Genomic DNA, 54,631 nt, shown 5'->3' with positions numbered 1-54,631 from the left:
CAGGTGCGGCGGGAGCGCCAGGCCCTAGAGGAGAAGGAAGCCCGGGCCCTCACCCAGGCCAACGCCCTCCTGGCGGAGCGGGAGCACCTCCGCCTCCTCATGGCCCGGCGGGAAGCCACCTTGGAGGAGCTTGCCCGGGAGCTTAGCGCCCTGCCCGAGGCCGAGAGGATACCGGGCACCCCCAAAGCCCTTCAGGCCCGGTTGGCCCAGGTGGAAAGGGAGCGGGAGCGCTTGGGCCCGGTGAACGCCTTGGCGGAGCGGGAGCTTTTCGCCCTCAAAGAACGCCTCGCCCGCCAGGAAAGCGAGGTAGCGGAAGCCATGGAGGCCCTCCTCCGCCTGGAAAAGGAGGCTAAAGCGGTGGAGGCCGCCTACGCCGAGCGCCTGAAGGAGAGCTTTCACCGCTTCCAGGAGGCCTTCCGCCAACAGGCCCAGGCCCTTTTGGGGGCGCGGGCCGAGGTGCGGCGGGAAGGGCGGGGGCTTAGGCTGGTGGTGGTGCCCCCGGGCAAGCGCACCCAGGACCTCCGGCTCCTTTCCCTCGGGGAGAAGACCCTGGGCGCCTTGGCCTTCCTCTTCGCCCTGGGGGAGCTCCAAGGGGGGCTACCCTTGGCGGTCTTGGACGAGGTGGACGCCGCCTTGGACGAGGCCAACCTCCTCCGCTTCACCCGCTTTTTGGCCTCGGGGCGGCAGTTCATCCTGGTGACCCACCAAAAGCGCACCATGGAGGCCTGCCAAGCCCTCTACGGCGTCACGGCGGAGGGGGGCATAAGCCGCGTCTACGCCATCCGGAAGGAGGTAACTCATGACCTTTAACACCTACCAGGAAGAGGCCAAGAAGACCGCCCTCTACCCCGAGGCCTACCGCCTCCTCTACCCCACCCTGGGCCTGGTGGGGGAGGCGGGGGAACTGGCCAACAAGGTGAAGAAGGTCCTGCGCGACCAGGGGGGGACCCTGACCCCAGAGGCGCGGGAGGCCATTTTGCAGGAGCTTGGGGACGTGCTTTGGTACGTGGCCCAAGTGGCCACGGACCTGGGGGAAAGCCTCGATGCCGTGGCCCAGGCCAACCTGGCCAAGCTCCGCTCCCGCCAGGCACGGGGTACCTTAGGGGGCTCCGGGGACCACCGATAAAGCGAAACGCCCCTGGGAGAACCCCCAGGAGCGCTCCCACCCCCCTTTAGTCAAAGAGGTCAAACAGCTCTAGAAAGCCCTTCCTTTTCTTGTAGGGCTTGCCTTCCTGGCGGTGATAGGCCTCCCGCTCCGCCTCGTACTCCCGCTCCACCTGCCGGACCTCGGCCAGGAGCTTTTCCAGCTCCCCCCGGTCCAGCCACACCCCCCCGCACTGGGGGCAGACGTCTATGAGCACCCCCCGCCGCTCCACCTCCTTCATGCCCACACCGCACTGGGGGCAAAGGAGAAGGGGCATCTACTCCTCCCTCCGGCCCATGAGGAAGCTAGCGTAGTAGAGGATGGTGGCCAAGGAGCTGGCCAAGGCCGCCACGTAGGTCAGCGCCGCCCAGGTGAGCACCTGCCGGGCCGGGCCCATCTCCCGGGCGTCCAGGAAGCCCATGCGCTTCAGGAAGTCCAAGGCCCGCCTCGAGGCGTCAAACTCCACGGGCAGGGTGATGAGCTGGAAGAGGGCCACGGCCAGGTAAAGGTAAAGGCCGAGCTTGGCCAGGCCCAAGGCCCCCACCATGAGCCCCAGGACCACCAGGATGGGGCCCAGGTTGCTCCCCAGGCTCGCTGCGGGCCAGAGGCTCGCCCGCACCCTTAACCAAGCGTAGCCCTGGGCATCCTGCACCGCATGCCCCACCTCGTGGGCCGCCACCGCCAAGGCGGCGAGGCTCGGCGAGGCGTAGTTGGGCTCGGAAAGCCGCACCACCTTGGCGTGGGGGTCGTAGTGGTCGGTGAGGGCCCCCGGCACCGGCTCCACCCGCACGTGGGTGAGCCCGTGGGCGTCCAGGATGGCCCGGGCCACCTGGGCCCCGGTAAGCCCTCGGGCGTTGGCCACCCGGCTAAAGCGGGCAAAAGTGGCCTGCAACCCTCCTTGGATGGCTAGGCTGGCCACGAAGACCAGCCCCATGAGCACAATGGCTAGCACGTCCATGTTTCCCTCCCTGCGGGGTGTAGCAAAAAGCCGAGGCCACCTTTTAGGTGGTCTCGCCATGCGCCCAAAGCGCCCCAGCCGACCGGGGAAACCTCCCGTACTGACGACCGGCTGGCCCCCGTAGGGGCGGCTACTCCCCGCAGGCTCCTTTATACCAGAACCCGCCCTCCTTGGCAAGGCGCCCGCGTAGATTGTGGCCGCGGTTCCTTGCATGAACACGCTCAAGGGTATAGTGGGGCTGGGAGGTGAGCATGGGCTACGCACACCCTGAGGTTCTGGTGAGCACGGAATGGGTGCAAGCGCACCTGGACGACCCAAAGGTGCGGGTCCTCGAGGTGGACGAGGACATCCTCCTCTACGACACGGGCCACATCCCCGGGGCCCAAAAGATTGACTGGCAGAAGGACTTCTGGGACCCGGTGGTGCGGGACTTCATCAGCGAGGAGGGGTTCGCCCAACTCATGGAGCGCCTTGGCATCTCCAACGACACCACCGTGGTCCTCTACGGGGACAAGAACAACTGGTGGGCCGCCTACGCCTTCTGGTTCTTCAAGTACAACGGCCACAAGGACGTGCGCCTCATGAACGGCGGGCGGCAGAAGTGGGTGGAGGAGGGCCGGCCCCTCACCACCGAGGTCCCCAGCTACCCCCCGGGCCGCTACGAGGTCCCCTACCGGGACGAGTCCATCCGCGCCTACCGGGATGACGTGCTGGAGCACATCCTGAAGGTTAAGGAGGGCAAGGGGGCCCTGGTGGACGTGCGGAGCCCCGAGGAGTACCGGGGCGAGCTCACCCACATGCCCAACTACCCGCAAGAAGGGGCCCTGCGGGCCGGGCACATTCCCGGGGCCAAGAACATCCCCTGGGCCAAGGCGGTGAACCCCGACGGCACCTTCAAAAGCCCGGAAGAGCTCAAAGCCCTCTACGAACCCCTGGGCATCACCAAGGACAAGGACGTGGTGGTCTACTGCCGCATCGCCGAGCGCTCCAGCCACTCCTGGTTCGTCCTCAAGTACCTCCTGGGCTACCCCCACGTGAAGAACTACGACGGCTCCTGGACGGAGTGGGGCAACCTGGTGGGGGTGCCCATCGCCAAAGGGGAGGAGTAAGGAAGGCCCCGGGGCTTCCCGGGGCTCTTTCAGTCCACGCTGAAGTAGCGGGCCTCGGGGTGGTGGACCACCAGGGCGCTGGTGGCGTGCTCGGGCTCAAGCTGGAAGCTCTCCGTAAGCCGCACCCCGATACGGGCGAAGCCCATGAGGCGGTCCAGCTTGGCCTGGTCGGCCAGGTCAGGGCAGGCGGGGTAGCCGAAGGAGTAGCGGGCCCCCTGGTAGCCCTGCTGGAAGAGTTTGGGGATCTCCGTGGCGTCCTGGCCGGCGATGCCCCACATCTGCCGCATGCGCTTGTGCCAGTACTCCGCCAAGGCCTCGGTCATCTCCACGGCGAAGCCGTGGACGAAGAGGTAGTCCTGGTAGGCCCCCCCTTCAAAGAGGGCCCGGGCCTTCCTCGCAGGCTCCTCCCCCATGCTCACCAACTGCACCCCAAGCACGTCCCGGGCCCCTTGGGCGTAGGCGGGAAGCCAATCCGCCTCGCTCCCCAAGGGCTCGGCGTGGCGGGGGCGGAAGTAGTCCACGAGGCTCAAGCCCCCGCCCCGCTGCCGGGGAAAGCGGAAGCGCTCCAGCACCTCCCCGGTTTCCGGGGAGAAGACGAGGAGCTCCTCCCCTTCCCGGGCCACGGGGAAGAAGCCGTAAAGCACCTTGGGCCTGAGCCACCCCTCCTCCATGGCCTCCTTGAGGAGGCGGCGGAAAACGGGTTCCGCCTCCCGTTCCACCAGGGCCTGCCACGCCTCCCGGCTCATCCCCTTGCGGCTATACCCCCACTGGCCCCGGTAAAGGGCGAGCCTGTTCACGTAATGGGCGATGGTGGGAAGGTCCAGGTCCGCTTCCACCCGGACCCCGAAAAAGGGCGGCCTGGGGATGAAGGGAGCCTCCCCCACGGGCTTGGAACGCGCCTGCACCTTGGGCGCCTCCCGCTTGGGGCGGGGGGAAGCCCGTTGGGTGAGCTTGGGGGGAGCCTGGCCCGTGAGCTCTTCCATAAGCCGCAAACCCTCAAAGGCGTCCTCGGCGTAGTAGACGTTGGGGTAGATGGCGCGAAGGTCCTCCTCCACGAAGCTCCTTGTGAGGGCCGCCCCACCCAGGATCACGGGGAGGGTGTAGCCCCGATCCCGCATGTACTCCAGGTTTTCCTTCATCACCTGGGTGCTCTTCACCAAAAGGCCCGACATGCCCACGGCGTGGGGCTTGTGCGCCTCCACCGCCTGCAGGATCTCCTCAATGGGCACCTTGATGCCCAGGTTCACCACCTGGTAGCCGTTGTTGCTCAGGATGATGTCCACCAGGTTTTTGCCGATGTCGTGCACGTCCCCTTTCACCGTGGCCAGGACCATCTTGCCCTTACCCTCGCCCCGCTTTTCCATGTGGGGCTCCAGGTGGGCCACCGCCCTCTTCATCACCTCCGCCGCCTGGAGGACGAAGGGAAGCTGCATCTTCCCCGCCCCGAAAAGCTCCCCCACCTCCTTCATGCCGGCGAGAAGGGGGCCGTTGATGAGGTCCAGGGGCCTGTACCCCTGGCGCAGGGCCTCGTCCAGGTCGGCCTCGAGGCCCCCCTTCCTTCCCTCCACCACCCGCCGCTTGAGCCTTTCCAAAAGGGGCAGGGCCTGGAAGGCGTCCTCCTTGGCCGCGGGGTCTTCCGCGTGGGCCTCAAAGTAGGCCATGAAGGCGAGGAGGGGATCATACCCCTCCCGCCGGCGATCGTGGATGAGGTCCAGGGCCAAGGCGTAGGCCTCCTCGGGGATCTGGCTGATGGGAAGGATCTTGCCCGCGTCCACGATGGCGGCGGTGAGGCCCCTCTGCCTCGCCTCGTCCAGGAAGACGGAGTTCAGGACCCGCCGGGCCCGGGGCTTCAGGCCAAAGGAAACGTTGGAAACCCCCAGGATGAACCCCACCCCGGGAAGCCTTTCCCTAAGCTCCTCCAGGGCGAGCAGGGTCTCCTTGGCCAGGGGGCGGCTCTCCTCGTCCCCTTGGGTGATGGGGAAGGTGAGGAGGTCAAAGAGGAGGTCCTCGGGGCGGAAGCCGTGGTGTTCCGTGAGGCGCTCGTACATGCGGAGGGCCACCCGCACCTTCTCCTCCTTGGTCTTGGCCATCCCCTTCTCGTCTATGGCCAAGGCCACCAAGGCCGCCCCGTGGGCCTTGGCCAAGGAGGCCACCCGGTCAAACCGCTCCAGGCCATCCTCCAGGTTGGCGGAGTTCAGGAGGACCCGGCCCGGCAGGTACTTGAGGGCGAGCTCCATGGCCTCGGGGGAGGTGGAGTCCACCATCACGGGCACCGTGACGGCGGTGGCGAGGCTCGGGAGGAGCCACCTGAGGTCTTCCAACTCGTCCCGCCCCGTCCAGGCCACGGAAAGGTCCAGGGCGTGGGCCCCTTCCGCCACCTGCTCCCGCGCCAGGGTCAGGATGCCCTCGAGGTCCCGGGCGAAAAGCATCTCCCGGAAGCGCTTGCTTCCCGTGGCGTTGAGGCGCTCCCCCACCAAGAAGAGGCTCGCCTCCTGGCGGAGGGAGACCGCTTGGTACAAGGAGGCCACCTGGGGCGGGAAGGCCTCCGGCCTAGGCCGGGCGGGAAGCCCCTTCACCGCCTCCGCCACCTTGCGGATGTGCTCCGGCCCCGTGCCGCAACACCCCCCCACGGCGTTCACCCCGTACTCCAGGACGAACTTCCGGTGCCACTTGGCCAGCTCCTCCGGGGTGAGGTCGTAGACCACCCTGCCCCCCTCGTTCCGGGGCAGGCCGGCGTTGGGCAGGCAGGCCACGAAGCGGGTGCTGTGGGCCGCGAAGTGGCGCACCTTGCTGTCCATGAGGTCGGGCCCCGTGGCGCAGTTCATCCCCACCACGTCCACGGGGAGGCTCTCCAAGGCAGCCAGGGCCGCCTGTTCATCGGTTCCCACCAGCATGGTCCCCGTGGCCTCAAAGGTCACCTGGACCTGGAGGGGGACCTCCCGCCCCACCTCGGCCATGGCCTCGCGGGCGCCGAGGACGGCTGCGCGCACCTGGAGGATGTCCTGGGCCGTTTCCAAAAGGATGAGGTCCACCCCGCCCCTAAGAAGCCCCCGCGCCGCCTCCTTGTAGGCTTGGTAAAGCTCATCCCAAGAAATCTGCCCCAAGGAGATGAGCTTGGTTCCCGGCCCCAGGGCCCCCGCCACGAAGGCCCCGTAGGGCTCCGCCACCTCCTTGGCGAGCCTGGCCCCCAGGTAAGCGAGGGCCTCCGCCTCCTCCCCAAGCCCGTACTCGGCCAGGACGTGCCTTAGAGCGCCAAAGGTGTTGGTCTCTATCACCTCGGCCCCAGCCTCGAGGTAGGCCCGGTGGATTTCCTGCACCACTTGGGGCCGGGTGCGGTTTAGCACCTCGGGGCAGCCGAAGTAGGCCTCCCCCCCGTAGTCCTCGGGGGAAAGGTCCCGCTTTTGCAGCTCGGTACCCATGGCCCCGTCAAAGACCACGGGCCGCTCCAAAAGCGCCCTCAGGTAGGGGAACTTCCTGGCCCGGGCCTCCTTGTTGTAGCCCAGGCGCACCAACGGGGCATCCCCCCACCCCGCCCCCCCCAGGTGGTGGCGGCAACCGGGACTGCAGGTGTGGACCTCCACCATATCCCGCTAGTGTAGCCAAAAGCGGAGGGCTATGCTAGGCCCATGGACCCCTTCGGCATCCTCTACACCGACCTCTACCAGCTCACCATGGGCCAGGTTTACTTTCGCCTAGGGCTTCACGAGAGGGAAGCGCTCTTTGAAGCCTTTTACCGAAAAAACCCCGACTACGGAGCCCACCAGGCGGGCTACACCGTCTTCGCCGGGCTTGACCCCTTGCTCTCCTGGATGGAAAACGCCCGCTTCGGCGAGGCGGAGCTGGAAGCCCTCCGCGCCTTAAAAAGCCGCACCGGCAAACCCCTCTTCGCCGAGGACTACCTCCATTACCTGAAGGCCATGGGCGGGTTCTCCGGCCTCACGGTGAGGGCCCTCCCCGAGGGCCGGGTGGCCCACCCCCAGGTGCCCCTTCTCAGCGTGGAAGGCCCCCTCCTCCAGGCCCAGCTCCTGGAAACCGCCCTCTTAAACCGCATCAACTACGAAACCCTCATCGCCACCAAGGCGAGCCGGGTGCGGGAGGCGGCGGGGGAAGAGGCGGTGGTGTTGGAGTTCGGCCTGCGCCGCGCCCCCGGCAAAGGGGGGGAAAGCGCCACACGGGCGAGCCTCATCGGGGGGGCCAACCGGAGTAGCGCCGTGAGCCTCTCCCACCTCCTGGGCCTCCCCGCCTCCGGCACCCACGCCCACAGCCTGGTCCAGGCCTTCTTGGCCTTGGGCTACTCCGAGGAAGACGCCTTCCAGGCCTTCGCCGAGGTCTTCCCCGACGACACCATCCTCCTCCTGGACACCGTGGACACCCTCCACTCCGGCCTGCCCCACGCCATCAAGGTCTTTGAGAACCTGCGGAAGAAGGGACACCGCCCCGTGGGGGTGCGGATTGACTCCGGCGACCTAGCCCACCTGGCCATCCAGGCGGCCAAGGAGCTGGACAAGGCGGGCTTCCCCGACACCCTCATCGTCCTCTCGGGGGACCTGGACGAGCTGGTCATCTGGCAGATCAAAAGCCAGATCCTGGAGGAAGCCCCCCGCTACGGCGTGGACCCAGAGAAGCTCCTAAAGCGCCTGGTCTACGGGGTGGGGACCCGGATGGTGGTCTCCTGGGGCTACCCGGCCTTAGGGGGGGTGTACAAGCTGGTGGCCATCCGGGAAAACGGCACCTGGGCCCCGGCCATGAAGATCTCGGACTCCTTGGAAAAGATCTTGAACCCCGGGCACAAGAAGGTCTACCGGGTGTACGACGGGCGGGGCCTGGCCACGGCGGACCTCATGGCCACCTTTGAAGAGGAGGTGCGGGAGGACGCCCCCCTCTGCCTCCGCCATCCCACCGACCCCACCAAGCGCCGCACGCTGAACCCCGGGGAGTTCACCCTAGAACCCCTCCTGCAAGAAGCCTTCAGGGGCAAGCGCCTCTTCCCCCCCCTACCCCTCGAGGCCCTGCGGGAAAGGCGCCAAAAGGACGTGGCCCGGCTAGACCCAGGGGTGCGCCGCCTGGTGAACCCCCACATCTACCACGTTTCCCTCACCGAGCGCCTCTTCACCCTCAAAGAGGCCCTGGTGGCCCGGCTTTCCGGCTAGGCCTAAGGGCTTTCCGGCTAGGCCTAAGAAGCCTGCCTGAGCCGGGCCTCCTCCAGGGCCCTCAAGGGGTGGTCCAGGTGGGGTAGGTCCACCACGAGCTCCTTCACCCCGCTCCCCGGGGCCTCAAACATCAGGTCCACCATGGTCTTCTCCAGGATGGCCCTAAGGCCCCGGGCCCCCGTGCCCCGCTTGAGGGCGCGGCGGGCCACCTCCTTGAGGGCCGCCGGGGTAAAGCGGAGCTCAATCCCTTCCATGCGGAAAAGCTCCTGGTACTGCCGCACCAAGGCGTTCTTGGGCTCGGTGAGGATGCGCACCAGGTCGTCCTCCGTGAGGGGGTGGAGCTGGACGATGAGGGGGGCCCGGCCCACGAACTCGGGGATCATGCCAAACTTCACCAGGTCCTCGGGGATGACCTCCAGGGGCTCCTCCCCCTTCTCCTTACCCCCGGTGAAGCCGATGGCGGTGCGGCCCACCCGGGCCTTCACGATGTTCTCCAGGCCCTCAAAGGCCCCGCCCAGGATGAAGAGGATGTTTTTTGTGTTCACCGGGATGAACTCCTGATGGGGGTGCTTCCTTCCCCCTTGCGGAGGAACGTTGGCGATGGTGCCCTCAATGATCTTCAAAAGGGCCTGCTGCACCCCTTCCCCGGAAACGTCCCGGGTGAGGGAGGGGTTTTCCGACTTGCGGGCGATCTTGTCAATCTCGTCAATGTAAACGATGCCCATCTCAGCCCGCTCCACGTCAAAGTCGGCGTTTTGCAGGAGGCGGAGGATGACGTTCTCCACGTCCTCCCCCACGTACCCCGCCTCGGTCAAGGTGGTGGCGTCGGCGATGGCGAAGGGCACCTCCAGGAAGCGGGCCAGGGTTTCCGCAAGGAGGGTCTTCCCCGTGCCCGTGGGGCCGATGAGGAGGATGTTGGCCTTGCCGATCTCCGCCTCGGGGTGGAGGAGGCGCTTGTAGTGGTTGTAGACGGCCACGCTCAAGGCCCGCTTGGCCGCCTCCTGGCCCACCACGTACTGGTCCAGGTGGGCCTTGATCTCCTGGGGCTTGGGCAGGCGGCTCGGCCCCTTGGGCTTGGCGCTTTCCCCCCGAAGAATCTCCTGGGCCCGGGCCACGCAGTCTTCGCAGATGAAGACGTCCTCCAAGGGGCTTTCCAAAAGCCTTCCCGTGTCGGGCGGGCGCAGGCCGCAGAAGCTGCAGTGGGGCCTAGGCTTCCTCACGGGTCACCACCTGGTCAATGAGGCCGTATTCCAAGGCTTCTTGCGCCGAGAGGTAGTAGTCCCGGTCCGTGTCCTTTTCCACCTTTTCCAAGGGCTGGCCGGTGTGCTTGGCCAGGATCTCGTTCAGAAGCCTCTTAGCCTTGAGGATTTCCTGGGCTTGGATGGCGATGTCGCTGGCCGTGCCCCGGGCTCCGCCCCAGGGTTGGTGGATCATCACCTTGGAGTGGGGCAGGGCGTAGCGGCGCCCCTTCTCCCCAGCGGCCAGGATCACCGCGGCCATGCTGGCGGCAAGCCCGATGACGATGGTGGAAACCGGGGCCCGGACGAACTGCATGGTGTCGTAAATGGCAAGCCCGGCGTCCACCTCGCCCCCGGGGGAGTTGATGTAGAGCTTGATCTCCTGGTTGGGGTTTTGCGCGTCCAGGAAGAGGAGCTGGGCCACCACGGTGTTGGCCACCTGGGCGTCAATGGGGGTGCCCAGGAAGATGATGCGGTCCTTGAGGAGGCGGGAGTAAATGTCGTAGACCCGCTCGCCGCGGGCGGTCTGCTCTATGACGTAGGGTATGACCATACCGTTTTTCATTCTAAGGGGAAGCCCAGGGGGAAATCCCCCCCTGGGCCACCATGCCCCCTTAGGGGAGCTCCGCCAGGGCCTGGCGCACCGCCTTGTCCTGGAGGTGGGCCGCCCGCAACCGGGCAAGGCCCCGCTCCCCGAACTGCCGCCGGAGCTCTTGCAGGGAGAGGCCGTAGGAGCGGGCCACCGCCTGCAAGTAGGCCTGCCACTCCTCCTCGGATAGCTCGGGCTTTAGCTCCTCGGCCAGGCGCTCCTTGGCCAAGGAGCGGCGCACCCGTTTGAGGGCTTCCTGGCGCAACTCCTCCTTAAACTTCTCCAGCTCGCCCCGCTCCTCCAGGGCCTTGAGGTAGGCCTCGAGGCCAACCCCTTGCCGGTAGAGGTCCTCCGCCAGGTGCTCCAAAAGGTGGCGCTCCTCCGCCTCCAGCATGGAGGGGGGGATGTCCGCCTCCATCCCCTCGGCCAGCTTTTCCAAAAAGGCCCGCTCCCGGGCCTCCTGGTAGGCCGCCTCCGCCTGGCGCTTGAGGCTTTCCCGCACCTTGGCCTTGAGGTCTTCCAGGCTTTCCGCCTCGAGGGTCTTGGCAAACTCCTCGTCCAGCTCGGGAAGCTCCAGAGTCTTGACCTCCAAGACCTCGGTCTTCACCTCCCGCACCTTCTCGCCCCGCTCGTTCAGCACCGGCACCAGAACCACGTCCCCCGCCCGCTTGCCCAAAAGGGCCTCCCGCACGTGGGGCAGGGCCTTGGAAAGGTCAATGGGAAACTCCGCCCCCTCCTCCGTGCGCACGAAGACGTGGTCGCCTTCCTGGGCCTCCCGCTCCACGGGAACCAGCTCGGCGTAGCGCTGGCGGAGCTCCTCCAGGGCCCTTTCCACCATCTCCTCGGTCACCTCGGGAGAGGGCACCTCCAAGGTGAAGCTCCGCCAGTCGGGGAGCTTCACCTCTGGGTAGTTCTCCACCTCGGCCACGTAGCGGAAGCCCTCCCCCTCCTTGAGCTCCTCCTCCACCACCCGGGCAGCCACGGGGGTAAGGCCCAGCTCCCGCACCGCTTCGGGGTAGGTTTCCTCCACCAAGCGCTCCTTGAGGTCGGCCAGAAGCTCATCCCGCCCCAAGCGGGCCTCCACCACCTTCAAAGGGGCCTTTCCCGGGCGGAAGCCAGGGATCCGCACCCGCTTGGCCAGGTCCTTTAGGAGGGCCTGGTAGCTCTCCTCCACCCTCTTCGCCGGGACTTCCACCCGGACCTTCACCAGATAGCCGGAACGCTCCAGGATCTCCGCCACGCCACACCTCGCAGTTAGGGAAGGGGCCCCGCCCGGTTGGTGCGAGGAGCGGGACTTGAACCCGCACGGGTTGCCCCACCGGATCCTAAGTCCGGCGCGTCTACCGGTTCCGCCATCCTCGCATGGGGGCGAGGCCCCCCTTCAAAATACCACCCCTTGCGGGGTGGTGGTTTTGGGGTGAGCGATGGGACTTGAACCCACGACCCCCGGATCCACAGTCCGGTGCTCTAACCAGCTGAGCTACGCTCACCACGCTCAGCATCCGCCATTCTAAGGAGCTATCTCGCCTCCGTCAAGGCCTGAAGCCCGCCCTCCAGGCTCATGGCCTCGTAGCCTTCCGCCTCCAGGTAAAGGGCCGCCACCTGGCTCAAAAGCCCCTTCTCGCACACCAAGAGGAGGGGAACCTTAGGCAGGCCGTGCTCGCCCTTTTGAATCTTTTCCAAAGGGACCCACTCCGCCGGGAAGGGCAAGGGGGTGTTCCTCCGGTCGGCGGGGCGGACGTCCACCACCTTCACCCCTTGGGCCAAGAGGGCGGGAAGCTCCTCGGGGCGCACCTTGCGCATGGCCTGAGTATAGCCGGGGCCGGGGCCCGGGGCCCATGGCAACTCTATGCATATATACCCGGCTTTACCGCATAATCTTCGCAGATGGCCCTTGGATGTGCCCCGGGTATGTGGTAAGCTCTTTCACCGGGTACGCGATGCCGCCGAGAAGAGACCTTAAGAAGATCCTCATCATCGGTTCGGGACCCATCACCATCGGACAGGCCGCCGAGTTTGATTACTCCGGCACCCAAGCGGTGAAGGCGCTAAGGGGAGCGGGGTACGAGGCCATCTTGGTGAACTCCAACCCCGCCACCATCATGACCGACCCCGAGCTGGCCGAGCACACCTACGTGGAACCTCTAACCCTGGAGTCCTTGGAAAGGATCCTGGCCAGGGAGCGCCCCGACGCCCTCCTCCCCACCCTGGGGGGCCAGACCGCCCTCAACCTCTCTATGGCCCTTTACGAGGAAGGAATCCTGGAGCGCTACGGGGTGGAGCTCATCGGGGCCAAGGCGGAGGCCATCAAGAAGGGGGAGGACCGGGAAGAGTTCCAAAAGGCCATGCGGAGGATCGGCCTCGAGGTGCCCCGTGGCCTCATGGTGGGAAGCGTGGAGGAAGGGCTCCACTTCGCCCGGGAGGTTGGCTACCCCGTGGTGGTCCGCCCCTCCTTCACCCTGGGGGGCACAGGGGGCGGCATCGCCCGAAGCGAACAAGAGCTCGTGGAGGTCCTGGGACGGGGCCTCGCCCTCTCCCCGGTACACACCGCCTTGGTGGAGGAATCGGTCCTGGGATGGAAGGAGTTTGAGCTAGAGGTGATGCGGGACCACGCCGATACCGTGGTCATCATCACCAGCATTGAAAACGTGGACCCCATGGGGGTTCACACCGGGGACTCCATCACCGTGGCCCCGGCCCAGACCCTCTCCGACGCCGAGTACCAAAGGATGCGGGACGCCGCCAAGGCGGTGATCCGGGAAATCGGGGTGGACACGGGGGGGTCCAACATCCAGTTCGCCGTGGACCCCAAGACGGGCCGCCAGGTGGTGATTGAGATGAACCCCCGGGTCTCCCGCTCCAGCGCCCTCGCTTCCAAGGCCACGGGCTTCCCCATTGCCAAAATCGCCGCCCTTTTGGCGGTGGGCTACCGCCTGGACGAGCTTCCCAACGACATCACCCGCAAGACCCCCGCCTCCTTTGAGCCCACCATTGACTACGTGGTGGTGAAGATTCCCCGCTTCGCCTTTGAGAAGTTCAAGGACCTTCCCAACACCTTAGGGGAGCTCAAGGACGAGCTCACCACCCAGATGAAGTCCGTGGGCGAGGTGATGGCCATGGGCCGCACCTTCAAGGAGGCGCTTCTAAAGGCCCTCAGGGGGCTAGAGCGGGACGTGCGGGCCCTGGCTGGGGTGCGCACGGAGGACCTGGAGAAAAAGCTTTACCCCAACCCCGACCGCATCTACGCCGTGCTGGAGCTCCTCAGGCGGGGCATGCCCGTGGAGGAGCTTTACCAGGCCACCCGCATTGACCCTTGGTTCCTCCACCAGATGCGGGAGATCGCCGAGGCGGAGGCTTGGCTCAAGGACCACCCTCCCAAGGACCGGGAGGACTGGCGCTTTTACAAGGCCTTGGGCCTGCCTGACCGGCGCCTGGGCGAGCTTTTGGGCCGGGGGGAGAAGGAGGTGCGGGCCGAGCGCAAGGCCCTGGGGGTGGTCCCCGTCTACAAGACGGTGGACACCTGCGCCGCCGAGTTTGAGGCCTACACCCCCTACCACTACTCCACCTACGAGGAGGAGGACGAGGTCTGGCCCTCGGAGAAGCCCAAGGTGGTGATCCTGGGCTCGGGGCCCATCCGCATCGGGCAAGGGGTGGAGTTTGACTACGCCACGGTGCACGCCGTCTGGGCCTTGAAGGAGGCGGGGTACGAGACCATCATGGTTAACTCCAACCCCGAAACGGTCTCCACCGACTACGACACCGCCGACCGCCTCTACTTTGAGCCCCTGACCCTCGAGGACGTCCTCAACCTGGTGGAGCACGAAAAGCCCCTGGGGGTGATCGCCACCTTGGGGGGGCAGACGCCCCTGAAGTTGGCCAAGGGGCTAGAGGAGGCCGGGGTGAAGCTTCTTGGCACCCCCTACGCCGCCATCCACAAGGCGGAAGACCGCCAAGCCTTCCACGAACTCTGCCAGACCCTTGGCATCCCCCAGCCCGAAGGGAGGGTGGCGAAGGGCCCAGAGGAGGCCTTGCGGCTTGCCCGGGAGCTCGGCTTCCCCCTCCTCGCCCGGCCCAGCTACGTCCTGGGGGGGCGGGCCATGCGGGTCCTTCGGGACGAGGGGGAGCTTCTGCGCTATCTGGAAGAAGTCTACGCCCCCTTGGAGGAAAAGCCCTCCATCCTCCTGGACCGCTACCTGGATGGGGCCTTGGAGCTGGACGTGGACGCCCTTTCCGATGGGGAAGCGGTGATGATCGCCGGGGTGATGGAGCATGTGGAGCGGGCCGGGGTCCACTCCGGGGACTCCGCCACGGTCCTGCCCCCCGTGCACCTCTCCCCCACGGCCCTCGCCAAGGTGAAAGACTACACCCGCCGCCTGGCCCTGGCCCTGGGGGTGAAAGGGCTTTTGAACGTGCAGTACGCCGTGGTGGGGGAGGAGGTGTATATCCTCGAGGCCAACCCCCGGGCGAGCCGCACCGTGCCCTTTGTATCCAAGGCCATCGGCGTGCCCTTGGCCAAGCTCGCCGCCCTCATCGCCGTGGGGAAGACCCTGAAGGAGCTCGGGGTGAAGGACTTGGAGCCCGTGCCCCCCTACTACGCCGTGAAGGAGGTGGTGATCCCCTGGCTCAAGTTCCCCGGGGTTATCCCCGTCCTGGGCCCGGAGATGCGCTCCACGGGCGAAAGCATGGGGATAGACGAGGACCCCTACCTGGCCTACTACAAGGCGGAGCTCGGGGCTGGGCAAAAGCTTCCTTTGGAAGGCCGGGTGCGCTTCATCGGGGAAGGGCTTCGCCCCGAGGAGCGAGACCGCCTGGAGGCGCTCAAGCGGGCGTACCGGGAGGTGGGGTTTAGCGTGAGCGAGGAGGACTACCACCTCCTCATCAGCCCCGTGCCCCACCCCGAGCTCCGGCGGGCGGTGGAGAAGGGCCTCCCCTTCATCACCACCCTGGAAGGGGCTTGGTGGAGCCTGAAGGCCATCCTGAAGGCGCGGGAAAAGGAACTAGGGGTGAGGAGCCTCCAGGAGTGGCACGCCCGGCTCAAGGCGGGTGTACAATAGGCGCCAATGAAGCTCATCATCGCCATCGTGCAGGACACGGACGCCCCCGGCCTCACCAAGGCCCTCTTGGAGCGGGGCCTCCAGTCCACCAAGCTGGCCTCCACGGGAGGCTTCCTGCGGGAAGGGAACACCACGCTGCTCATCGGGGTGGAAGACGAGCGGGTGGCGGAGGTTCTTGACCTGGTGCGGGAGAAGTGCCGCACCCGCACCCGCCTGGTGACCCGGGGCCTTCCCCTCTCCGAGGCCCCTGACCCCTTCCTGGCCCAACCCGTGGAGGTGCAGGTGGGGGGCGCCGTGGTCTTCGTCCTGCCGGTGGAAGGTTTCTTCAAGGTATGAGGGGGCTCGTTTCCCTGGCCTTGGCCTTGGGCCTGGCCATGGCCCAGATCGCCCGGCCCGCGGAGGGCTTCTCCCAAACCTTAGGCGCCCCGCCCCCTGGGGGCAAGGTGGCGGTGGAGACGAAAAACGGCCGCCTCCTGGCCGCAAGCTACGAGGGCCCGGAGGACCCCGCCTTCGTGGGTCGGCTTCTGGAAAAGGCCACGGGCCTCCCCTTCTCCCTCCCCTTCCAGAACTGGTACCGGCAAAACGCCCCGCTCCTTAGGGGGCGCGCCCTCACCCTGACCCTGGAAGACGCCTTTTGGCTGGAGCTCTCCTTCGCCGAGCCCTTCCGCGCCCGGGTGGCCCCGAGGGCGGTGGAGGAGGCCGCCTTAGGCCCTGAACGCCATCTCCTGGGGACTGCCGGGCCCATCCTGCGGGTGTTCTCCGACTTTCAATGCCCCTTCTGCCAGCGCCTGGCCAGGGAAGTCCTTCCTGAGCTCAAGGCCCAGGCCCTAAGGGGCGCCCTGCGGGTGAGCTACCGCCACTTCCCCTTGAAGGAAATCCACCCCGAGGCCCTGCCCGCGGCCATCGCCAGCGAGTGCGCCGCAAAGCAAGGGGCCTTTTGGCCCTACCACGACCGCCTCATGACGGGGCGGCTTGGGAACTACCGGGCCCTGGCCCGGGAACTGGGCCTAAAGGAGGAAGCCTTCGCCCGGTGCCTGGAAGACCCGGCGGTGAAAGGGCTCGTGGAGGGGGAAAGAACCCTCGCCCTCCGCCTGGGCCTTCGGGGCACCCCCACCGCCTTCGCCGGCCCCTACTGGGTCCCCAACCCCTTTGACCTACCGCGGGTACTGGACTACCTGGAACTCGCCCGCTAAAGTGGGCGGGGTGGAAGGCGAGCTCTTTCTCCTCAAAGACAGCAAAGGCCGCGCCTTCCTGGTGCGCCTCAAGGCGGGCGGGGTCTTCCACCACCACAAAGGAAGCGTCCCCCACGAGGCCATCCTCCAGGCGGGCCCCGGAGGCACGGTGCGGACCCACCTGGGCGAGCCCCTTTCCGTCCACCGCCCCACCCTGGAGGAGTACGTCCTCCACATGAAGCGGAGCGCCACCCCCACCTACCCCAAGGACGCCAGCGCCATGGTAACCCTCCTGGACCTGGCCCCGGGGATGCGGGTCCTCGAGGCGGGCACGGGCTCGGGGGGGCTCACCCTCTTCCTGGCCCGGGCGGTGGGGAAGGAGGGCCTGGTGGAAAGCTACGAGAAGCGGCCCCACCACCTGAAGCAAGCGGAGGAGAACGTGAAGGCCTTCTGGCAGGTGGAAAACGTGCGCTTCCACGCCCAGGGCCTGGAGGAGGCGGAGCTTCCCCAGGGGGGCTTCCACGGCGTGGCGCTGGACCTCATGGAGCCCTGGAAGGTGCTGGGCAAGGCGGCGGAGGCCCTGATGCCGGACCGCTTCCTGGTGGCCTACCTCCCCAACATCACCCAGGTCCTGGAGACGGTGCGGGCGGCGGAGGGGCTACCCCTTCGGCTGGAGAGGGTCTTGGAGGTGGGCTGGCGGGAGTGGGAGGTGCGGCTTCCCGTGGCCCACCCCCGCTTCCAGCAGGTGGGGCACACGGCGTTTTTGGTGGTCTTTCGCAAATGGAAGGCCTCCTGATCCACGCCCTTTTGCGGGAGCTTCAGGGGGAGCTTCCCGCCCTCCACCTCGGCCTCGCCTTCCCCAACGAGGGCACCTTGGCCGTGCTCCTCAAGGGAAGGACGGGGCGGATCTTCAACCTGGTCCTCCACTACCGACCGCCCAACCCAAGCCTGGTCCTGGAGGAGGGGACCATCCTGGGGGAGCCCAAAACCCCTTTCCAGCGGCAACTCGCCGCCCGGGTCAAGGGGGCTTTAACGCGGGCGGAGCAGCTCAAACTGGACCGGGTGGTCTTCCTCCACTTCGCCGGGGAAAAGGGCTTCGTGGACACGCCCCCTTCCATCCTGGTCCTCGAGGCCACGGGGCGGAACGCCAACCTCCTTCTCCTGGACGAGGGGGGAACCATCCTAGGGGTGGACCGGGTCATCACCAAGGAGGTGAACCGCTACCGGGAGCTCCGCCCCGGCCTCCCGTACACCCCCCCGCCCCCCTACGCCAAGCTGGACCCGAGGACATTAACGGAGGAAGACCTAAGGGTGCTTTTGGGAAAGCCCCTCAAGGAGGTGGTGCGCCACGTGGACGGGGTGGGGCTGGAGCTCATGCGGGAGCTGGCCCGCCGGGCCGGGCTCACGCCGGAAAGCCCCTTGGGGGAGGAGGAGCTCAAGGCCCTGCACCGGGCCCTAAAGAGCCTGGCGGAAGACCCCACCTTGCGCACGGAGCTTTCCGAGGAGCTCCGCCTCAAGTGGCAGGAGGAGGAGAAGGAGGCCCTGAGGAAGCCCCTCCTCGAGGCCCTGGCGCGGGAGGCCAGGACGCTTCGGGCCCGGCTCGCCGACTACCACAAGGCCCTGGAGCGGCTGGAGGAGACAGAGGCCCTCAGGCAAAAGGCCGACCTCCTCCTGGCCCGGCTCAAGGAGGTGCCCAAGGGGGCAAGCGGGGTGATGCTGGAGGGCTTTGACGGCAAGCCCGTGGAGGTCCCCTTAGACCCCGCCCTTTCCCCTCAGGAAAACGCCAAGAGGCTGTACGAGCGGGCCAGACGGCTTGAGGAGCTGGCGGAGCGCGCCCTGAACCTCATCCCCAAGACGGAGGCCAAGCTAAAGACCCTCGAGGCGGAGATGGCCCGGGTGAAGGCGGCGGACCTCCAAACCCTCCTCGCCCTCTCCCAAAGGCCCAAGGAGGGCAAAGGGCCCCGGCTTGGCCTCCGCTACACCTCGCCGTCGGGCTTCCCCGTCCTGGTGGGGCGGAACGCCAAGGAAAACGATCTCCTCACCCGCCTCGCCCACTCGGAGGACCTCTGGTTCCACGCCCAGGGCGTGCCGGGAAGCCACGTGATCCTGAAGGCCGAGGGCAAAAACCCGCCCCTGGAAGACCTCCTCTTCGCCGCCCAGCTCGCCGCCTACCACTCCAAGGCCCGGGGGGAGCGGCAGGTGCCCGTGGATTACACCCGCAAGAAGCACGTGTGGCGGCCCAGGAAGGCGGCCCCCGGCCAAGTCCTCTACACCCAGGCCAAGACCCTCTTTGTGGAAGGTACGCTCCCGGCGGGCGCCCAAGGGGAGGAAGCGTAGGCACCCCATCCAGGCCCCACAAGCCCCCCTGCCCTATCCACCCCGGTGAGCGGAACGTGGATCAAAGCTCTGCTTCGGGACGCGTATGCCCTTTGCTTCCAGTTCTGTTAGCCATTTCCGACTCTGATAGTTACTTTCGCAGCTCGTCTAGATTTCGGTGCAAAGGCACGTTTGACACTTTCTCATAGTGAAGCGAGCTCCGCAAGGTTTTTCTGTCGCAAGTATATACTGAGTACATCGTTGCGCTCATCTGCTATAATGGCCTTGTCCGAGGGTCGGACAGGGGATCTTGAAAGCCAGTTTTGCCCTTGAGGAAGGCGAATATGCGCTTTCACCTTCTCATCGCCCCTTCCGCAAGTAAGTTTTCATCGGGCTAAACCCCCAAAAACGGCCTTTATACGGCTTATGCATATTCCAAACTTCATCTTTCTCACAAACCCCCCCTCTAAGAGCGATGTCCAGGACGGGATTATGAGAGGGGTACGGTTGCACGAGATGCTTCCCCGTAAGGGGATTGATAACTGGCCTCGTAGAGGCCATCAAGGTAGCCCAGGTCCTGGGGTTGCACGAGATGCTTCCCCGTAAGGGGATTGATAACAGCAAATCCCCAACCAAGCAAAGCCTCGGGTACATACTGTTGCACGAGATGCTTCCCCGTAAGGGGATTGATACTTCTGGGAAGGCTGAGGAAGGAAACGGTTGTCCACGAAGTTGCACGAGATGCTTCCCCGTAAGGGGATTGATACAGTCTTCCCCCCAAGCGGCGAGAGAAGGAAGGTGGCCCCTTGAGGCCTCCTCCGGGCATTGTCCGGCACCGGGTTCTCCCCTAAACTTAGACCCCGTGAAGAGGGTGATGTTCCACGCCAAGATCCACCGGGCCACCGTGACCCAAGCCGACCTTCACTACGTGGGCTCGGTGACCGTGGACCAAGACCTCCTGGACGCCGCCGGCATCCTGCCCTACGAGCAGGTGGACATTTACGACATCACCAACGGGGCCCGGCTCACCACCTACGCCCTTCCCGGCCCCCGGGGCTCGGGGGTGGTGCAGATTAATGGGGCGGCAGCCCACCTGATCAAGCCGGGGGATTTGGTGATTCTGGTGGCCTATGGCGTCTTTGACGAGGAGAAGGCCAAGGCGCTCAAGCCCACCGTGGTCCTGGTGGACGAGAAAAACCGCATCCTGGAGGTCCGCAAAGGGTGAGCCGCCTCAAGCTCTACCTGGAACTGGTGCGCTTTGAGCACACCCTTTTCGCCCTTCCCTTCGCCTACGCCGGGATGTTCCTGGCGGCGGGCGGCTGGCCCGGATGGGGCACTTTTTCCCTCGTCACCCTGGCCATGGTGGGCGCGAGGACCATGGCCATGGCCCTAAACCGGCTCATTGACTGGCGCATAGACGCCCTGAACCCCCGCACGCAAAACCGCCACCTGCCCAGGGGCCTGGTGAAGCCTTGGGAAACCCTCTTTTTGGCCCTTTTGGGCCTTTCGCTTCTGGTCCACGCCGGGCTTTCGCTAAACCCCCTCACCGCCAGGCTCCTCCCGGTGGCGGTCTTTTTCCTCACCTTTTATAGCTACACCAAGCGCTTCACCTGGCTCTGCCACTACGTTCTGGGCCTCACCATCGGGGCGGCCGCCGCCGGGGGGTGGATCGCCGTCACGGGAAGCTTCGCCCCCACCGCCTACTGGCTTTGGGCGGGGGTGGGGCTCTGGATCGCCGGCTTCGACATCCTCTACGCCACCCAGGACTACGCCTTTGACCGGGCCTTTGGCGTAAAGAGCATCCCGGCCCGCTTCGGCATCCCCAAGGCCCTCGCCATCGCCCGCCTTACCCACCTCCTGGCCTGGCTCGCCTTCTTCCTGGCCGGCCTGAGCTACGGGGCGGGGCCCCTTTACTTCCTTGGGCTTTTCCTCGTGGGCGGGCTTCTCCTTTGGGAACACCGCCTGGTTTCCCCGGAGGACCTCTCCAAGGTGGAGGTTGCCTTTTTCCAGGCCAACGTGGGGGTGAGCCTGGGAATGTTCCTCTTCATCCTCTTGGACCTGGCCTTCGTGAGATAGGCTTAGGGCATGGAGGGCCTAAAGCGGCAGGCGGAGGCCGCCATCCGGGAGTTCTTGGAGCTTTTCCCCATGCCCCGGGGAAGCCTCTTCGTCCTGGGGGGCTCCACCAGCGAGGTCCTGGGGGAAAAGGTGGGCACAAGGCCGAGCCTGGGCGTGGCCGAGGCCATCTTGGAGGGGCTTTTGCCCCCTCTCCTGGAGCGGGGGGTGCACGTGGCCGTCCAGGGGTGCGAGCACCTGAACCGGGCCCTGGTGGTGGAAAGGGAGACGGCCCGGGCGTATGGCCTCGAGGAGGTCACGGTCTTCCCCCACCCCAAGGCCGGGGGCGCCCTGGCCACGGTGGCCTTCCTCCGCTACCAGGACCCGGTGGTGGTGGAGTCCCTAAAGGCCCAAGCCCACGGGGGAATGGACATCGGCGGGGTCCTCATCGGCATGCACCTGAGGCCCGTGGCCGTGCCCCTGCGCCTTTCCGTGCGCAAGCTGGGGGAAGCGGTCCTCCTCGCCGCCAAAACCCGGCCCAAGCTCATCGGGGGGGCACGGGCGGTCTACACCCGGGAGGAGATGCTCAGGAAGCTGGAAGAATATCGTTAAGGGCCTCCCTGAACAAGGCCGCCACCCCCAGGGCCTCGTAGCGGTCGTAGGCGCCCATGAGGGAAAGGCGGAAGATCTTGCCCTTCAAGGGCCCCTGCCCCCCGGCGATCACCGCTCCCCGCTTGGCGAAGGCTTCCTTCACCGCCCCGTAGGGCACCCCCTCGGGCAGGTAGAAGGCGGCCACGGCGGGGCTTCGCACCTCGGGGACCGCCTCTAGCCCAAGCTCCTCCCCCACCCGGTAAAGGAGCTCGTTCTGCCAGGCTTTGAGGGCGAGGTGGGCCTCCAGGTTTGGCAAAGTGGCCTCCAACACCGCCCCCACCGCCCCCACCAGGTTGATGGCGGGGGTCCAGGCGCTCTCCCCTTCCCGTTGCGCCCTCAGTTCCCGCGCCAAGTCCAGATAGTAGCCCCGGGGCTTTAGGCGCTCCAAGGCCCTTGGGGAAAGGGCAACAAAACCGAGGCCCGGGGGGCACATGAGGCCCTTTTGGCTCCCCGAGGCGGCGGCGTCCACCCCGTGGGCCTCCAGGGCCACCTCCCGCACGAGGAGGCTCGTCACCATGTCCGCCCCCACCAGGCCCTCGGGGTTTTCCGCCTTGAAGGCCCGGGCCAGGGCGGGAAGGTCCACCAGGGCGCCGGTGGAGGTCTCCGAGTGGACCAAAAGGAGCCCCTCAAAGCCCCTCCGGGCCACGTCCTCAGGCCGGGGCACCCGCCCATAGGGAAGGTCCAGGCGCTCCGCCTGAAGCCCCGCCGCCTGGGCGATCTCGTAAAAGCGCTCGGAGAACTTGCCGTAGACGGGTACCAAAACCCGCTCCCCGGGGGCGAAGAGGTTTTGCACCAGGGCCTCCATGGCCAGGGTGCCGCTCCCCGTGAGGATGAGGACCTCCCCTGCCGTGCCGAAGGCATTTTGCAAAAGGGTGCGCGCCTTCAGAAAAAGGGCCCGGGCGGGCTCGGTGCGGTGGTGAAGCTGGGGCCGGGAAAGGGCCTCCAGGGCCTTGGGGTGAAGCCGTACAGGACCTGGGGTCAGGAGCCACTCCATGGGAAAAGTGTATCGTAGACCCGTGGACCTGGCCCTCCGCTTCCGCGCCCCCGCCTCGGGCGAATACCTGTTACCCCTACCCCAAGACCTGCCTGGGCAGGCGGTGGAAGACCTCTTCCTTTCCCGCAAACCCCAGGAGCTGTACGAAGCCCGGGGGAACCTCCTAGCCCGCTTCGCCCTCGAGGAAGGGGAAGCCCTCGAGGCCCGCTTCCGCCTAAAGGCCCACCCCTTACGGGAAAGCCCCCCGTGGGGCAAGGCCCTCCTCAAGGAACCCCCGGAGGCCTGGCCCGGAATTTTAGCCCACCGGGGGCACAAGGTGGAAAGGGCCTTGGGCTTTTTGCTTTCGGGAAAGCTCCACACCTGGTTTTTGGTGGACGGCCTTCCCCTAGACCCCCACCTCTTCCAAGCCCTCCAGGAAAACCCCGCCCACCTCCTGCCCCTGGGGGTGGCTCCCGACCCAAAGGCCTACCTGGGGGGGCACGAGGGGCGGCGCCTCCTTCTCCTCAAGGCCCCCTGGCCGGGGGAGGAGGAACCCTTATGGCAAGAACTGCGCGCTTTGCGGCCCGATCCGCTACCGCCCCTACGGGCCTTGGCCTTCGCCTCTTTGGGCCTCTCCGCCTTGGGCCTCGCCACGGGGCCTTGGCCCTACCTTCCCTATTTGGGGCTTCTCGCCCTCCGACAAGGCCCGGCCTTGAAAGCGGTCTTTCTAAGGAGCCCCCGCCACGCCCTAGAAAGCCTCCTCTTCCACGCCTTCGCCCTCTCGGTGACCCTAGCCCCGGCCCCCGGGCTTGGCCTGACCTACCTCGCCCTCTTCCTGTGGAACCGGCTTAAGCCTTCTTCCGCAACTCCTCCAGAATCTCCCGAAGGAGCCTGACCTCCTCCGGGGGCTCGGGCGGGGCCGCCGGCGCCTCTTCTTTCTTCATGCGCCTTTGCACCTCCTGCATAGGCACCACCACCAGGAAGTAAATGGCCGCCGCCACCACCACGAAGTTCAAGAGGGCGTTGATAAACTTGCCCAAGGCAACAGGTCCAAGCTTCACCGCCGAGAAGTCGGGCGCGCCCCCCAGGGCCCCAATCAAGGGGGTGAGGACGTCCGCCACCAGGGAGTTCACCACCTGGTTAAAGGCGCCGCCAACAACCACCGCCACCGCCAGATCCACCACGTTGCCCCGCATGAGAAAGTTCTTGAACCCCTGCAACATAATCCCCTCCTAAAAGACCAGGGGTTATTGCCTGGCCCCTTTATACTAACGCGAGCACCTGTGAAAATCCTGTTAAAATGGGCCCGACCCCCGATGGGCCCAAAGGTGGCTCAAAGCGCGGGGCCAAGGAGGTTTGCATGGCTAAGGTCAGGCTGGAGCACGTGTGGAAGCGCTTCGGCAAGGTGGTGGCCGTCAAGGACTTCAACCTGGAAACCGAGGACGGGGAGTTCGTGGTCTTCGTGGGGCCCTCGGGCTGCGGCAAGACCACCACGCTGCGCATGATTGCCGGCCTCGAGGAGGTCTCTGAGGGGAAGATCTTCATCGGGGACCGCCTGGTCAACGACGTCCCCCCCAAGGACCGGGACATCGCCATGGTCTTCCAGAACTACGCCCTTTACCCCCACATGAACGTCTACGAGAACATGGCCTTCGGGCTGCGCCTGCGCCGCTACCCCAAGGACGAGATTGACCGCAGGGTGAAGGAGGCGGCCCGCATCCTGAAGATTGAACACCTCCTCAACCGCAAACCCCGGGAGCTCTCCGGCGGGCAGCGCCAGCGGGTGGCCATGGGCAGGGCCATCGTGCGGGAGCCCAAGGTCTTCCTCATGGACGAGCCCCTTTCCAACCTGGACGCCAAGCTAAGGGTGGAGATGCGGGCCGAGATCGCCAAACTGCAAAGGCGGCTTGGGGTCACCACCATTTACGTGACCCACGACCAGGTGGAGGCCATGACCCTGGGCCACCGCATCGTGGTGATGAAGGACGGGGAGATCCAACAGGTGGATACCCCCCTTAACCTCTACGATTTCCCCGCCAACCGCTTCGTGGCCGGGTTCATCGGTAGTCCCTCCATGAACTTCATCCGCGCCCGGGTGGAGGCCCAGGGGGACAAGGTCTACCTCTTCGCCCCAGGCTTCCGCATCCGGGTGAACCCCGTCCTGGCCCAGGCCCTTCGCCCCTACACCGGGAAGGAGGTCTGGATGGGCATCCGCCCCGAACACCTGGGGCTTAAGGGCTACACGGTGATCCCGGAGGAGGAAAACGTCATCCGGGGCGAGGTGGAGGTGGCCGAGCCCTTGGGGGCGGAAACGGAAATCCACGTGAGCGTGGACGGCACCGTGCTGGTGGCCAAGGTGGACGGCCACGCCCCGGTGAAGCCCGGGGACAAGGTGGAGCTTCTGGCGGACACCTCCCGCCTCCACGCCTTTGACGTGGAAACCGACCAGACCATCGGCCACGCCCAGGAGAAGGCGGCGGTGACCCGCTAGGGGCAAGGTTTGGGGCGGGGAGGGATGCCTCCCCGCCTTTATGATGGAGGGGTGGTAGGTTCGCCCAAGCCCTTTGTTATAGGGATCGCCGGAGGCACCGCAAGCGGCAAGACCACCCTGGCCCGGGCCCTGGTGGAAGCGCTGGGTGAGCGGGTGGCCCTCTTACCCATGGACCACTACTACAAGGACCTCTCCCACTTCTCCTTCCCCGAGCGCCTGGCCGTCAACTACGACCACCCCGAGGCCTTTGACCTCCCCCTTTACCTGGCCCACGCCCAGGCCCTCCTGGCGGGAAGCGGGGTGGAGATGCCCACCTACGACTTCAAGGCCTACACTCGTGGGGCCAAGACGGAGTGGGTTTCCCCCGCCCCGGTGGTGATCTTGGAAGGCATTCTGGTCCTGCACTTTCCCGAGCTGCGGGCCCTCATGGACCTTAAGGTCTTCGTGGATGCCGACGCCGATGAGCGCTTCATCCGCCGCCTGGAGCGGGACGTGCGGGAAAGGGGGCGGAGCTTGGAAAGCGTGGTGGAGCAGTACCTGAGCAAGGTGAAGCCCATGCACCTAGCCTTCGTGGAGCCCAGCAAGCGCCATGCGGACGTGATCCTGACCGGGGGCGGCCAGAACCCGGTGGCCCTGGAGATGCTCAAGGCCAAGGCCCTTTCCCGCCTGGCGCAGATGGAGGCGGCGTGAGGGCCTTCCTCAACCTCGCCCTTCTCCTCGCCCTCGTCCCTTCCCTCCTCGCCCTCTCGCCTCGGCTTAAGGCGGAACGGCCGGGCCCCGTGGTCCTGGTGGTGGACGCCGAGTCGGTGCGGGAAGAAGCCCGGGTGCGGGGAAAAAGCCTTTTAGAAGTGCTCCAAGACTATCGGGCCCAAGGGGTCATGGGGGTAGCCTTTCCCGAGCACTTCCTCAAGGACTGGGTGGACCTAGGGGTTTTGCGCTACCGCCCGGGGAGCGAGCTCCGGGAAGCGGGGCTTCCCGCCCGAAAAGGCTGGTACTACGTGAAGGGGGAAGCCTGGCTCCTGGCCCTTTTGGAAAAGGCCTACGCGCTTCCCACCCACCGCCTGGGGGACTGGCTCGGCTTTCCCCTGGACGTGCAGGCCTTTCCCGCCTTCTACCCCCTGGAGGAGATGCAAGAGGCCAAGGAGGCGGGGTTTTACGTGGTGGCGCGGCCCATCAACCACCGCCTGCGCCGGCTTGACCCCGCCCTTCCCGTGGTGCCCAAAGAGGCGGACGCCGTGGTCTTTGCGGGCCTCGAGGCCCTCGGCCACCCCTACCGCCTGGAGGAGGCCAAGGCCTTGGTGCACGCCCCGGTGGCCCTCATTGAAGGCACGCCGCAGCCAGGCCTCCAGGCCTTCCGGGAAAAGGGGATCCTTAGGCTCTTTAGCCTCCGCTACGAGTGGCAGCTCACCTTAAGCCCCAAAGAGGCGGCGGACAAGTACGTCCTGGCCGCCCGGGAGCGGGGGCACCAGCTCCTTTACCTGAGGCCTTACCCCTACCCCGAGGACACCCAGGTCTTCTTGGGCCGCATCCAAGAGGGGCTCAAGGCAAGCGGCATCGCCTTGGGAACACCCCGCCCCCGGGACTTCGCCCTAAGCCCCTTGCGCCACGCCGCTTGGGTGGGGGTCTTGGCGGGGCTTGGGCTTTTGGCCTTGGGCCTGCCCGTGTACGGACCCCTGGTAGCCTTTGCCCTCCTCCTTTTGGCCTTGGGCTACGCCGGGAGCCAGGCCGGGGCCCTCCTGGCCGCCTTGGTCTTCCCGGTCCTGGGGTTTTTAGGCCCGAGGAACGGGCTTTGGATGTGGCTCCGCACCCTGGGCTACGCCCTGGCGGGAGCGGTCTTCCTCTCCGCCTTGGGCTCCACCCCGGCCACGGTGCTGGGCCTCACCCCCTTCAAGGGGGTTTCCCTCACCCTCCTGGTGCCCCCCCTCCTCGTGGCCTATAGCTTCCTAGAAAAAGACTTCAAGCAAGCCCTCACCCGGCTTTTCCAGCACCCCTTGCGCCTAGGGGAGGTAGCCCTAGCGGGGTTGGCCCTTCTCCTCCTCGCCCTCGCCCTCCTCCGCCGGGGGAACGATGCTCCTGTGGTCCCGGAGCTGGAGCTAAAACTCCGTAGCCTCCTTCAGGACATCATGGTCCGGCCCCGGTTCAAGGAGGTCTTCGGCCACGCCCTTTTCCCCTTGGCCCTCTTCCTCCCCTGGCCCCGCTGGGTGCAAAACGGCCTCCTCTTCCTGGCCGCCTTGGGCGTGGCCTCCATCCTCAACACCTTCAGCCATTTCCACACGCCCCTTCCCATCTCCTTCTTCCGGGTGGTGAACGGGGCCATCTTGGGCCTCTTTTTGGGGCTCCTTGGGGTTATCCTGGTAAGGAGGCTAAGGGCATGGTGGTTGGGGTAGCGGGCTACTATGGCTTTCGGAACACGGGGGACGAGGCCATCCTCGAGGCTACCATCCGGGAGCTCCGGGCGCGGGGGCACTCGGTGGTGGCCCTCTCCGGGGACCCGAGGCGCACCCGGGAGGAGCACGGCATCCGCGCCTACCACCGCCTAAACCCCCTGGCCCTCCTCCAGGCGGACCTTTGGCTTTTGGGGGGCGGGGGGCTCTTGCAGGACGCCACCAGCGCCCTCAGCCTCCTCTACTACCTCTCGGTGCTGCGCCTGGCCCGGGCGTTTCGCAAGAAGGTGGTGGTCTTCAACCAGTCCCTAGGGCCCCTTTCCCGTTGGGGGGAAGAACGGGTGCGCCTGGCCCTGAGGGGCGTCCCCCTCATCGTCCGCGACCAGGACTCCTACGCCTACGCCAAGGGGCTCGGCCTGGACCCTCTTCTCGGGGCCGACCCCGCCCTCCTCCTCACCCCACCCCCGGTGAAGCGGGAAGAGGATTTGGTCTTGGTTATCCCCCGCGCCGGGGTGGAGCCCGAGGCGCTAAAGAACCTCTACATCACCGCCAACAACCTGGTGCACGAGGGCAAGCAGGTGATCGTCCTCCTCCTCCAGCCCGGCTACGACGACGAGGTGGCGAACGTCTTCTACCTGCACCGGATTGAAAAGACCGCGGACCCCCGCCGCCTCCTTTACCTGGCGGCCCAGGCGGGGTACGTGATCTCCATGCGCCTGCACGGCCTCATCCTGGCGGCGGCGGCGGGAACCCCCTTCGCCGGGGTGGCCTACGACCCCAAGGTGGCCGCCTTCGCCAAGGAAACGGGGGCCTACTACCAAGACCTCCCCGGGGACCCCACCACGCTTTTCAAGGCGGCCCTCTACGGCCGCGGCCCGGACTGGGAAAAGGTGGCGGCCTTGAAGGAGCGGGCCAGGCAGAGCTTTGACCTGGCCCTAGGGGAAGCCGCCTTGGTCAAGCGCCCTCACGGACGCGGTTAAGCCTCCCCTTGAGCCCCTGGGCGAAGGCTTCTAGGTCGCTTAGGGCCTCCTCAACCTCCTGCCGCAGGAGGAACTCCCCTGGGGAAAGGCGCTTGAGCACCAGGAAGGGGGGTTGGGCCAGAAGCTCCACACCCTTGCGCACCACCTCGGGGATGAGCCCCTCCTCCAGGGCCTCGGCCTCCAACTCGGAAAGCAAAAACACCTCCCCCAAGGGCTTCTTGGCCAGGAGAAGGAGCAAGGCGGCAAAGGCCCCCCGCTCCGCCAGCTCCGCCACCAGTCGGTCCTCCAGGGCCTCCACCGCCTCGAGGTCCACCCGGCCCGCCTTCAAGAGATCCTCCAAATCCAAAGCGGAGAGGGGAAAACGTCCCTTCAAGCGCACCAAACGGCTCACCGCCTCCGGGGAAAGGTAGCCGAAGCCTGGGGGCACCGCCTCCCTTTGGGATTCCGGGGCCAGGTAAACGGCATAACTCCCCTCCTGGCGGTAGGGCTTAAGAAGACCGGGCTCCCCCTCCCCCAAGCGCAAAAGGGCAAGGACCACCTGCCTCCGGCCCAAGGGCGCCTTGTAGACCCAAGGAAGCCCCCCCTCCAGCACGAAGCCGAGGCGCCGCAGGTCCTCGGTGACGCCCGGGGCCTCCAGCGCCTTGGGCTCGTGGGGGAAAAGCACCTCCTTGGGGTAAGGGGTGACGCGCACCCGGCGCTTTTCCGGCTTGGCCTCCTCCTGGTTTTCCCGGCGCTCGGGGCGGGGTTCGGGGGGCCGCGCCTGCCCTCGAGGCGCCGCCTTGAGCTCCACCTCCTCCCCCCGGAAGTGGAGGAGGATGGCCTCGTTCACCGCCAGGCGCCTTTTGGCGTAATAGGGGCCAAGGCCCCTGACCACCCCCGACTTCCAGTCCACCTCCACCTCGTACACTTCCCCGTCCTCGTCCACAAAGCGCACCCGCTCCCGGCCCAGAAGCCGCTGGCGGAGGGAAACGGTGAGGGTCATGGTCCCGGTTTGAATACATGTGCTGGTGAGGACATACCGTGCGGTCATATCACCTCCCAAGGTCCACGAGCGGACGGGGGCTCCCTGAAGTGAGCATATAATACACCTCATGGACCACGGCAAGGGTGCGTTCCACGTCGGCCAAGGCCCGGTGCGCTTCCCGCCTGGGAAGCTCCAACACCTCCGAAAGGGCGTCTAGGCCGTAGCGCTTTAGACCCCGGAAGGCCCTTCGGGCCAGGCGCACGGAGTCCACCACGGGGTTTTCCAACCGGTAGCCCATGCCCTCCAGGGCCGGGCGCAGGAAGGAGAGGTCAAAAGGGGCGTTCTGAATGACCAAGGTGGCCCCGGAAAGAAGGGGATAGGCCCGTTCCAAGACCGCCTCCAGGGGAGGGGCGTCCTCCAGCATCTCCCCCCGGATGCCCGTGAGGCGCTCTATAAACGGGCTTGGCGGCCGGGTGGGCCGCACCAAGCTTTGGAAGGGGATGCGCTTTTCCCCTTCCAGGCGCACCAGGGCCACCTCAATGATCTCGTTCAAGCCGGGGGCCAGGCCCGTGGTTTCCAGGTCCAGGACCACCACCGCCTCCCCCGGGTGGGGAAAGGGGTAGTGCCACTCCCATAGGCCCACCTCCTCCCCCACCACGAAGCGCCCGTCCAAGAGGGGGCGCACCACCCGCTCCACCGGCCCCTTGAGGCCCAAGGCCTCCCCCAGGTGGGGTAAGGGCAGGGGCTCGCCCCAAGCCCGCAGGGTGCGGGCCAGGCGGGTGGCCAAGCGGTAGCGCAGGAAGGCTTCCTCCATGGGGCTAGAGGGCCTCCCCCATCGGGGTCTTCAGGAAAGCCCGGTCCGTGGCCTCCTCAAAGGCCAAGGCCGCCCGAAGGAGGCGCTCATCCTCCCCCCAAGGGGCAAGGAGCTGAAGCCCCACGGGAAGCCCCCCCTCAAACCCCGCGGGGAAGGAAAGGGCGGGCAGGCCCGCCAGGCTCGCCCCCACGGTGTAGAGGTCCTCCCGGTACATGGCCAAGGGGTCGGGCCGCCCCCCCAGGGGAAAGGCGGGATGGGGGGTGGTGGGGAGGAGGAGGAGGTCCACCTCCTGGAAAAGGTCCTTGGCCTCCGCCTTGAGCCGCTGGCGGAAAGCCTGGGCCCGGCCGTAGTAGGCCTCGTAGTAGCCGCTGGTGAGGACGAAGGTGCCCACCAGAACGCGGCGCTTGACCTCGAGGCCAAACCGGGCCCGGGTGGCCTCCACCACGGGCCAAAGCTCCTCCCCCTCCGCTCGGTAGCCATAGAGGGTCCCGTCGTAGCGGGCCAGGTTGGAGCTGGCCTCCGCCGGGGCCAGGATGTAGTAGGCGTTGAGGGCGAGGGGCAAGGAGGGCCAAGAAACCTCTTGGATGCGAAACCCCAGCTCCCGGAATACCCCTAGGGTCTCCGCCAAGGCCCACTCCACCCCCGGGCTGTTGCCGGCCATACCCTCCCGCACCACCCCCAGGCGCAAGGGGGGAAGGGCTTCCGCCAAGGCCGCCTGGAAGCGGGGGGGGAGGTCCAGGCTGGTGGCGTCCCGGGGATCGGGCCCCGCCATGGCGTCCATGAGGAGGGCCAGGTCCCGCACGGAGCGGGCCATGGGGCCGATCTGGTCCAGGCTGGAGGCGTAGGCGATGAGGCCGTAGCGGCTCACCCGGCCGTAGGTGGGCTTGAGGCCATAGACGCCGCAAAAGGCCGCGGGCTGGCGCACGCTTCCCCCCGTGTCCGAGCCCAGGGCCACGGGGGCCAGGTCCGCCGCCACCGCGGCGGCGCTTCCCCCGCTGGAGCCCCCAGGGACCCGGCCAGGGTCAAAGGGGTTTTTGCTGGGGAAAAAGGCGGAGTGCTCCGTGGAGGAGCCCATGCCGAACTCGTCCATGTTGGTCTTGCCCACCACCAAGGCCCCTAGCGCCTTAAGCCGGGCCACCGCCGTGGCGTCGTAGGGGGGGACGAAGTTCTCCAGAAGGCGGCTTCCCGCCGTGGTGCGCAGGCCCTGGGCGGCGATGTTGTCCTTCACCGCCACCAAGACCCCCGCCAAGGGAAGCTTGGGGTCTAGCCTTTCCGCCTCTTCCCGAAGCCCTTCGTTCAGGGTGAGGAAAGCGCCAAGCCCCGGGTCAAGTCGCTGGACCCGTTCCCAGTACGCCTGGACCACCTCTTTGGGGGCAAGCTCCCCTCGGGCCACCCGGGCGCGGATCTCGTGGGCCAACATGCCCCCACTATAGCCCGAAGTGGAGGCGAAGCCAGTCGCGAAAGCCGGGGTAAGCCTCCTCCCCGCCCCGGGGCAGGTAGGTAACGTCCCCCGGCTCGTGGCGGAACCAGGTGTACTGCCGCTTGGCGTAAGCCTTCACCGCCTGGATGTCCCGCATTAGCGCCTCCTCCAAGGTGTACTCCCCCTTCAGGTAGCCCACCACCTCCTTGTAGCCAATGGCCTGAAGGGCGGTGGGCATGGTGGGGTGGCGGGCGAGGAGGGACCGCACCTCCTCCACAAGCCCCCGGGCGAACTGGGAGCGGGCCCGCTCCTCCAGCCTCGGCCAAAGCCAGGCCCGCTCGGGCCAGAGCACGAGTTTCTTGTAGCGGAAGCGGGCCGGGCGTTTGGGGAAACGGACGGGGGGCGCGCCGGTGCGGCGCAGGACCTCGAGGGCCCGCACGAGCCGTCTGGGGTTTTTCCCCACCCGCAGGGCATCGGATGGGCTGGCCTGGGCAAGCTCCGCCGCCAGCGCCGCAAACCCCTTGGCCTCCAGCTCCTGCCAAAGCTGGGCCTGAAGCTCAGGGTCCGGCGGGGGGAGGTCGTAAAGACCCTCGGAAAGGGCCCGGATGTAATAGCCGGTCCCCCCCACCACCAGGGGCAGGCGGCCCCGGGCAAGAACGCCCCCTATGGCCTCCTCCGCCAACTCCAGGAAGCGGGCCACGCTCATGGCCTCGGAAGGCTCCAACACGTCCACCACGTGGTGGGGTACCCTTTGCCGCTCCCTTGGGCTCGGCTTGTCCGTGCCGATGTCCAAACCCCGGTAGACCATGGTGGCGTCGGCGGACACCACCTCCACCGGTAGCTCCTCCCCCAAACGCAGGACGAGGAGGGTCTTCCCGCTTCCCGTGGGACCCGCCAGCACCGGCACCGCTTCCACATCCCTTATGCTAAGGGCATGCTGGAGCGCCTGGACCGCCTGGAAACCCTGCGCAAGCTAAAGGAACTGCAGGAGCGCATCGCCGAGCTGGCCTACCAGCTCACAGGGGAGGAGCCCGCCGCCTGGGTCCCCCGGGTGGACCTCCTGGAGGATGAAGCGCACTACGTGCTCCTGGTGGACCTACCCGGGGTCCGCCCCGAGGACCTGGAACTTTTGGAGGAAGGAAGCCGCATCACCCTAGCCGGGGTGCGCCACCCCCTTCCCGGCACCTACCTCCTGGAGGAAAGGCCCATGGGCACCTTCCGCCGCACCCTAGACCTCCCCGGCCCCATTGAAGAGGGCACCGCCCAGGCGAGCCTCCGCCAAGGGGTGCTGGAGGTGCGCTTCCGGAAAAAGAAGGGCGCCCCCTTGCCCCTAGCTCAGTAGACCACCTGGTGGCAGGCGCGGCAACGGGGCTCGTAGCGCTCCATGGCCCCCACCAGGATCACGGGGTCCGTGTAGCGGGCGGGCTTCCCGTCCACCAGGCGCTGGGTCCTGGTGGCGGGAGCCCCGCAGCGGGGGCAGATGGCGGTGAGCTTCTCCACGAACTCCGCCCGGGCCAAGAGCTCGGGCATGATGCCAAAAGGCTCCCCCCGGAAGTCCAGGTCCAGCCCCGCGGCGATGACCCTCACCCCCGCTTGGGCCAACCTCTCCGCCAGGTCCAAGAAGCCGCGGTCCAGGAACTGCACCTCGTCCACCGCCACCACCTGGGGCAGGGGCGCAAGATGGGCTTCCATCTCCGCCGCCCGCTCCACGGGGATGGCCTCCACCCTCTCCCCATCGTGGCTCACCACGTGGCTTGCGTGGTAGCGGTTGTCCAACCGGGGCTTGAACACCAAAACCTTTTGCCGGGCGATGAGGGCCCGCCGCACCCGCCGGATGAGCTCCTCGCTCTTGCCGGAGAACATGGGCCCAGCGATGACCTCAATCCAGCCTTGTCGGTGGAGTACCGGGGGCATGGCTTCCTCCAGGGGGCATTCTAAAGAGAACCGGGGGCCTAAGCCCCCGGCCCGGTCCTTGACCCTAGCGCCCCTTGCGGTACGAGTCGCCGAAGCGGCGCTGGAAGCGCTCCACCCGCCCCTCGGTGTCCACGAAGCGCTGCTGGCCCGTGTAGAAGGGGTGGCACTTGCTGCAGACTTCCACGTGGATCTCGGGCTTGGTGGAGTAGGTGTGGATGACGTTGCCGCAACCGCAGATGATGCGGGCGGGAACCAGCTTGGGATGGATGCCTTCTTTCACGCTCGCCTCCTCCCGCACGGTCTTGGCCGTGCGAAAACCGCTTCTTAGTGTAGGGCGCACCCGGCCTTGGCGCAAGGGCTAGCGGGGTGGGGGCAGCCTGCGCCAGCGGGGACCCCAAAGCCGCCGAACCCTTCGCACGGCCAACAAAGCGGCCCCTCCCAGAAGGGCTAGCGCCCCTAAAAACCACAGGGTGGCCAAGACCCCAAGGCCCACCAGGCTAAGAAGGAGGAGCACCCAGGGTACGTACCAAGCGAAACGCGAGCCCACCCCTCCACCCTAGCAGAAAAAGCTGCTAAGCTAGAGAATGCCCCGGGATAGGGGCGCGGTCGCGCTCGAGGGGCCAACCCCCCTTGGGTGAGGAAAGTCCGGGCACCATAGGGCAGGGTGCCAGCTAACGGCTGGGCGGGGTAACCCGACGGAAAGTGCCACAGAAAATAGACCGCCAGCGGCCGGGGCCTAGGCCCCGGTGCGGGTAAGGGTGAAACGGTGGGGTAAGAGCCCACCGCCTGGCCTGGCAACAGGCTGGGGCACGGCAAACCCCACCCGGTGCAAGGCCCAGTAGAGGGGAAGGGCTTGCCCGGCCCGCCAGAACCCCTGGGATGGGCCGCTTGAGGCCGGTGGCGACACCGGTCCCAGAGAGATGACCGCAAAAAACAGAACCCGGCTTACGCCCTATCCCGGACCCCGAGCTTCGGCTCGGGGTTTTTTTACCCCTGAGGTGGGACAAAAGTGGGTGATAGGTGGGAGAGAGTGGAAAAGTGTGGGGATGCCGTGGTATACTTCCCGGCGAAAACCTTCCCCGGCCACGGCCATTCGTGATCCAGGCGCATCGGGTCTGGCCACCGGAAGGTGGGAGCAGGTGGGAAGATGCCCTTCGGCGAGTACCAGTACAGCCTGGACGACAAGGGGCGGGTGGTGATCCCCGGCCCCTTTCGCGATTTCCTCGAGGACGGCCTGGTGCTCACCCGGGGCATGGAGGGTTGCCTCTACGTCTTCCCCTCCGACCGCTGGCGCAAGATTGAAGAGCAGCTGGTCAACCTGCCCCTCACCGACAAGGAGGCCCGGGCCTTCGTGCGCTTCTTCTACTCGGGGGCCCACAAAACCCGCATGGACAATGCCTCCCGCGTCCTCATCCCCCCGCCCTTGCGCCAATTCGCTGGGCTTGCGGAAGGGGGCGAGGTGGTCATCGCCGGGGCCCCGGGGAGGTTGGAGATCTGGAGCCTGGAGCGCTGGTGGAAGGCCATTGAGGAGATTTTGCACAACCCGCCGGCCCCCGAGGCCCTGCGGGGACTTATCGGATAGGGATTTATGGAAGGCATTACCGAGCACATTCCCGTGATGTACCAAGAGGCCTTGGACCTCCTGGCGGTGAAGCCGGGCGAGGTCTATGTGGACGCCACCTTGGGCGGGGCCGGCCACACCCGGGGCATTTTGGCGCGGGGGGGGCTCGTTCTCGGCCTGGACCAGGACCCCGAGGCCGTCGCCCGGGCGGAAGCCTTGGGCCTGCCTGGGTTAAGGGTGTTCCGGAAGAACTTCCGCCACCTCCAAGAGGTTCTGGCCGAAGCCGGGGTGAAGGAGGTGGCGGGGATCCTGGCGGACCTGGGGGTTTCCAGCTTCCACCTGGAAGACCCCAGACGGGGCTTCAGCTACCACAAGGAAGGCCCCTTGGACATGCGCATGGGCCTCACCGGCCCCACCGCCGAGGAGGTGGTGAATACCCTTCCCCTGGAGGAGCTTTACCGCATCCTGCGCGACCTGGGGGAGGAAAGGCAGGCGTACCGCATCGCCAAGGCCATCGTGGAGGCCAGGAAGAAGGCCAGGATCCGCACCACCACCCAACTCGCCCAGGTGGTGCAAGCGGCGGTGGGCTTCCGCAAGGCGGGGCACCCCGCCCGCAAGACCTTCCAAGCCCTGCGCATGTACGTGAACGACGAGCTTGGGGCTTTGGAAGACTTCCTCCGCCAGGCCAAGGAGGCGCTAAAGCCTGGGGGCAGGCTGGTGGTCATCACCTTCCACTCCCTGGAAGACCGCCTGGTCAAGCGCTTTCTCAAGGAAAGCGGCCTCAAGGTGCTCACCAAAAAACCCCTCACCCCAAGTCCCGAGGAGGTGGCCCAAAACCCCCGGGCGAGGAGCGCCAAGCTACGGGCGGCGGAAAAGGAGGCGGCGTGAGGGCGGCGGTGCGGTTTGGCCTCCTTTACCTTTTGAGCCTGCTCCTCCTCTTCGCTTTGGGCCACCGAAACCAAGTGGAAAAGGCGGCCCTCGCCCGAATGGAGGCGCGGCTCGCTGAACTGAAGGCGGAAGAAGAAGCCCTCCTTCAGGAAACGTGGCGGGCAAGCCGCCCCTTGCGGGTTTTGGAGTGGGCGGAGAAGGAGGGCTTCATTCCCATGAGTAAAGGGAGGTGGGCGCCATGACCGCGGTGAGCCGGGTACCCTTGGTCTTCGCCGGGCTTGTCCTCTGGTTCCTCCTCTTCGCCCTGGGCGTCTATGCCCTCCTCACCCGCCCGCCCCGCCTCAACCCGCCCCCGCCCCCTCCACCCCCACCCCGAGGCGCCCTCTACGCCCAAGACGGCACCCCCTTGGCCCTCACCCTGCAGGGGGGTCGCTACTATCCCTTGGGGGAAAGCGCAAGCCAACTCCTGGGCTTCGGGGAAAGGAGCACGGGCAGGGGCCTCGAGGGCCTGGAACGCGACCTGAACGCCGCCCTGGCCCAGGGGCGCTCCTTCACCCTCACCCTGGACCCCTGGATCCAGGCCATGGCGGAGAAGGCCCTCTGGCAAGGCCTAGCGAAAAGCCAGGGTAGCTTCGCCACCGCCCTCGTCCTGGACCGGGATGGGCGGATCCTCGCCGTGGCCAACGGGCCCGCCTTTGACCCCTTAGCCCCGCGAAAGGACCCGGAAAAGGACCTTTCCTGGCGCAACCACGCCTTCTTGGTGGCCCTGGAACCCGGCTCCACCATGAAGGCCCTCACCGCCGCCATCCTGCTGGAAGAGGGCCAAGCCCGCCTCAACACCCGGGTGGAGGCCCCCATGTACCGGGTGGTGGACGGCTGGACCATCCGCGACGTGGTCCCCCACCCCCCCGTCCTCACCCTGGCGGAGGTACTCAAGTACTCCTCCAACGTGGGCATTAGCCGGCTGGCGGAGGCCCTGCCCAAGGAGGTCTTCCACCAATACCTGAAAAAGCTCCACCTCACCGATGCCGAGCTACTACCCGGCGTCCGGGTGGCGTCCCCCGTGGTGAAGCCACCCGAGGCCTGGAGCCGGGCCGCCTACGCCAACCACACCTTCGGCCAAGGCTTCCTCATTACCCCCTTGCACCTGGCGGCGGCCTTCAATGCCCTGGTGGATGGCGTCTACCGGCCCCCCATCCTCTTTGCGGGAAGCCTTCGCCAGGGGGAGCGGGTGTTTTCCGAAGCCACGGCGGAGGCGGTGCGGCAAGCCCTGGTGGAGGGCCTCGCCCCCCGGGCCCACCTTCCGGGCTACCGCCTGGCCGGCAAGACGGGCACCGCCCAGGTGGTGGTGAACGGGCGCTACTCCCAGGAGGTCTTCACCGCCTGGTTCGCCGGCTTCGTTCCTGGGGATAAGCCCCTTTACACCGTGGTGGTGGCGGTCCACCACCCCAAGGGGGAGGTGCACGGCAGCCAGGTGGCCGCCCCCATCTTCCGGGAGATCGCCGCCCGTCTCTTGGCCTACCGGGGCCTTCCCCCCTATGCTGAGGAGCGGTGAGGTACTTGTGTATCTTGCGCATGTTAGGGAACTAACGCCTGAGTGGGTGGCGGAGGCCACCGGGGGGCGGCTCCACCCCGGGGGAGGGCCGGTGCGGGACCTCCACTGGAACAGCCGGGAGGTGGCGCCGGGAAGCCTTTTCGTCGCTCTCCCTGGGGCCAGGGCCCACGGGCGTTCCTTCATCCCCGAGGCCCGGGCCCAGGGGGCAAGCCTCGTCCTGGCGGACGTCCCTGGCGAGGCCACGGTGGAGGTGAAGGACCCCTACGGGGCGCTTCTCCGCCTGGGAAGCGCCCTCAGGGAGCTCTTCCCCGGGGTGGTGGTGGCGGTGGGGGGTAGCTCGGGCAAGACCACCACCAAGGAGGCCCTGGCCCAAGGCCTGGGGTTTCCCGCCCCCTCGGGCAACCAAAACACCGCCCCACCCCTGGCGCGTTTCTTCCTCCACCTAAGCCCAGGGGAGGAAGGGGCGGTGGTGGAGCTCGGGATAGACCGGGTGGGGGAGATGGCGGAGCTCATGGGGCTTTCCAAGCCCGCCCTTTCCGTCCTCACCGCCTTGGGGGAGGAGCACCTGCTGGCCTTCGGCGGCCTGGAAGGGGTGGTGCGGGAGGAGGCGGGGCTCCTTCGGGCCCCCCAGGCCCTGGTGAGCCTCCAAGCCAAGGAGGTGCTCCAGGCCTTCGGCCGCTACCGAGGGGAGCCCACCTACGGCTTTGGGGAGGCCACCTTCGCCGGCGAGGACCTGGAGCTCTTCCCCACGGAAAGCCGTTTCCGATACCGGGGAAGGAGGGTCCAGGTGCCCTACCCCGGGCTTGGGCCCGCCCTGGGCGCCCTGGCCGCCTTGGCGGCGGCGGAGCTTTTGGGAAAGGACCTGGGGGGGGTGGCGGAAAGGCTTGCCGGCCTCCGCCTGCCCCCGGGGCGTATGGAGCGGCGGGTCCTGGGAGGGGTGGTTTTCCTCAACGACGCCTACAACGCCAACCCCCTTTCCGTAAAGGCGGGCCTCGCCTGGCTCGCGGCCCAGCCCGGGCGGAAGTGGGTGGTCCTGGGGGAGATGCGGGAGCTTGGGAGCCTGGCGGAGCGCCTCCACCTAGAGGTAGCGGAGGAAGCGGCCAGGCTTGGCCTGAAGCCCCTTTACCTGGGCCCCTTTGCTCAGGCCCAGGCCGCTTTGGGGGGCGAAGCGGTGGAGGGCTTGGAGGAGGCGCTGGCTTGGCTCAAGGCCCGGGTGTTGCCGGGGGACCTGGTCTACCTCAAGGCCTCGAGGGCCGTGGGTCTGGAAAGGATCCTGGACCTATGGGACGCTTAGGCCCTCTCCTTATCCTCCTGGTGGCCTGCGCCCCCCTAAGGGCCACCTCCCCCGCCCTCCCCTATCCCGGGGGCTTCGCCCGTGGGGGCTTGGTGGAAGGCCGCTTCCAGGCCATCCTCCCTAGCCCCCCCCTCTTCCTGGACGCCGACCGGGAGGCCCTTTACGCCGCCTATCCCTACCAGCTCTTGGTCCTGCGGGAAGGAAGCCTGGAAAGCCTTCCCCTCCCCGGCGTTCCCCGCTTCCTGCGGGCAAGCCCCAGGCTCGCCGTGGGGCTGGGGGAGGCGGTGTGGACCCCGGGGGGGCTTCTTCCCTACCCCGCCAAGGACGCCTTCCTGAGCGACGAGGGGCTTTACTGGGTGGGCCAAGAAGGGGTCTACCGGAAAAGAACCCTCCTCCAAAGGGGAAGGTACACCCAGGTGGTGGCCTGGGAGGGCGCGGTGGCCCTGGGGGAGGAGGCCTTCTTTTACCCCGAGGGCCGCACCCTTCCCCTTCCCGCCCCCGTCCTTAAAGCCCAGGCGGGGGACTGCGGGGTGGTGGCCCTTATGGGGGAAAGGGTCTACCTGGTGCGCAGGGAAGGGGTGAAGCCCTTGGCCGAGGCCGAGGACGCCGCGGCTTTTGGGGAATGGGTCTATCTGGTGCCTGGGGAACGCGTTCTTTCCTGCCGGGAGGTGGTATGGCCCTAGCCCTCCTGCTCTCTTGGCTTTTCACCGGCGTCTGGATCACCTTCATGAAGGCGATGGGTCTGGGCAAACGCGTGCGCCAGGATGGCCCTCGGGCCCACCTAGCCAAGGAAGGGACCCCCAGCATGGGCGGGGTAGCTTTCCTCCTCGCCGCCTTCTTGGCCTACTACCTGGGGGGCAAGGACCCGTTCCTTCCCCTTTGGCTCCTCGGCCTCGGCTTCGCCCTCCTGGGGCTTTTGGACGACCTGGGGGGAAGCTTCTCCCGGCCCCTTAAGGCGCGGGAAAAGCTCGCCCTCCAGGGCCTCATGGCCTTGGTCTTCGCCCTTTACGCCGCACGGCAGGTGGCCTACACCCCTTGGCCCATCCTGGACGTCCTTCTCGTCTTCCTGGCCGTGGTGGGTGCGGCCAATGCCTTCAACTTCACCGATGGCTTGGACGGACTCCTGGCGAGCGTCGCCGCCATCCTTCTCCTTCCCTTCTATCCCTACCCCTTCGCCCAAACCCTTCTGGGAAGCCTCCTCGGCTTCCTCTGGCACAACGCCCCCAAGGCCAAGGTCTTCATGGGGGACACGGGGAGCCAGGCCCTGGGGGCCATGGTGGCGGGGCTTTTCGTCCTCACGGGGAAGCTATGGCTCTTGCCCTTGGCCGCCATCGTCCCCGTGTTGGAGGTGCTTTCCGTGGTGGCCCAGGTCCTCTACTTCCGCCGCACGGGAAAAAGGCTTTTCCGCATGAGCCCCTTGCACCACCACTTTGAACTTTTGGGTTGGGAGGAGGCCAAGGTGGTCTTCCGCTTCGCCGTCCTCACCGCCCTGGCCACCGCCCTCGCCTTTGGCCTGGGAGGTGGAGCGTGATCCTGGTCTACGGCCTCGGACGAAGCGGCCTCGGGGTCTTGCGCTTCCTGAAGCGGCGGGGGATCGCCGCCCGCTTCCACGACGACAGGCCCCGGGAAGAGGAGGTGCGGGAAGCCTTGGCCTTGGGCTTCACCCCCGACTTCGCCCTGGAGGGCCGCTACGCCCAGGTGGTGGCCGCTCCCGGGGTGCCCCTGGACCACCCTAACCTCCAGCGCCTGAGGGAAGGGGGGGCGGAGGTGGTGGGGGAAGCCGAGCTCGCCTACCGCCTCTCCCCAACTCCCATCCTCGGCATCACCGGCACCGCGGGGAAGACCTCCACCACCCTCTTCACCGCCCACCTCTTAAGGGGCCAAGGGCTAAAGGCCCTGGAAGGGGGCAATGTGGACCCTCCCCTGGTGAGCGTGGTGGACGAGGCGGAGGTGGCGGTGGCGGAGCTTTCTAGCTTTCAGTTGGAGCGGGTTTCCACCTTCCGGCCCCGGGTGGCCGTGCTGCTTAACCTGGGGGTGGACCACCTGGACCGGCACGGGAGCCTCGAGGCCTACCACGCCGCCAAGCTCAACCTTCTCAAGAACCTCACCGCCGAAGACGCCCTGGTCTACAACGCCCAAGACGCCAAGGTGCGCCAAGCGGCGGAAGGGAGCCCGGCCCGCCTCTACCCCTTCCAGCCGGCGGAAGACCCCCGGGAAAGCAACCTGCGGGCCGCCTTGGCCGCCACCCGGGCCTACCTGGACCTCTTGGGCCGCCCCCTGGACGAAGGGGCCTTGGAGGAAAGCCTGAGGACCTTGCCCCGTCCCCCGCACCGCTTCCAAACCTTCGCCAGGAAGGGGAAAGTGGTCTTCATTGACGACTCCATCGCCACCCGCACCCCTGCGGTGGCCGCCGCCCTAAGGGCCGCCCCCGCCCCCATCGCCTGGATCCTGGGCGGGGAGGACAAGGGGGCCGACCTCGCCCCTTTAAGGCCCCTCCTCTCCCGGGTACGGGTGGTCCTGGCTGTGGGCCGGGACGGGCCCCGCATGGCGGAGGCCTTGGGCGGGGGCGTGGAGGTGGTGGTGATCCGGGAAAAGGACGGGCACCAGGCCATGCGGCAGGCGGTGGCCGAAGCCCTGGCCCGGCTTGCGGAGGGCTCCGTCCTCCTTGCCCCCCTGGCCGCCAGCTTTGACCAGTTCAAGGATTACAAAGACCGGGCCCAGGCCTTCCGGGAGGCGGTCTTTGCCCTAGGAGGTGAGCCGTGGACCCCGTCCTCCTCCTAGCGGGCCTCCTCCTCATGGCCTTCGGCCTTTTGGGGGTGGGGGTGGCGGAACCAGGCCTCCTCCAGGGCCATCTCTTGCGGGTGGGGCTCGCGTTCGCCGCCATGCTCCTTGGCTTCCTGCTGCCCCCGGCCCGCCTCCTCCGCCACGCCCTCTGGCTTCTCTTCCTCACCCTGGGCCTCCTGCTCTTGGTCCTGTTCCTGGGGGATGGGCCCGGGGGGGTAAGGCGGTGGTTTTACCTGGGCCCTGTGGCCTTCCAGCCCTCGGAGCTGGCCAAGGTGGCCTTGGTCTTTTACCTCGCCTCCTTCGTGGGGCGAAAGGGGAACGATACCCCCATCCTGGGGGCCGCTTTCCTCTCTGGGATCACCGCCGGTCTAGTCCTGATCGAACCCGACTTCGCCACCGCCCTCTTCCTGGTGACCTTGGCCACCCTCCTCTTCATCCTGGCCGGGGTACCTTGGCGCAGGCTCTTCATGGTGGGCCTGGCGGGGTTCTTGGCGGTCTTCCCCTTCTCCGGCTACTACCTGGCCCGCTTCCGTTACGTTTCCGAGCGCTTCACAGGCTTCCTGGATTACCTCCAAGGGGAAGCCAGCCCCGCCCACACCGCCTACCAGGTCCTGCAGGCGCAAAAGGCCATTCTCCTGGGGGGTCCTTTGGGGCAAGGCCCCGGGGGCAACCTCCCCCACCTCCCGGAGGCCCATAACGATATGGTCTTCGCCAGCGTGGTTTTCGCCACGGGCTGGTTCGGGGGGCTGGTGGTCCTTTTCCTCTACCTTCTCCTCTTCCTGCGGGGCCTGGCCTTGGCCCTCCGCCTCCAGGGGCCCCTGAGCCTTCTCGCCTTGGGCCTCACCCTGTACCTGACCCTGCAGGCCTCCCTCAACATCGGGGTCACCGTGGGCTTCCTGCCCGTGACGGGAGTCCCCTTGCCCTTCGTGTCCTATGGAGGAAGCTCCCTCTTGGTTTCCGGCTTCGCCCTTGGGGTGCTCCTGCGCCTGGCCAGGGAGCCCAAGGGGAAGGGGGTGAAAGCGTGGTCCTCCTAACAGGGGGCGGCACGGGGGGGCACCTCTTCCCCGCCTTGGCGGTGGCGGAGGAGCTCAGGCGGCGGGGCCACCCCGTTTTCTACCTGGGGAGCGATGGGGGCCTCGAGGCCCGCCTCCTCCCGCAAAGCTCCATCCCTCACACCCTCATCCCCGCCGGCAAACTGGACCGGAGCGCCCTCCGGCCGGGGGAAGCCCTAAAGCTCGCCAAGGGGCTTCGGGCCGCCTGGCGGGTCCTTAGGGAGCACCCGCCCCAAGCGGTGCTCTCCACCGGGGGCTATGCGGGCTTCCCCGGGGCTTTTCTGGCAGGGCTTAAGGGCATCCCCCTCCTCCTCCACGAGCAAAACGCCAAGCTGGGCCTGGCCATCAAGGCCCTCTCCCCTTGGGCCAAGGGCCTCGCCCTAAGCGTGCCCGTGAGCCTTCCCCCTTGGCTTGGGCGCAGGGCCCGGGTCCTGGGCTACCCCGTGCGGGAGGTGCGCTATCCCCAGGCGGAGGCCAAGGCCCGCCTGGGCTTTGACCCCGCCAAACCCCTCCTCCTGGTCCTGGGGGGAAGCCAAGGGAGCCTGGAGCTCAACGAGAAGCTTCCCCCCCTCCTCAAACCCCTGGGCCTCCCCGTGCTCCACCAGGTGGGGGAAAGGTGGGTGGAGCGCTACCGCTTCCTCGAGGCCGAGGACTACCGCATCGCCGGCTTCGTGGACGCCCCCTTGGCCATGAGCGCCGCCGATTTGCTCCTTTCCCGGGCCGGGGCGGGCACCTTGGCGGAGGCCGCCTTCCACCGCCTGCCCGCCCTCCTCTTTCCCCTCTCCCCCAAGCTTGACGGGGGAGCGCAAGCCGCCAACGCAAAGGCCTACCGCAAGGCGGGGGGGGCGGAGCTCGGGGATTACGCCCGGCTACCCCAACAAGTCCAGGCCATCCTCACCCGGCGGGAGGCATACCAAGAAGGCATGGCCCGCCTCTCCCCGGAAGGGGCGGCTGCTCGCCTAGCGGACTGGCTGGAGGAGTTCCTATGAAACGGGCACACGTCATGGGCATAGAAGGGGTGGGCATGAGCGCCTTGGCCCGCCTCCTCCTCGGGGAGGGGGTGGCGGTGACGGGGTGCGACCTGGCCCCCGGCAAGCGGGCGGAGGCCCTAGGGGTCCCCGTGCACCCTGGGCACGACCCCGCCCACCTGGGGGAGGAGGACACCCTCGTCGTCCCCACCCCCATCCCCCTGGACCACCCTGAGGTCCTGGAAGCCAGGAGGCGGGGCATGCGGGTGGTGCGGCGCATGGAGCTTTTGGCCCACCTCCTTGCGCAAAAGCCCTCCCTGGGCGTCACGGGCACCCACGGGAAGACCACCACCACGGGCATGCTGGCGAGCATCCTCCTGGAGGCGGGGTTGGATCCCTGGGTCCTCCTCGGGGGGGAGCTTTCCCTCCTGCCCGGGAACGCCCGCTTCGGCCTGGGTCCCCGGCTGGCGGAGGTGGACGAGTCGGACCCCCTCTTCCAAGGGGTGCGGGTACGGGTGGCGGTGGCCACCAACCTGGAGAGGGAGCACGTGGCCCCCGAGGGCAGGAAGGCCCCCAACTACCACGAAAGCCTCGAGGCCCTCCTGGCCGCCATGGCGGGCTTCCTAAAGGGGGCGGAGGTGGCCGTCCTCCCCGCTCACGACCCCCTCTTGGCCCAGGCGGCCCAGGGGCTCAAGCCCCTGCGCTTCGGAGAGGGAGGGGAGCTTTGGGCGGAAGGGCTCGCCCTAAACCCCACGGGAAGCCGCTTCCGCCTGGTCTACGGGGGCAAGGACCTGGGGGAGGCCAGGCTCCAGGTCCCCGGGGCCCACAACGTACGGAACGCCCTCGCCGCCGCCTTGGCCGCCTTGGCCTTTGGGGTGGAGGAAGGGGCCATCCTCCGGGGGCTTGCCCGCTTCCCCGGGGTGGGGCGGCGCTTTGAGCGCCTGGGGGAGGTGCGGGGGGCGCTGGTGGTGGACGATTACGCCCACCACCCCACGGAGGTGCGGGCCACCTTGCAGGCGGCCAGGCTCCTCGGCCGCCGGGTCCGGGTCCTCTTCCAACCCCACCGCCTCCTCCGCACCCTGGAGCTTTGGGAAGCCTTCGCCGAGGCGCTCCAGGAGGCGGAAGAGGTGGTGGTCCTTCCCGTCTACACCGCCGGGGAGAAGGGGGAGGTTTCCCCGGAGGCCCTTTCGCGAAGGATCGCCGAGAGGCTCGCCGCCCTCGGCCAAGAGGCCCGCTTCCTCCCTCCGGAGGAGGCCCTCGCCTACGCCAAGGCCACGGCGGGCCCAGAGGACCTCTGGCTCGCCTTGGGCGCGGGGGACGTGACGGAACTAGCCCGGAGGCTCGTCCGTGAAGGTTGAACGGGTGCTTCTCAAGGACTACACCACCTTGGGGGTGGGCGGCCCGGCGGAGCTTTGGACGGTGGAAACCCGGGAAGAGCTCAAGCGGGCCACCGAGGCCCCCTACCGGGTCCTGGGGAACGGCTCCAACCTCCTGGTGCTGGACGAGGGGGTGCCGGAGCGGGTCATCCGCCTGGCGGGGGAGTTCCAGACCTACGACCTAAGGGGCTGGGTGGGGGCGGGGGCGCTCCTTCCCCTTTTGGTGCAAGAGGCGGCCCGGGCCGGGCTTTCCGGCCTGGAAGGGCTCCTCGGCATCCCCGCCCAAGTGGGGGGGGCGGTGAAGATGAACGCCGGCACCCGCTTCGGCGAGATGGCGGATGCCCTCGAGGCGGTGGAAATCTTCCACGACGGGGCCTTCCACCTCTACCGGCCCGAGGAGCTGGGCTTCGGCTACCGGCAAAGCCGCCTGCCGCCGGGCGGGATCGTGACCCGGGTGCGCCTCAGGCTCAAGGAGCGCCCCCTGGAGGAGATCCTAAAGCGCATGGCCGAGGTGGACGCCGCCCGCAAGGGGCAACCCAAGCGGAAAAGCGCCGGCTGCGCCTTCAAAAACCCCCCGGGCCAGTCGGCGGGCCGGCTCATTGACGAGCGGGGCCTGAAGGGCCTCAGGGTGGGGGACGCCATGGTCTCCCTAGAGCACGGAAACTTCATCGTCAACCTGGGGCGGGCCACCGCCAAGGACGTGCTGGCGCTTCTTGAGCGTATCCGGGAAGAACTTCCCTTGGAGCTGGAATGGGAGGTGTGGCCTTGAAGGTTAGGCCCGGGGTAAAGCCAAGGGGGTAAGATGAGCCTAGTGCGCGCGCTCCTCCTCGTGCTCCTCGCAGCCACCCTTTACGTGGGAAGCCTGGTCCTTTTCCCCGTGGAAAAGGTGGAGGTGGTGGGTCTGCGCCACCTGAAGGAGGAGGCGGTCCTGGCCAAGGCCGGCCTTTACCCCGGCGCCCCCTGGCTTTGGATCCTTCCCAGGCGGCTTTCCCCCCTCCTCCAGGACCCCTGGGTGGCGGAGGCGCGCTTGGAAAAGCCCAAGCCCGGGGTGGTGCGCCTCTTGGTGCGGGAGCGGGAGCCCTTCTTACCCCTGGCGGACGGCGCCGCTTTGGCAAAAGACGGCACCCTCCTTCCCGGCGGGGCCCCCCACGCCCGGGGGCCTAGGGTGGAGGGGAAGGGGCCCCTTCCCAAGGAGGCGCTTTTGGCCCTGGCCAAGGCCTACAAGGGCGCCAAACGGCTCCGTTACACCCCGGCGGGCTTCTACGTGGAGCTTCCCGGCACCGTCCTTTTTGCCCCAAGCGCCGAACTTCTGCTAGAGTATGCCCAAGCGACCTGGCCTAAGGGCCACGTGTACCTGTATTCTTGGGGGGTGAGTTTACGCCCATGATTATCGCGGGATTGGACGTCGGCACCAGCAAGGTCACCACCGTCATCGGGGAGCTAGCCCCCGATGGCGTCTTGGACATCATCGGGGAAGGCACCGTCCCCTCCCAGGGCCTGCGGCGGGGCGTGGTGGTGAACCTGGAGCGCACCACGGAGGCCATCCGCCAGAGCGTCCACCAGGCGGAACGGGTGGCGGGGGTCAAGGTGGAGCGGGTGATCCTCTCCGTGGGCGGGCCGCACCTGAAGAGCGTCACCAGCCACGGCCTGGCCGCCATCCGCCGGGGGCAGAGCATCACCGAGGCCGACGTGGAGCGGGCCGTGGAGCAGGCCAAGGCCTACCCCTTTGACGCAGAGCAGGAACTCCTTCACGCCCTCCCCCTGGAATTCAAGGTGGACGGCCAGGAGGGGATCCGGGACCCCGTGGGCATGGCGGGGGTGCGCCTTGAGGTGGACGTCCACCTCGTCGCCGCCGGGCGGGGTCCCTTGGCTAACCTGCGCCGGGCGGTGGAAGCGGCGGGCCTCGAGGTGGAGGCCCTGGTGGCCCAACCCCTGGCCAGCGGCCTCGGCGTCCTTTCCCCGGAGGAGGAGCACATGACCATCCTCCTCCTGGACGTGGGCGGGGGCACCACGGACGTGGCCGTCTTCCGGGAGGGCAGGCTCGCCCACTCCGCCGTTTTGCCCCTTGGGGGGGACCACGTGAGCCAGGACATCGCCCAGCTCCTCAAGATCCCCTTTGAGGAGGCGGAAAGGGTGAAGCGCAAGTACGGGGCGGCGCTTCCCGAGTTGGCCGACCCCGAGCTCGTCTTGGAGATCAACCAAGAAGGGGGCTCCCTGGGCGAGGTGCCCGCCCCGGAGCTCGCCCGAATCATCCGGCCCAGGCTTCGGGAAATCCTCCACTTGGCCCGCCAGTCCGTGGACGAAACCCTGGGGCCCTTGGAAATCCGGGTGAACCGGGTGGTCCTCACCGGGGGCACGGCCCTCCTCAGGGGCTTTGACCTCTTGGCAAGGCAGCAGTACGGGCTTCCCGTGCGCCTGGGCAAGCCCCAGGGGGTATCCGGGCTCACCGACGTGGTGGCCACCCCCGCCCACGCCACCGCCGTGGGCCTGGTGCGCCACGGGGCCACCTTGCCCGCCCGGGCGACGGAGCCCAAGCGCCTGCAAAAACGGGAAAAGAAAGAGGAAGGCGCCAAGGCCGAGGGGCTTTGGGCCCGTATCAAGGAAATTCTGAACAACTTATTTTAGGCATGATTCAAGGAGAGGGGGCAGAGATGGAAGGAGCGGTCATCAAGGTCATCGGGCTCGGGGGGGCGGGGAACAACGCCGTTAACCGCATGATTGAGGCGGGGCTTCAAGGGGTGGAGTTCATCGCCGCCAACACCGACGCCCAGGTCCTGGCCAAGAGCCTGGCGGACGTGCGCATCCAGCTGGGGGAGAAGCTCACCCGGGGCCTGGGGGCGGGGGCCAACCCGGAGATCGGGGAAAAGGCGGCCCAGGAGGCGGAGGACCTCATCGCCGAGGCCTTGGAAGGGGCGGACCTGGTCTTCATCACCGCCGGCATGGGGGGCGGCACCGGTACGGGCAGTGCCCCCATCGTGGCGGAGATCGCCAAGCGCCTGGGGGCCCTCACCGTGGCCGTGGTAACCCGCCCCTTTAGCTTTGAAGGCCCCAAAAGGCTCAAGGCGGCGGAGGAGGGCATCAAGCGCCTCAAGGAGCGGGTGGACGCCATGGTGGTGGTGCAAAACGACCGCCTCCTCTCCGCCGTGGACAAGAAGATGACCCTTAAAGACGCCTTCCTCATCGCCGACCGCGTCCTCTACCACGGCGTGAAGGGCATCACCGACGTCATCAACCTCCCCGGCCTCATCAACGTGGACTTCGCCGACGTGAAGGCCCTCTTGGAAGGGGCGGGCCAGGTCCTCATGGGCATCGGGGCGGGCCGCGGGGAAAACCGGGTGGAGGAGGCGGCCAAGACCGCCACCATGAGCCCTCTCCTGGAGCGCTCCATTGAGGGGGCGAAGAGGCTTCTCCTCAACGTGGTGGGCTCGGAGGACCTCTCCCTCATGGAGGCGGCGGAGGTGGTGGAGCGGGTGCGGGAGGCCACGGGTAACGAGGACGTGGACATCCTCTACGGCGTCACCTACGACGACCGCGCCCAGGACGAGCTTCGGGTCATCCTCATCGCCGCCGGCTTCGGCGAGAGCACCGTGGTGCCCAAGCCCATCCGCCCCGTGGACTTCCCCACCCACGCCGACCCCTACAACTTTGACATCCCCGCCTTCATCCGCTACGGGGACGGGGACTACCCGCCCAAACGGGGCAACTGAGGTGGTGGTGGCGGGCGTGGACCCCGGGATCACCCACTTGGGCCTCGGGGTGGTGGCGGTGGAAGGAAAAGGGGCCCTAAAAGCCCGGCTCCTCCACGGGGAGGTGGTGAAGACCTCCCACAAGGAAAAGGCGGAGGCGCGGGTGGGCCGCATCCACGCCCGGATCAAGGAAGCCCTCCTCCGCTTCCAACCCGAGGCCCTGGCAGTGGAGGAGCAGTTCTTCTACCGGCAAAACGAGCTCGCCTACAAGGTGGGCTGGGCCTTGGGAGCGGTGCTGGTGGCGGCCTTTGAAGCGGGGGTGCCGGTCTACGCCTACGGGCCCATGCAGGTGAAGCAGGCCCTGGCCGGGCACGGCCACGCCGCCAAGGAGGAGGTGGCCCTGATGGTCCGGGGGATCTTGGGCCTCAAGGAGCCCCCAAGCCCAAGCCACCTGGCGGACGCTTTGGCCATCGCCCTCACCCACGCCTTTTACGCCCGGATGGCGGCGGCCAAGCCCCTTTAGCCCGAAAGCCAACCCCGGCGCACGGCGTAGCGCAAGAGGTCGCTCCGGGTCTTCAGGCCGAGCTTCTCCATGCCCCGTTCCCGGTAGGTGGCCACGGTCTTTTCCGAGATGGCCAGGCGCTCGGCTACCTCTTTGTGGGAAAGGCCTTGGGCGAGCAGGCGCAACACCTCCTCCTCCCTGGGGGATAGGCCCTCTTCCTTCACCTCTCCCTGGACCATCTCCATGGCGAGCCGCATGGCGAGGCTCGGGTTGAGGTACCGCTCCCCCCGGGCCACGGCCAAAACGGCGTCCACAAGCTCGTGGTCCACCGCCGCCTTGCTCACGTACCCCTCTCCCCCCGCCTGCAAAAAGCCCCGCACGTACTCGGGGTCCTCGTGCATGGAAAGGGCGAGGAGGCGCAGGCGGGGAAAGCGGGCCTTCAGGGTCCGGCACAGGTCAATCCCGGTGCAGTCGGGCAGGGAAACGTCCAGGATGGCCAGGTCGGCCTCGAGGCCCTCCAAGAGGGCCAAAGCCTCCCGGCCACTTCCTGCCTCCCCCACCACCCGGATGGGCCCCCGGGCTTCCAGAAGATGGCGGATGCCCGAGCGCACCAGGATGTGGTCTTCCACCAAGACCACCCGGATCACGCCACCACCTCTAAAGGAAGCCTAACCTGTACCCGGGTGCCCTCTCCAGGGGCGCTTTCCAACAGGAACCTCCCTCCCAAAAGCTCCACCCGCTCCCGCATGCCCAAAAGACCTTGGTGCCCGGGGCCCACCGCCTTGGGGTCAAAGCCCTGGCCCTCGTCCTCCACGAAGACCCGCACCTCCCCTTCCGCCTCCAAGACCCCCACCGCCGCCCGGGGGCTTCCCGAGTGGCGGGCCACGTTGGTAAGGGCCTCCTGCACCACCCGGTAGACCACGGTTTCCAGCTCCTTGGGCAAAGGCCGGCGGAGGTGGAAGGAAAGGTCCACCTCAATCCCCGTGCGGTCGGAAAATTCCCGCACGTACCGCACCAAGGCAGCTTCCAAGCCCAAGTGGTCCAAGACCGAGGGCCTCAGGTCCAAGGCCAGGCGCCGCACCTCGGCCAGGGTGTAGCGGGCCAGCTCCTTGAGCGCCTGGGCCGTGTCTCCCGGTAGCCCTTCCAGTCCCAAGATCAGACCGGTGAGGGCCTGGCCCACCTCATCGTGGAGTTCCCGGGCGATGCGCGCCCTTTCTTCCTCCTGAGTCCTAAGCCAGGCCTTCAAAAGTTCCGCCCGCTGCCTCTCCTTTTCCTCCAAGAGGCTGTAGAGCCGGGCGTTTTCCAAAGCGGTGGCCAAGGGGCCGGAAAGGGCTTTCAGGAAGCCGATAAGCCACGTTTCCTCCACCTTGGGTTTGCCGTGGAGGACCAGGGCCCCTCGAGGGGGTACCGGCACCCCCACCCCCCCTTGGCCCACCACTACCCGCCCCTCCCGCAAGGCTTCCTCCGCCAGCCCCTCCACACCCCCCAAGGGGCACGTGACTTGGCAGGCGCGGCCGTGGACCACCCGCCCCTCCACCCAAAGATCCCCGCAGGCGAAGCCAAGCTCCCGCACCAAGAGGGAAAGCACCCGCTCCGCCAGCTCCTCCAGCCTCAGGGCCTGGCTTTCCGCCAGGAGGCGGTTTAGGAGGGTGAGTTCCCGCTCCCGCCTTTCCACCTCCTCCCCCATGCGGTTGAGCGCCTGCCCCAAGGCACCGAGCTCGTTTCTGGGCTCTGGAAAGGCTACCTTCCCCCCTCGGCCCAGAAGGGAAACCCGCTCCGCCATCTCCTTGAGGGGTTCCAGGACCCGCTCTAGAAGAAGGTAGCCAAGCCCCACCCCAAGCCCCACAGCCCAAAGCAAGCCAAAAACCCCGGTGCGCAGGACCTGGGCCAACTCCTCCCTTAAGGGGTCCTGGGCCAGGGCCAAGCGCACCACCCCCGCCGCTCCCCCATACACCGGGGCCTCCCCTTGATACACCAGCCTTCCCCCTACCCGTAAGGTCCGCTCGCCCCCCAAGGCCAGGAGGGCTTCCGGTACCCCCTCGGCGAAGGTGTGGGCCAGGACCTCCCCCGTTGGGGAGAGGACGTAGGCGTAGACAAACCCCGGGTAGCGGTCCCTGGCCGCTCCCAGTTTCTCCCACACCGCCAAGCGGTCTTGAAGAAGGAGGTCATCCGTGAGCAGGGTGGCGAGGTCCCAGGCGGCCGAGCGAACCTGCTGCCACAAGGCCCGTTCCCCCTCAGCGTAGAGAAAGGCACCCCCCCCAACAGCAAGGCCCCGCCCGTGGCGGTTGCCGCCAGAAGCACGGTGAGAAGAAGCTGGGTCCCAAGCCTCACGGCAACACCTCCCGCGCCCTTCGGTAGACCGCCCGGTAAGGAGCGCCTTCCGCCCTGCGGAACCCCTTTAGGCCCAAGGCCCTTAGGGCCTTTGCGCTTTCTGGCTTTTCCGCTAGGGCAAGGAGCGCCTCCATAAGCCGGGCCTTCTCCTTTTCGGGAAGCCCCTTGCGGGCCACCACGGGCGGAGGGGGGTCAGCGGAACCCCTAGCCAGGACCCTAAGCCCCTTGAAGCCCAAGGTGGCGTACACCACCCCATCCACCGCTGCCCCTTCCGCCAACCCCTCCCGCACAGCCCAAAGGGCCCGGTCGTGGCTGTAGGTGAAGAAGGACCGGGCAAAAAAACCCTCCCCAAGCTCCCTGGCCAGAAGCCTAGGCCAGGCATGGCCCGTGTTGGAAAGGGGGTCGGTGAAGGCAAAGGGGCGCCCCTCCAGCTCAGCCAGGCTCCGGTAAGGAGCGTCTTCCCGCACCACGACGAGGCTCTGGTAAGGCACCACCGTATCCGACGCCAGGAGCACCTCCAAAAACCCCTCCTCCACCCCAAGACCCGCCGCCAAGGTGCAAAGGAAGCCAAGGTCCGCCTCTCCCTGGCGCAAGGCCTCCAAGACCTCCCGGTAAGTGCGGCGCCCAAACACCTCCACCCGCTCGCCCAAATGGGCCTCGAGGCCCCGCAAGAACTCCCGGTAAGGCTCCGCCTCCACGGGGGAACGCATCCCCGCTACCACGATGCGCACCCCACCCCCTTCCGCCTCCTTGGCATAGGGAGGGCCGAGGGCCACCTCGGGCGGCTTGGCGCAGGCGGCAAGGAGAAGGAGGGCCAGGAGCTTTCGCATCTACCCCAGGATAGGTAAGGCGAAAGGGTATAGATGTCCCGAGCCCTGTCGGGAGGTTTTCCGACAGCCCCGTCCGCCACCCTACCGCTACCGGCCGCCCTACCGGGGCCCTAGTTTGGAAGGCGAAAGGAGGTGGGGCAGATGGAAAAAGAACCCCTCACCAGCGCAGAGGACCGCCGGCGCTTTCTCGCCAAAATGGCAAGCGCCATCTTCGCCTCCATGGTGGCCCCGGGCCTAGCCCTAGGCGTGCCCCAGGCGGCTCCGCCGGAAAGCGGGGCGGAAGAGGACGTCCTTTTGCGCATGCAGGAGGACCTGGAGCGGGCGCTAAGGAACCCCAACCGCAAGTGGGGCATGGTCATTGACCTTAGAAAGTGCGTGGGCTGCCACGCCTGCACCGTAAGCTGCATGGCGGAAAACCGCCTGCCCCCGGGCGTGATCTACCGCCCGGTAAGCGAGGAGGAGGTGGGCACCTACCCCAACGTCACCTACCGCTTCGTCCCCCAGCCCTGCATGCAGTGCGACGAGCCCCCGTGCGTGCCCGCCTGCCCCTACGACGCCACCTGGAAGCGCAAGGACGGCATCGTGGAGATTGACTACGAGCTCTGCGTGGGTTGCGAGAAGTGTGTTCCCGCCTGCCCCTACAATTCCCGCCACAAGGACGACGGCTACTTCTGGACGGAAAACACCCCGGGACAGGGCAAGATGCCCTACGAGAACTTGCCCGTCTACGAATGGGGTAAAAAGGTGGCCCGAGAGGACGAGGCCGGCCCCATGGACAAGGTGCGCAAGTGCCACTTCTGCTTGCACCGCATTGAACGGGGGCTCCTGCCCCAGTGCGTGGTGACCTGCATCGGCCGGGCCACGTACTTTGGGGACCTGGAAGACCCCAACTCCCTGGTGGCCGAACTGATTAAAAAGCCCAACATCATGCGCCTCAAGGAAGAGGCGGGGACCAAGCCCAGGGTCTACTACTTGGTGTAGGAGGTGCCTATGGAAAAGCTTTCCCGGCGTGAACTCTTGAAGCTTTCCGGCGCAGGCGCCCTGTTGGGCCCCTTGGCCCTGAGCCTTCAGGAGGCCAGCGCCCAAGGCATGGAGGCTTACGAGATCCAGCTTCCCGAAACCACCATTTACTCCTCCTGCCTCCAGTGCAACACCGGCTGCCCCATCAAGGTGAAGCTCTACGAGGGCGTGGCCAGCAAGATTGACGGCAACCCCCTCTCCCCCTGGACCTTCCGCCCCCACCTGCCCCTGAATACCCCCGTGGATGTGGTGGCCAAGGTGGACGGGGCCCTTTGCCCCAAGGGCCAGGCGGGTATCCAGACCGCCTACGATCCCTACCGCATCCGCAAGGTACTCAAGCGGGCCGGGCCCAGGGGAAGCGGCAAGTGGGAGGAAATCTCCTTCCACCAGGCGGTGAAGGAGATCGTGGAGGGGGGCAAGCTCTTCGCCCATCTGGGCGACGAGCGCCACTACCCCGGGCTAAAGGAGCTTTGGGCGCTTAAGGACCCCGAGGTGATGAACCGCATGGCCCAAGCAGTGCGGGCCATCTGGGCAGAGAAAAATCGGGAAAAGAAACAAGCCCTGGTGGCCAAGTTCAAGGAGGTTTTCAAGGACTACCTCCACGCCCTCATTGACCCGGACCACCCGGACCTCGGGCCCAAGAACAACCAGGTGGTCTCCGCCTGGGGCCGGCTCAAGGCGGGCCGCTCCGACTTCATCCGCTGGTTCTTTGGGCAAAGCTTCGGCACCGTCAACCTACACGGCCACACCACCGTCTGCCAGGGCTCCATGTACTTCACCGGCAAGGCCAGGTCGTGTCAAGAGTTATGTGTAAGAGTCTGTGTACGGGGGGCATACCGCTCCTGAAGCATCTTCTCCAGCACCTCCTTCACCTCCGAGAACCCCTTTAGTTTCCGTTCTGCCCACCTCCCTTCCTGCCTCTCCGACTCCAGGTAAAGAAGCTTGTACACCGCCTCTTCCTTAGGAAACTTGTGGTCCCGCACCTTCGTCCCCCGCCGCACTTCCCGGATAAACCGCTCCATCAGGTTGGTGCTCCGCAGGTACGGCCAAAGCACCTTGGGGTACCCGTAGAACCGCAGGAAGGCCCCCGAATCCTGTACCCAAAGCCCCACCACCCCCGGGTACCGCGAACCCCAGGCGGCCTTCACCTCCTCCAAGGCCCCAAGAGCTTCTTCCCGGCTCTCCGCCCCGTACACCCGCCTCAGGTCCTCCGCCAGCAGGCCCCGGTCCCGCGCCCGCACCTGGGACAGGCTCCACCGCACCCCGTGCACCACGCACCGCTGCCATTCCGCCTGAGGGTAGACCCTGCGGATCGCTTCAGGAAGCCCGGGCAGCCCGTCGGTGATGAAGAGCAATACCCGCCGCAGGCCCCGCTGCCAAAGCTCCCCCAGGACCCCCTCCCATCCCAGGG

At 67.2% G+C, this 54,631-nt stretch carries 54 protein-coding genes, 2 tRNA genes, 1 other RNA gene and 1 pseudogene (1 of these 58 cut by a window edge); 37 read left to right on the top strand and 21 right to left on the bottom strand.

The genetic code is table 11. The annotated features are described in order from the left end of the window. Both L0D17_RS05335 and L0D17_RS05330 read left to right on the top strand, forming a co-directional pair. Window positions 1-810 carry the end of an AAA family ATPase gene (locus tag L0D17_RS05335; protein WP_243094267.1) on the top strand. 2,220 nt of this gene lie to the left of the window's left edge, so the window shows 810 of its 3,030 coding nt (coding positions 2,221-3,030); its start codon lies beyond the left edge, outside the window; the stop codon is at window positions 808-810. After that, on the top strand, window positions 800-1,126 hold the full coding sequence (locus L0D17_RS05330) for a nucleoside triphosphate pyrophosphohydrolase family protein (protein WP_243094265.1): 327 nt from the start codon (window positions 800-802) through the stop codon (window positions 1,124-1,126). The genes L0D17_RS05335 and L0D17_RS05330 overlap by 11 nt, the downstream gene beginning before the upstream one ends. 46 nt (window positions 1,127-1,172) lie before the next feature. Here the strand turns inward: L0D17_RS05330 and L0D17_RS05325 are convergent, their stop codons facing one another. Then, window positions 1,173-1,421, bottom strand: coding sequence for a TFIIB-type zinc ribbon-containing protein (locus tag L0D17_RS05325; protein ID WP_039457036.1), 249 nt, complete (start codon window positions 1,419-1,421; stop codon window positions 1,173-1,175). After that, window positions 1,422-2,102, bottom strand: a complete 681-nt coding sequence (locus L0D17_RS05320; protein WP_039457033.1) for a zinc metallopeptidase — start codon at window positions 2,100-2,102, stop codon at window positions 1,422-1,424. A gap of 251 nt (window positions 2,103-2,353) precedes the next feature. On the opposite strand from L0D17_RS05320, the gene L0D17_RS05315 reads away from it, so the two are divergent. Then, window positions 2,354-3,211: a sulfurtransferase gene (locus L0D17_RS05315; RefSeq protein WP_039457031.1), complete on the top strand. Its 858-nt coding sequence runs from the start codon at window positions 2,354-2,356 to the stop codon at window positions 3,209-3,211. A gap of 29 nt (window positions 3,212-3,240) precedes the next feature. Here L0D17_RS05315 and metH read toward each other — a convergent pair whose 3' ends face one another. After that, window positions 3,241-6,795 carry a methionine synthase gene (gene metH / locus L0D17_RS05310; RefSeq protein ID WP_243094263.1) on the bottom strand — a complete coding sequence of 1,185 codons (3,555 nt, stop codon included), beginning with the start codon at window positions 6,793-6,795 and terminating at the stop codon, window positions 3,241-3,243. Between the two features lie 42 nt (window positions 6,796-6,837). Between metH and L0D17_RS05305 the strand changes: the two genes are divergently transcribed. Further along, entirely contained in the window at window positions 6,838-8,361 is a 1,524-nt protein-coding gene (locus L0D17_RS05305) for a nicotinate phosphoribosyltransferase (RefSeq protein WP_243094261.1), read from the top strand. A 23-nt stretch (window positions 8,362-8,384) separates the two neighbouring features. Here L0D17_RS05305 and clpX read toward each other — a convergent pair whose 3' ends face one another. From clpX to L0D17_RS05275, 6 genes are all read right to left on the bottom strand, one after another. Then, window positions 8,385-9,581, bottom strand: a complete 1,197-nt coding sequence (clpX, locus tag L0D17_RS05300; RefSeq protein ID WP_039457022.1) for an ATP-dependent Clp protease ATP-binding subunit ClpX — start codon at window positions 9,579-9,581, stop codon at window positions 8,385-8,387. Further along, window positions 9,568-10,152, bottom strand: a complete 585-nt coding sequence (gene clpP, locus L0D17_RS05295) for an ATP-dependent Clp endopeptidase proteolytic subunit ClpP (RefSeq protein ID WP_039457100.1) — start codon at window positions 10,150-10,152, stop codon at window positions 9,568-9,570. Before clpP ends, clpX begins: the two co-directional genes overlap by 14 nt. 61 nt (window positions 10,153-10,213) lie before the next feature. Further along, complete coding sequence (tig, locus tag L0D17_RS05290) at window positions 10,214-11,428, bottom strand: trigger factor (protein WP_243094259.1); 1,215 nt, start codon at window positions 11,426-11,428, stop codon at window positions 10,214-10,216. Between the two features lie 37 nt (window positions 11,429-11,465). Further along, window positions 11,466-11,550: transfer RNA gene (locus L0D17_RS05285), tRNA-Leu, on the bottom strand. Window positions 11,551-11,601: 51 nt separating this feature from the next. Further along, a tRNA-His gene (locus L0D17_RS05280) sits at window positions 11,602-11,678 on the bottom strand. 28 nt (window positions 11,679-11,706) lie between these two features. Then, window positions 11,707-11,991, bottom strand: a complete 285-nt coding sequence (locus L0D17_RS05275; RefSeq protein WP_039457016.1) for a rhodanese-like domain-containing protein — start codon at window positions 11,989-11,991, stop codon at window positions 11,707-11,709. A gap of 137 nt (window positions 11,992-12,128) precedes the next feature. Here L0D17_RS05275 and carB point away from each other — a divergent pair, with 137 nt between their 5' ends. The 8 genes from carB (at window position 12,129) to L0D17_RS05235 (ending at window position 21,394) form a co-directional block, all read left to right on the top strand. Further along, complete coding sequence (gene carB, locus L0D17_RS05270) at window positions 12,129-15,242, top strand: carbamoyl-phosphate synthase large subunit (protein ID WP_243094257.1); 3,114 nt, start codon at window positions 12,129-12,131, stop codon at window positions 15,240-15,242. Window positions 15,243-15,248: 6 nt separating this feature from the next. After that, on the top strand, window positions 15,249-15,578 hold the full coding sequence (locus L0D17_RS05265; RefSeq protein WP_039457010.1) for a cyclic-di-AMP receptor: 330 nt from the start codon (window positions 15,249-15,251) through the stop codon (window positions 15,576-15,578). Beyond that, window positions 15,575-16,435 carry a DsbA family protein gene (locus tag L0D17_RS05260; protein ID WP_243094255.1) on the top strand — a complete coding sequence of 287 codons (861 nt, stop codon included), beginning with the start codon at window positions 15,575-15,577 and terminating at the stop codon, window positions 16,433-16,435. Before L0D17_RS05265 ends, L0D17_RS05260 begins: the two co-directional genes overlap by 4 nt. A 10-nt stretch (window positions 16,436-16,445) precedes the next feature. Next, the gene (locus tag L0D17_RS05255) at window positions 16,446-17,210 is read left to right on the top strand and encodes a tRNA (adenine-N1)-methyltransferase (protein WP_243094254.1); all 765 of its coding nucleotides are present in this window, start codon (window positions 16,446-16,448) and stop codon (window positions 17,208-17,210) included. Beyond that, a complete protein-coding gene (locus L0D17_RS05250; protein WP_243094252.1) occupies window positions 17,195-18,751 on the top strand; it encodes an Rqc2 family fibronectin-binding protein in 1,557 nt (518 codons plus the stop codon). Before L0D17_RS05255 ends, L0D17_RS05250 begins: the two co-directional genes overlap by 16 nt. Window positions 18,752-19,604: 853 nt before the next feature. Further along, entirely contained in the window at window positions 19,605-19,955 is a 351-nt protein-coding gene (gene panD / locus L0D17_RS05245) for an aspartate 1-decarboxylase (protein WP_243094297.1), read from the top strand. Continuing rightward, window positions 19,952-20,806, top strand: a complete 855-nt coding sequence (mqnP, locus tag L0D17_RS05240; RefSeq protein WP_039456996.1) for a menaquinone biosynthesis prenyltransferase MqnP — start codon at window positions 19,952-19,954, stop codon at window positions 20,804-20,806. Before panD ends, mqnP begins: the two co-directional genes overlap by 4 nt. A gap of 9 nt (window positions 20,807-20,815) precedes the next feature. Beyond that, on the top strand, window positions 20,816-21,394 hold the full coding sequence (locus tag L0D17_RS05235; RefSeq protein ID WP_243094249.1) for a TIGR01440 family protein: 579 nt from the start codon (window positions 20,816-20,818) through the stop codon (window positions 21,392-21,394). On the opposite strand, the gene L0D17_RS05230 is transcribed toward L0D17_RS05235, so the two are convergent. Continuing rightward, window positions 21,369-22,427 carry a pyridoxal-phosphate-dependent aminotransferase family protein gene (locus tag L0D17_RS05230; RefSeq protein WP_039456990.1) on the bottom strand — a complete coding sequence of 353 codons (1,059 nt, stop codon included), beginning with the start codon at window positions 22,425-22,427 and terminating at the stop codon, window positions 21,369-21,371. The two genes, L0D17_RS05235 and L0D17_RS05230, sit on opposite strands and share 26 nt — an antisense overlap. Before the next feature lie 22 nt (window positions 22,428-22,449). On the opposite strand from L0D17_RS05230, the gene L0D17_RS05225 reads away from it, so the two are divergent. Further along, the gene (locus L0D17_RS05225) at window positions 22,450-23,301 is read left to right on the top strand and encodes a hypothetical protein (protein WP_243094296.1); all 852 of its coding nucleotides are present in this window, start codon (window positions 22,450-22,452) and stop codon (window positions 23,299-23,301) included. Here the strand turns inward: L0D17_RS05225 and mscL are convergent. After that, on the bottom strand, window positions 23,255-23,629 hold the full coding sequence (gene mscL, locus L0D17_RS05220; RefSeq protein WP_243094248.1) for a large conductance mechanosensitive channel protein MscL: 375 nt from the start codon (window positions 23,627-23,629) through the stop codon (window positions 23,255-23,257). The genes L0D17_RS05225 and mscL overlap by 47 nt on opposite strands. A gap of 137 nt (window positions 23,630-23,766) precedes the next feature. Here mscL and L0D17_RS05215 point away from each other — a divergent pair, with 137 nt between their 5' ends. The 4 genes from L0D17_RS05215 to csaB are packed head-to-tail and all read left to right on the top strand — an operon-like array spanning window position 23,767 to window position 28,261. Beyond that, entirely contained in the window at window positions 23,767-24,897 is a 1,131-nt protein-coding gene (locus tag L0D17_RS05215) for an ABC transporter ATP-binding protein (protein ID WP_243094246.1), read from the top strand. 24 nt (window positions 24,898-24,921) lie between these two features. Continuing rightward, window positions 24,922-25,587, top strand: coding sequence for a uridine kinase (udk, locus tag L0D17_RS05210; protein ID WP_052155164.1), 666 nt, complete (start codon window positions 24,922-24,924; stop codon window positions 25,585-25,587). Continuing rightward, window positions 25,584-27,284 carry a DUF5693 family protein gene (locus L0D17_RS05205; RefSeq protein WP_243094245.1) on the top strand — a complete coding sequence of 567 codons (1,701 nt, stop codon included), beginning with the start codon at window positions 25,584-25,586 and terminating at the stop codon, window positions 27,282-27,284. Before udk ends, L0D17_RS05205 begins: the two co-directional genes overlap by 4 nt. Next, complete coding sequence (gene csaB / locus L0D17_RS05200; RefSeq protein WP_243094243.1) at window positions 27,269-28,261, top strand: polysaccharide pyruvyl transferase CsaB; 993 nt, start codon at window positions 27,269-27,271, stop codon at window positions 28,259-28,261. Before L0D17_RS05205 ends, csaB begins: the two co-directional genes overlap by 16 nt. Here csaB and L0D17_RS05195 read toward each other — a convergent pair. From L0D17_RS05195 to miaA, 4 genes are read right to left on the bottom strand one after another with little or no spacing between them, the layout of a single operon-like run. After that, entirely contained in the window at window positions 28,236-29,291 is a 1,056-nt protein-coding gene (locus L0D17_RS05195) for a hypothetical protein (protein ID WP_039456972.1), read from the bottom strand. The genes csaB and L0D17_RS05195 overlap by 26 nt on opposite strands. A gap of 1 nt (window position 29,292) precedes the next feature. Further along, complete coding sequence (locus L0D17_RS05190; RefSeq protein WP_243094241.1) at window positions 29,293-30,039, bottom strand: 3'-5' exonuclease; 747 nt, start codon at window positions 30,037-30,039, stop codon at window positions 29,293-29,295. Window positions 30,040-30,043: 4 nt separating this feature from the next. Then, window positions 30,044-31,459 (bottom strand): Asp-tRNA(Asn)/Glu-tRNA(Gln) amidotransferase subunit GatA, encoded by a 1,416-nt coding sequence (gene gatA / locus L0D17_RS05185; RefSeq protein ID WP_243094238.1) that lies wholly within the window; start codon window positions 31,457-31,459, stop codon window positions 30,044-30,046. A gap of 7 nt (window positions 31,460-31,466) precedes the next feature. Next, window positions 31,467-32,375 carry a tRNA (adenosine(37)-N6)-dimethylallyltransferase MiaA gene (gene miaA, locus L0D17_RS05180; RefSeq protein ID WP_243094237.1) on the bottom strand — a complete coding sequence of 303 codons (909 nt, stop codon included), beginning with the start codon at window positions 32,373-32,375 and terminating at the stop codon, window positions 31,467-31,469. A gap of 18 nt (window positions 32,376-32,393) precedes the next feature. Between miaA and L0D17_RS05175 the strand changes: the two genes are divergently transcribed. Next, the gene (locus tag L0D17_RS05175; protein ID WP_039456962.1) at window positions 32,394-32,801 is read left to right on the top strand and encodes an Hsp20/alpha crystallin family protein; all 408 of its coding nucleotides are present in this window, start codon (window positions 32,394-32,396) and stop codon (window positions 32,799-32,801) included. On the opposite strand, the gene L0D17_RS05170 is transcribed toward L0D17_RS05175, so the two are convergent. Continuing rightward, the gene (locus L0D17_RS05170; protein ID WP_243094236.1) at window positions 32,795-33,373 is read right to left on the bottom strand and encodes a thymidine kinase; all 579 of its coding nucleotides are present in this window, start codon (window positions 33,371-33,373) and stop codon (window positions 32,795-32,797) included. The two genes, L0D17_RS05175 and L0D17_RS05170, sit on opposite strands and share 7 nt — an antisense overlap. 64 nt (window positions 33,374-33,437) lie before the next feature. Then, window positions 33,438-33,653, bottom strand: coding sequence for a 50S ribosomal protein L31 (gene rpmE / locus L0D17_RS05165; protein ID WP_026234242.1), 216 nt, complete (start codon window positions 33,651-33,653; stop codon window positions 33,438-33,440). A gap of 310 nt (window positions 33,654-33,963) precedes the next feature. Here rpmE and rnpB point away from each other — a divergent pair. From rnpB to L0D17_RS05080, 17 genes are all read left to right on the top strand, one after another. Beyond that, window positions 33,964-34,337, top strand: an RNA gene (rnpB, locus tag L0D17_RS05160) — RNase P RNA component class A. A 183-nt stretch (window positions 34,338-34,520) separates the two neighbouring features. Continuing rightward, window positions 34,521-34,955 (top strand): division/cell wall cluster transcriptional repressor MraZ, encoded by a 435-nt coding sequence (gene mraZ / locus L0D17_RS05155; RefSeq protein WP_039456837.1) that lies wholly within the window; start codon window positions 34,521-34,523, stop codon window positions 34,953-34,955. A 6-nt stretch (window positions 34,956-34,961) separates the two neighbouring features. Further along, window positions 34,962-35,822, top strand: a complete 861-nt coding sequence (gene rsmH / locus L0D17_RS05150; protein WP_243094235.1) for a 16S rRNA (cytosine(1402)-N(4))-methyltransferase RsmH — start codon at window positions 34,962-34,964, stop codon at window positions 35,820-35,822. Continuing rightward, on the top strand, window positions 35,819-36,064 hold the full coding sequence (locus L0D17_RS05145; protein WP_243094234.1) for a hypothetical protein: 246 nt from the start codon (window positions 35,819-35,821) through the stop codon (window positions 36,062-36,064). The genes rsmH and L0D17_RS05145 overlap by 4 nt, the downstream gene beginning before the upstream one ends. Continuing rightward, window positions 36,061-37,377 (top strand): peptidoglycan D,D-transpeptidase FtsI family protein, encoded by a 1,317-nt coding sequence (locus L0D17_RS05140; protein ID WP_243094233.1) that lies wholly within the window; start codon window positions 36,061-36,063, stop codon window positions 37,375-37,377. The genes L0D17_RS05145 and L0D17_RS05140 overlap by 4 nt, the downstream gene beginning before the upstream one ends. After that, on the top strand, window positions 37,361-38,671 hold the full coding sequence (locus tag L0D17_RS05135; RefSeq protein ID WP_243094232.1) for a UDP-N-acetylmuramoyl-tripeptide--D-alanyl-D-alanine ligase: 1,311 nt from the start codon (window positions 37,361-37,363) through the stop codon (window positions 38,669-38,671). The genes L0D17_RS05140 and L0D17_RS05135 overlap by 17 nt, the downstream gene beginning before the upstream one ends. Then, window positions 38,659-39,354: a hypothetical protein gene (locus L0D17_RS05130; RefSeq protein ID WP_243094231.1), complete on the top strand. Its 696-nt coding sequence runs from the start codon at window positions 38,659-38,661 to the stop codon at window positions 39,352-39,354. The genes L0D17_RS05135 and L0D17_RS05130 overlap by 13 nt, the downstream gene beginning before the upstream one ends. Then, window positions 39,345-40,202, top strand: coding sequence for a phospho-N-acetylmuramoyl-pentapeptide-transferase (locus L0D17_RS05125; RefSeq protein ID WP_039456826.1), 858 nt, complete (start codon window positions 39,345-39,347; stop codon window positions 40,200-40,202). The genes L0D17_RS05130 and L0D17_RS05125 overlap by 10 nt, the downstream gene beginning before the upstream one ends. Continuing rightward, on the top strand, window positions 40,199-41,452 hold the full coding sequence (locus L0D17_RS05120) for a Mur ligase family protein (RefSeq protein ID WP_243094230.1): 1,254 nt from the start codon (window positions 40,199-40,201) through the stop codon (window positions 41,450-41,452). Before L0D17_RS05125 ends, L0D17_RS05120 begins: the two co-directional genes overlap by 4 nt. Continuing rightward, window positions 41,431-42,489, top strand: coding sequence for an FtsW/RodA/SpoVE family cell cycle protein (locus L0D17_RS05115; protein WP_243094229.1), 1,059 nt, complete (start codon window positions 41,431-41,433; stop codon window positions 42,487-42,489). Before L0D17_RS05120 ends, L0D17_RS05115 begins: the two co-directional genes overlap by 22 nt. Beyond that, the gene (locus tag L0D17_RS05110) at window positions 42,477-43,496 is read left to right on the top strand and encodes a UDP-N-acetylglucosamine--N-acetylmuramyl-(pentapeptide) pyrophosphoryl-undecaprenol N-acetylglucosamine transferase (protein WP_243094228.1); all 1,020 of its coding nucleotides are present in this window, start codon (window positions 42,477-42,479) and stop codon (window positions 43,494-43,496) included. The genes L0D17_RS05115 and L0D17_RS05110 overlap by 13 nt, the downstream gene beginning before the upstream one ends. Beyond that, window positions 43,493-44,833: a UDP-N-acetylmuramate--L-alanine ligase gene (gene murC, locus L0D17_RS05105; protein WP_243094226.1), complete on the top strand. Its 1,341-nt coding sequence runs from the start codon at window positions 43,493-43,495 to the stop codon at window positions 44,831-44,833. Before L0D17_RS05110 ends, murC begins: the two co-directional genes overlap by 4 nt. Continuing rightward, window positions 44,823-45,620 carry a UDP-N-acetylmuramate dehydrogenase gene (locus L0D17_RS05100; RefSeq protein WP_243094224.1) on the top strand — a complete coding sequence of 266 codons (798 nt, stop codon included), beginning with the start codon at window positions 44,823-44,825 and terminating at the stop codon, window positions 45,618-45,620. The genes murC and L0D17_RS05100 overlap by 11 nt, the downstream gene beginning before the upstream one ends. Window positions 45,621-45,653: 33 nt before the next feature. Next, window positions 45,654-46,238: an FtsQ-type POTRA domain-containing protein gene (locus tag L0D17_RS05095; RefSeq protein WP_243094222.1), complete on the top strand. Its 585-nt coding sequence runs from the start codon at window positions 45,654-45,656 to the stop codon at window positions 46,236-46,238. Then, entirely contained in the window at window positions 46,235-47,476 is a 1,242-nt protein-coding gene (ftsA, locus tag L0D17_RS05090; protein WP_039456812.1) for a cell division protein FtsA, read from the top strand. The genes L0D17_RS05095 and ftsA overlap by 4 nt, the downstream gene beginning before the upstream one ends. 26 nt (window positions 47,477-47,502) lie before the next feature. Beyond that, complete coding sequence (ftsZ, locus tag L0D17_RS05085) at window positions 47,503-48,558, top strand: cell division protein FtsZ (protein WP_039456809.1); 1,056 nt, start codon at window positions 47,503-47,505, stop codon at window positions 48,556-48,558. A gap of 1 nt (window position 48,559) precedes the next feature. After that, window positions 48,560-49,060, top strand: a complete 501-nt coding sequence (locus L0D17_RS05080) for a crossover junction endodeoxyribonuclease RuvC (protein ID WP_243094221.1) — start codon at window positions 48,560-48,562, stop codon at window positions 49,058-49,060. On the opposite strand, the gene L0D17_RS05075 is transcribed toward L0D17_RS05080, so the two are convergent. The 3 genes from L0D17_RS05075 to L0D17_RS05065 form a co-directional block, all read right to left on the bottom strand. Beyond that, entirely contained in the window at window positions 49,057-49,686 is a 630-nt protein-coding gene (locus tag L0D17_RS05075) for a response regulator transcription factor (protein ID WP_243094220.1), read from the bottom strand. The two genes, L0D17_RS05080 and L0D17_RS05075, sit on opposite strands and share 4 nt — an antisense overlap. Further along, window positions 49,683-51,260, bottom strand: a complete 1,578-nt coding sequence (locus L0D17_RS05070) for a sensor histidine kinase (protein WP_243094218.1) — start codon at window positions 51,258-51,260, stop codon at window positions 49,683-49,685. The genes L0D17_RS05075 and L0D17_RS05070 overlap by 4 nt, the downstream gene beginning before the upstream one ends. Before the next feature lie 106 nt (window positions 51,261-51,366). Next, window positions 51,367-52,200, bottom strand: coding sequence for a PhnD/SsuA/transferrin family substrate-binding protein (locus L0D17_RS05065; protein ID WP_243094216.1), 834 nt, complete (start codon window positions 52,198-52,200; stop codon window positions 51,367-51,369). 141 nt (window positions 52,201-52,341) lie between these two features. Between L0D17_RS05065 and L0D17_RS05060 the strand changes: the two genes are divergently transcribed. Then, window positions 52,342-53,181, top strand: a complete 840-nt coding sequence (locus tag L0D17_RS05060; protein ID WP_243094214.1) for a 4Fe-4S dicluster domain-containing protein — start codon at window positions 52,342-52,344, stop codon at window positions 53,179-53,181. A gap of 9 nt (window positions 53,182-53,190) precedes the next feature. Further along, on the top strand, window positions 53,191-54,066 hold the full coding sequence (locus L0D17_RS05055) for a molybdopterin-binding domain-containing protein (protein ID WP_243094212.1): 876 nt from the start codon (window positions 53,191-53,193) through the stop codon (window positions 54,064-54,066). Here the strand turns inward: L0D17_RS05055 and L0D17_RS05050 are convergent. Beyond that, window positions 54,018-54,631, bottom strand: a pseudogene (locus L0D17_RS05050) (IS256-like element ISTth4 family transposase); the annotation flags it as partial. The gene L0D17_RS05055 and the pseudogene L0D17_RS05050 overlap by 49 nt on opposite strands.

It is taken from the genome of Thermus thalpophilus (assembly GCF_022760915.1).
Taxonomy (GTDB): domain Bacteria; phylum Deinococcota; class Deinococci; order Deinococcales; family Thermaceae; genus Thermus; species Thermus thalpophilus.
This window is presented reverse-complemented; position numbering and strand designations above follow the sequence as displayed.

Bases quoted from the DNA above. Each gene is read 5' to 3' on its own strand.
- mscL (WP_243094248.1), bottom strand. From the start codon at position 23,629: ATGTTGCAGGGGTTCAAGAACTTTCTCATGCGGGGCAACGTGGTGGAT.
- L0D17_RS05260 (WP_243094255.1), top strand. From the start codon at position 15,575: ATGAGGGGGCTCGTTTCCCTGGCCTTGGCCTTGGGCCTGGCCATGGCC.
- L0D17_RS05175 (WP_039456962.1), top strand. From the start codon at position 32,394: ATGCTGGAGCGCCTGGACCGCCTGGAAACCCTGCGCAAGCTAAAGGAA.
- L0D17_RS05330 (WP_243094265.1), top strand. From the start codon at position 800: ATGACCTTTAACACCTACCAGGAAGAGGCCAAGAAGACCGCCCTCTAC.
- ftsA (WP_039456812.1), top strand. From the start codon at position 46,235: ATGATTATCGCGGGATTGGACGTCGGCACCAGCAAGGTCACCACCGTC.
- mraZ (WP_039456837.1), top strand. From the start codon at position 34,521: ATGCCCTTCGGCGAGTACCAGTACAGCCTGGACGACAAGGGGCGGGTG.
- L0D17_RS05135 (WP_243094232.1), top strand. From the start codon at position 37,361: ATGCTGAGGAGCGGTGAGGTACTTGTGTATCTTGCGCATGTTAGGGAA.
- L0D17_RS05190 (WP_243094241.1), bottom strand. From the start codon at position 30,039: ATGGAGGAAGCCTTCCTGCGCTACCGCTTGGCCACCCGCCTGGCCCGC.
- L0D17_RS05275 (WP_039457016.1), bottom strand. From the start codon at position 11,991: ATGCGCAAGGTGCGCCCCGAGGAGCTTCCCGCCCTCTTGGCCCAAGGG.
- L0D17_RS05315 (WP_039457031.1), top strand. From the start codon at position 2,354: ATGGGCTACGCACACCCTGAGGTTCTGGTGAGCACGGAATGGGTGCAA.
- L0D17_RS05055 (WP_243094212.1), top strand. From the start codon at position 53,191: ATGGAAAAGCTTTCCCGGCGTGAACTCTTGAAGCTTTCCGGCGCAGGC.
- L0D17_RS05215 (WP_243094246.1), top strand. From the start codon at position 23,767: ATGGCTAAGGTCAGGCTGGAGCACGTGTGGAAGCGCTTCGGCAAGGTG.
- ftsZ (WP_039456809.1), top strand. From the start codon at position 47,503: ATGGAAGGAGCGGTCATCAAGGTCATCGGGCTCGGGGGGGCGGGGAAC.
- L0D17_RS05325 (WP_039457036.1), bottom strand. From the start codon at position 1,421: ATGCCCCTTCTCCTTTGCCCCCAGTGCGGTGTGGGCATGAAGGAGGTG.
- L0D17_RS05125 (WP_039456826.1), top strand. From the start codon at position 39,345: ATGGCCCTAGCCCTCCTGCTCTCTTGGCTTTTCACCGGCGTCTGGATC.
- L0D17_RS05235 (WP_243094249.1), top strand. From the start codon at position 20,816: ATGGAGGGCCTAAAGCGGCAGGCGGAGGCCGCCATCCGGGAGTTCTTG.
- L0D17_RS05130 (WP_243094231.1), top strand. From the start codon at position 38,659: ATGGGACGCTTAGGCCCTCTCCTTATCCTCCTGGTGGCCTGCGCCCCC.
- L0D17_RS05140 (WP_243094233.1), top strand. From the start codon at position 36,061: ATGACCGCGGTGAGCCGGGTACCCTTGGTCTTCGCCGGGCTTGTCCTC.
- gatA (WP_243094238.1), bottom strand. From the start codon at position 31,459: ATGTTGGCCCACGAGATCCGCGCCCGGGTGGCCCGAGGGGAGCTTGCC.
- rsmH (WP_243094235.1), top strand. From the start codon at position 34,962: ATGGAAGGCATTACCGAGCACATTCCCGTGATGTACCAAGAGGCCTTG.
- metH (WP_243094263.1), bottom strand. From the start codon at position 6,795: ATGGTGGAGGTCCACACCTGCAGTCCCGGTTGCCGCCACCACCTGGGG.
- L0D17_RS05305 (WP_243094261.1), top strand. From the start codon at position 6,838: ATGGACCCCTTCGGCATCCTCTACACCGACCTCTACCAGCTCACCATG.
- L0D17_RS05320 (WP_039457033.1), bottom strand. From the start codon at position 2,102: ATGGACGTGCTAGCCATTGTGCTCATGGGGCTGGTCTTCGTGGCCAGC.
- clpP (WP_039457100.1), bottom strand. From the start codon at position 10,152: ATGGTCATACCCTACGTCATAGAGCAGACCGCCCGCGGCGAGCGGGTC.
- murC (WP_243094226.1), top strand. From the start codon at position 43,493: ATGAAACGGGCACACGTCATGGGCATAGAAGGGGTGGGCATGAGCGCC.
- L0D17_RS05195 (WP_039456972.1), bottom strand. From the start codon at position 29,291: ATGACCGCACGGTATGTCCTCACCAGCACATGTATTCAAACCGGGACC.
- L0D17_RS05060 (WP_243094214.1), top strand. From the start codon at position 52,342: ATGGAAAAAGAACCCCTCACCAGCGCAGAGGACCGCCGGCGCTTTCTC.
- L0D17_RS05265 (WP_039457010.1), top strand. From the start codon at position 15,249: ATGAAGCTCATCATCGCCATCGTGCAGGACACGGACGCCCCCGGCCTC.
- L0D17_RS05170 (WP_243094236.1), bottom strand. From the start codon at position 33,373: ATGCCCCCGGTACTCCACCGACAAGGCTGGATTGAGGTCATCGCTGGG.
- L0D17_RS05250 (WP_243094252.1), top strand. From the start codon at position 17,195: ATGGAAGGCCTCCTGATCCACGCCCTTTTGCGGGAGCTTCAGGGGGAG.
- L0D17_RS05065 (WP_243094216.1), bottom strand. From the start codon at position 52,200: ATGCGAAAGCTCCTGGCCCTCCTTCTCCTTGCCGCCTGCGCCAAGCCG.
- L0D17_RS05230 (WP_039456990.1), bottom strand. From the start codon at position 22,427: ATGGAGTGGCTCCTGACCCCAGGTCCTGTACGGCTTCACCCCAAGGCC.
- panD (WP_243094297.1), top strand. From the start codon at position 19,605: ATGTTCCACGCCAAGATCCACCGGGCCACCGTGACCCAAGCCGACCTT.
- carB (WP_243094257.1), top strand. From the start codon at position 12,129: ATGCCGCCGAGAAGAGACCTTAAGAAGATCCTCATCATCGGTTCGGGA.
- udk (WP_052155164.1), top strand. From the start codon at position 24,922: ATGCCTCCCCGCCTTTATGATGGAGGGGTGGTAGGTTCGCCCAAGCCC.
- L0D17_RS05095 (WP_243094222.1), top strand. From the start codon at position 45,654: ATGAGCCTAGTGCGCGCGCTCCTCCTCGTGCTCCTCGCAGCCACCCTT.
- csaB (WP_243094243.1), top strand. From the start codon at position 27,269: ATGGTGGTTGGGGTAGCGGGCTACTATGGCTTTCGGAACACGGGGGAC.